The sequence below is a fragment of the Pontibacillus marinus BH030004 = DSM 16465 genome, from assembly GCF_000425225.1.
GTDB classification, from domain to species: Bacteria; Bacillota; Bacilli; order Bacillales; family BH030062; genus Pontibacillus; species Pontibacillus marinus.
In genome coordinates, this window is record NZ_AULJ01000035.1 from 14,220 (window position 1) to 66,816 (window position 52,597).

Genomic DNA, 52,597 nt, shown 5'->3' on the forward strand with positions numbered 1-52,597 from the left:
TAAGCGACAGATTCGCTCGGGTAGGCGATGGATTCGCTCGGGTAAGCGACAGATTCGCTCGGGTAAGCGACGGAATCGCTCGGGTAGGCGACGGAATCGCTCGGGTAGGAGACAGAATCCCACGGCTAGACGCCGAATTCCCTCGCCCCCCTGCACTACCGCCTCGCATTTTATCTCGAAACCAAGTATTCAACAAACGGGGGCTATAATGAAAAAAGCTCAGAGCATAAACTCTGAGCTTTTGGTGCTTTTATTAAATCACATATTTAAATATCGCAAAGAAGTGTACAACGGATCCGGCTATTACGAACAAGTGCCAGACGGCATGGTGGAAAGTGAAGCTTCTCCAAACATAAAAGATTGCCCCAATGGAATATAATACGCCGCCGACAACTAGTAAAACAATGCCTCCGAAAGCGAATGTTGCCACTAATGGACCCCAAGCAAGAACAATAATCCAACCCATCAATACATAAAATACCGTCGATAACACAACAAAGCGTTTTACAAAGAACATTTTAAAGATAACCCCTGAAATTGCAAGTCCCCAGACAATTCCAAATAACGTCCAACCTAATGTTCCACGAAGGTTAACTAATAATATAGGAGTGTAAGTCCCAGCAATGAACAAGTATATGGCTGCATGATCAAAAATTTCAAAGATGTCTTTCCATTTACCTGGCGGGAAGCTATGCACTAATGTAGAACACGTGTATAAAATGATCATAGTAGCACCGTAAATCGAGACAGCTACAATTTCCCAAGGGTTGCCTTCTAAACTAGCAAAAACAACAAGGAGAACAAGCGCTGCAATACTTAACAGAACACCAATACCGTGTGTGATTGCATTAGCAATTTCCTCTTTTTTCGTAAAAGTATGTGTTTCCAAGAGACAAAACCTCTTCCTAACCGTTTTCTCCATTATAGCTTTTTTGGGTCATATAAGCCAAAACATAACTATAAAAATTTTGTAAATGACTGTTGAGTAAATACATAAAAGCAATGAAACCTACAGATTTTAAGCTATCTCTATTATAATAAAAAGTGATTCCAAACAGAGCAAGAACATAACGGGGGAATGAAAATGGATCCATTAGATATCGTCGGAAATCTCAGTAACATAAAACCTGCTTATCAACCCGTATTTTCAGCGGTCAAACATGACATAATCGGATATGAAGTTCTTGGACGAATTGACCATGAGGGTGTTTGGAAGAGTCTTGGAGACTTTTTTCAGGATTCACAAGTGCCGGATGAATTTAAACTAGAAGTCGATACACACATCTTAACGATTGCGATAGAGGATATTATGAAACATGATGATAAAAAGCTTCTATTTATCAATCGTAATGCCAAAGAGCTAATGCTTGAAAATGGGGAGACATTTATTGAAGCCCTTCAACCCTTTGTAGAGAGAGGCTTTTCCCTGAGTCGAATTGTTCTTGAAATTACAGAACATGATTTTGATGAAGACTTTGAATCACTGAATCATTTATTACTTTATTATAAGACGTATGGAATTCAAATCGCAGTTGATCATGTAGGAGCGAAAAGTTCTAATCTTGATCGTTTGCGTCAATTAGAACCTCATATTTTGAAAGTTGACTCTAAGGTCTTGAGAGATAATGACTCAAGTGGTTATCAGGATATTATTTATTCCTTGTCTATGCTAGCAAGAAGAATTGGTGCAGCCTTATTATTTGAAAATATTGAGGATTCATTCCAGCTTTACTATGCATGGAAACATGGTGGACGCTTTTATCAAGGGTTTTACCTAGGGGAACCTTCTTATCACTTCTTAGATCCTTTCGAGAAGGAATCTCTTATCAAAAGCCAGGTAGATTCTTTTATAAGAAGAGAGAAAGAGGTAATCGAAAAACGACTTGAGTTTGTGCTTAAGTGGGATCAGTGTTTAAGGGATTCACTTGTCCATTGGGATGGACCTAAGCGTGCGGATTCCTATCTTGATAAGGTTACGTCTGACTTTAATTATGAAAGTTTTCGTATGTACATTTGTGATAGTAATGGGAAGCAGATATCATCTAACTTTCGACAAAGAGATGAAGAGTGGATCAAAGAACCAGAAATATTAGGAACTAACTGGGCATTTCGCCCATACTTTTTAGAAAATATGATGCAAATGAAAACGTGGAATAAAGGGCGTTTATCTGATCTTTATTCAGATATTGAAACAAGAGAAATGGTTCGCACGTTTAGTTTTCCGTTATCGGATCATCATTTTATTTTTATTGATATACGATATGACTTTATCTATGAAAATGAATCGTTATTGATGTGAAAAAGGCTGATCTCACTTGATTGTGAGGTCAGCCTTTTTTCTTCATTTTTTAAGGATATTCCCTAAAAAGATACATAGCTTGTCTGCTTGAGTGTGTTTTGTCTAAAAAGGATGTATACCTATTAACGATTCGTCATATCTTTTCAAAGAGTGCTTAAAACTGTGTTAATACTTGCAATCCTTGTCTCTTCTTGGTGTGATTTTACGAACGAATAGCCCTTTTTAGCATAATATATATTGATAGAATAAGAGGTAAGAAAGGAAAGTTGCCAACCATGAACTACCATTGCTTACATTGTTGTTTTATTACACAACAAGAAGATTTTTGTCCAGCTTGTGGCCAAAAAAATTTAATCCCGATTCACATCGAAGTTCATTCCAACAAAGGTGCAAAATAATAAAATCATGAAGAGAGATTTTTCCTTTTATGTAAGGAGTCTCTCTTTGGTTTAAAAGAAGGTGGAGGATCTATGAACAGTAGAATAATGTTGGTGGTGTTAAGTTTCGTTTTATTTACGTGTATTCCTAGTGTACAAGCAAGTGAACAAGTAGATCAGCCTGATTGGCAATCCATAATGGAACAAGCTCACAACGTTCAATCGAAATACTCAAACAAATCAGTTGAGTACACAACGATCCGTAAAGACTTCCGAACAGTATTTACAAAAGAAGCGATGATGTCCATTTTTATGGAGCATATTCTGATTCATGAGGAGTTATACCGTTTAGCATCAACAGACTTTTCACCTTACATTATTCCAAGCTTGAATTGGACAAGTTTTCATGTACAAGAATCAAGTAAGAATGAAGTTATCTTATTGGAAGACCATAGAGAACCTACAGAATTAATGGGGCCTCAACGAATTTTAAGAAAGGTTACCATTACTCAGACAGAAGAAGGTTGGAGAATCAGTCATTTAGATTGGGTACAAAAAGAAGAGTCCAATAAAGAGTAATGTTTTTTGATAAGCCGATACAAATAACATTTTTTTCAGATGAAAATATGTTACAATGTTTTTTGGGATGAAAAAAACAAAATTGACTCCTCATGTGTTCTTCAGAAGGAGTGTACGACAATGATAAGTATAGAACGAGAAGAACTAGATGAGTATTCAGTAGAAGACCTTATGATTCCATCCGAAAAAGTGGCCCACGTTCAAGGTGGGAACCCAATGGAACATGCTTTATTAGTATTAGTTAAATCCGGGTATTCTGCTGTACCTGTATTAGATGCTCAATATAAACTAAAAGGAATTATTAGTAAGACCATTATTATCGATAACATACTCGGAATTGAACAGTTTGAATTAGACAAATTATCCTCTATATGTGTTGAAGAAGTGATGGATACCGAAATTCCATACTTAAAACGCGGAAATTCTTTTGTTGATGGACTTCGATCTGTTATTGATCATCCTTTCGTGTGTGTCATTGATGAAGAAGGTCACTTTGATGGTATTTTAACTAGACGTGCCATTCTAAAGAGAACCAATCAACATTTAGACTTAAAAAAATCTTAATATGAACGATATAAATTGTTGGCTTATAAATTAAGCCAACAATTTTTCTGTGCAATCGTTTTGGGTTTGGGGGGATATGATGGAGCAATCTAGCCATCAGAAAACGAGTCAGTCTAATTCAAAGCGACCTTTTGTACTTGCTGCGATCATGCTGGCCATGTTTCTTGCTGCTATTGAAGCAACCATTGTTTCAACTGCTATGCCAAGTATTGCATCAGATCTTGGTGGATTTTCTTTATATAGCTGGGTGTTTTCTGCTTATTTGCTAACGAATGCGAGTACAGTACTTATCTTTGGTAAGCTATCAGATATTTTTGGTCGCAAACCAATCTTTTTAATGGGTATAAGTTTGTTTTTAACAGGATCGTTATTATGTGGCTTTTCAACTTCCATGGAAATGCTTATTGTATTTAGGTTTATTCAAGGTATTGGCGCTGGTGCGTTAATGCCTATAGCATCAACGATTGTTGGTGATATTTATACAAAAGAAGAGCGAGCTCAAATACAAGGGTATCTAGCAAGTGTGTGGGGGATTTCAGCTGTAACGGGTCCAGTACTAGGTGGCTTCTTTGTTGATGTTTTGAACTGGAAGTATGTATTCTGGATGAACCTTCCTTTAGGGTTTTTAGCGATTGTCGGAATTGTAGTGTTTTTCAAAGAGGACATTGAAAAAGAAAAACGATCAATTGATTACATAGGGTCTCTTCTTCTAATCTTTAGTGTATCTTCGTTAATGATGATTCTTGTTGAGGGTGGGGTAGCCATTCCATGGAATTCCAATACAATGTTTCTATTAATGATGTTCTCACTCATAGCTTTCCTCTTATTTATCTTTCAAGAACGAAGAGCTAAAGATCCGATGATGCCTTTTTCTATTTGGACCTATAGATCGATTACAGTCGCCAATATAACATCTTTAACAACAGGGATGATTTTAATTGGGGTATCAAGCTTCTTACCGGCATTTGTCCAGGGTGTAATGGAGCAATCAGCAACAGTAGCTGGATTTACACTGACTGCGATGTCTATTGGGTGGCCGATTTCTTCTACTATTGCAGGGCGACTTTTATTAAAGATTGGATTCCGAACGACTTCTATTTTGGGAGGATTAGCTCTTATAATTGGTGGAGTCTTCTTCTTCCTGCTAACTCCAGAGAAAGGACCTTTTTGGGCAGCTGCAGGTTCATTTTTCATTGGAGTGGGTATGGGTTTATCAACAACTTCTTTTATTGTTTCAATTCAAAACACGGTGGATTGGAAAAGAAGAGGTATTGCTACAGCCACAAATATGTTTATGCGGACGTTAGGAAGTGCACTTGGAGCAGCACTCTTGGGTGGTATTCTGAATGGGAAAATACAATCTGTTATTAAGGAAAGAGGTCTTGAAAATCAAGCTTCAGTGGATACAACAAATATCCTGTTAGACGCTGAAAAAAGAAGCTCGCTCTCAGAGGATGTGCTACAAACTCTGCAAGATGCATTAACGATTGGATTGCATCAAGTTTATATTGGGTTACTCTTACTTGCAATCCTATCTTTTGTCTTAATCATATTTTTACCTAAAGGTGATAAAGCATGAATTCTTGTCACGGCGAACTCACTTTGATAAAGTAATAAAGAGTCTTACATATGAAGGAGGAGCAATCCCATGGAAATGATGGACGCAAATGAAATTATTTCATTTATTTCAAACAGTAAAAAATCAACACCAGTGAAAGTATATATTAAAGGTGAAAACCTTAAGACGATTGACTTTGGTGAAGATGTTAAGGATTTCGTTCACAACGAATCAGGCGTATTATTTGGTGAGTGGAAGGATATCGAACCTCTACTTAAAGAAAACAAAGATTCAATCGCTGATTATGTTGTAGAAAATGACCGTCGTAACTCTGCTATTCCTACTCTTGACCTTAAAAACGTAAATGCTCGTATCGAGCCAGGTGCAACAATCCGTGATCAGGTTGAGATCGGTGATGGTGCAGTTATCATGATGGGTGCGACCATTAACATTGGTTCTGTTGTAGGTGAAGGCACAATGATCGACATGAACGTTGCACTTGGTGGACGTGCTACTGTTGGTAAGAATTGCCACATTGGTGCTGGGACAGTATTAGCTGGCGTAATCGAGCCACCATCTGCTAAGCCTGTTGTAGTAGAAGACGAAGTCGTAATCGGAGCTAATGTTGTTGTTCTTGAAGGTGTAACAGTTGGGAAAGGCTCTGTAGTTGCTGCAGGCGCTGTTGTTACACAAGATGTGCCTCCAAATTCTGTAGTTGCAGGTACACCTGCCAAAGTCATCAAAGAAATTGATGAGCAGACAAAAGGTAAAACAGAGATTAAACAAGAACTACGTAAGTTAGATCAATAAAGAATGGAAGCAGGAGTGCAATGCTCCTGCTTTTTTCATAAACAAATTGAGGTGAAATAGGTGAATCTAGAACAATTGCAAAGCATTCGAAGAGATTTACACCAAATTCCTGAGCTTGGCTTCCAAGAGAAAAAAACACAACAATATCTTCTTGAATACCTTCATCGTATTAAAAATGAAAAGATGGAGATTCAAACTTGGAAAACCGGGGTATTGGTAAAAATCACAGGTAGGAATGCTGAAGAAACAATCGCATATCGTGCAGATATTGATGCACTTCCGATTACTGAAGAAACAAACTACTCGTTTGAGTCTCAACATAAAGGGAACATGCATGCATGTGGTCATGATTTTCATATGACGATTGCACTTGGTGCGCTAACACGATTAGCAGAGAACCCTCCACATAACAATGTGGTATTTATTTTCCAACCTGCTGAGGAAAACCCTGGAGGGGCACTTCCTATGCTGCAGAGTGAGGAATTAAAAGCATGGTGGCCTGATCGGATTTTCGCCTTACATATTGCACCTGAATACCCTGTTGGGACGATCGCTTCACGAAGCGGTTTGTTATTTGCAAACACGAGCGAACTCTTTATGGATTTTAAAGGAAAAGGTGGACATGCAGCATACCCGCATACAGCAAAGGACATGGTGGTAGCTGCTAGTTCTTTTAACGTCCAGGCCCAACACATTGTTGCTCGTACAGTAGATCCTCTGGATTCAGCTGTCCTGACAGTAGGGAAGATGACAGCAGGTTTTGTTCAAAATGGTATTGCTGAAAATGCTCGTTTAGAAGGAACCATGCGAGCTTTTAAAGCCGAAACGATGTCAGGTATGAAGCAAAATGTTGAAGGGTTGGCTAAAGCCATCGAATTGGCCTATGAATGCACCGTATCCATTGATTATGGATCGAACTATTATCAAGTATTTAATCATGAACAGTTTATGGAACCATTTCAACAGATTGTCGAAAAACGAGGGTTTAAATATGTAGATTGTCCGCCTGCCATGACAGGTGAAGACTTCGGCTATATGCTTCGTGATATTCCAGGCTTTATGTTCTGGCTTGGTGTAGATTCTCCTTATGGACTTCACCATAGCCAATTGCAGCCAAAGGAAGAAGCGTTAGAAGTAGGGGTTCAAGTTGTAGAAGCGACTATTCGAGAGCTCTAACAGTCGTGCATACCCTTCTGGGAAGAGGATACACTAACGGTTGAAGGACTGTGTCCTGAGATTAGAAGGAGGTATGTATTGTGGCTCGAATTGGAGTTGAAGGAACATTAACAGATGTAAAAAATGCGCTACAATCAAAAGGTCATGATTGCGTAGATTTACGCAATGAAGATGACGCAAATGGATGCGACTGCTGCGTAATATCTGGTCAGGATAAAGATGTTATGGGTATGGCAGATGCTTCTATTCAAGGTTCAGTGATCAATGCCGATGGAATGACAGCAGATGAGGTTTGTCAGGCTGTTGAGGCACGTGGACAACAATAGAGTGTCCCTAAGCTGGCTCAATAGAGTTGAGTCAGCTTTCTTTTTATTCATTCAGATCATTGCAGTTATCTTATTCTATATTGTTTTTATGGTTTAGGGGAGAGGTTGTATGATTACGTTAAAAATAGGATTAGTTATTGTTCTAATCATTGCGACTGCATTTTTTGTAGCTAGTGAATTTGCTATTGTCAAAGTAAGAAAGAGCCGTATTGAATCATTATCACAGAATGGTAACAAGAAAGCTGATAAAGTTTTACACATTATAAAAAATCTAGATAATTATTTATCTGCCTGCCAATTGGGGATTACGATTACCTCACTAGGTTTGGGTTGGCTAGGGGAGCCGACGGTAGATAAGTTATTACGACCTGTTTTTGCTCAATTTGGTTTACCAGAAGCTTTAAGTCATACAGTCTCATTTGCGGTATCATTCTTTATTATTACATTTCTTCATGTTGTTTTAGGCGAGTTAGCTCCAAAGACAATTGCTATTCAAAAAGCCGAGTCCATTTCGCTTATGTTAGCTCGACCATTAATTTGGTTCCACCGCATCATGTATCCATTTATCTGGTTGCTAAATGGCTCAGCGAATATGTTTGTTCGTCTGTTTGGCTATCAAACCACTAAAGAGCAAGAAGAGGTTCACTCTGAAGAAGAACTACGCTATATATTAACTCAAAGCTATCAACAAGGAGAAATCACACCTTCTGAGTATAAATATGTAGATCGCATTTTTGAATTTGATAATCGATCAGCCAAAGAAATTATGATCCCACGTACAGAAGTAGTTGTTGTGGATGTTAATGAATCTATGACTGAGATTATGGAGAGAATGCGTGCGGAACGTTATTCGAGATATCCGGTTATTAACGAGGATAAAGACGATATTGTCGGAGTTATTCATATGAAAGAATTGTTTTATGATAACTGTGATGATACAAGTCATATTAGGGATTATATACGACCTGTTCCAAAAATTTTCGAAAACGTTGCTTTAAAAGACTTGCTTCTGAAAATGCAAAAGGAACATATTCATATGGCCATTTTAACGGATGAATATGGAGGGACATCTGGTATAGCTACTGTAGAAGATATCTTAGAAGAGATTGTCGGCGAAATTCGAGATGAATTCGATGAATCTGAAGAATTACCGATGGAGAAGCTTGAAGACGGAACAAGGCTGCTAGACGGTAAAATGTCTATTCAAGATGTAAATGATTTCTTTAACTTAAACCTTGATCACGATGAAGTAGATACGATATCAGGTTGGGTTTTAACACAATACATTGAAGCAGAAGAAGGAACAGAGATCGAAGTCGATCCTTATCTATTTAGAGTAGAAGAGATGGAAGATTCCTATATCAGAAAGATAAAAGTGTGGGAGAAAGAATAAAAAAGGTTTGAGGGGCATGCCCCTCAAACCTTTTTTAATATTTAACTTTCTTTCTTTTCAATGTAAACCTGATGTGGGAATGGGATTTCAATACCAGCCGCATCAAGTGCTTCCTTCATACGCTTACGCAGGTCCCGTTCAACAGCCCATTGTTGCATGTTTTCTGTGTGACCTAATACACGTAGGACAACGTCAGAAGAGCCTAATGTTTGTACGCCCAATACATTTGGACCATCCTTGAAGCGGTCGTCGTTTTGAGCAAATTCATCACAAACTTGTTGCAATACTTTCATAGCTTCATCAATGTTTTCACCATAAGCTATGCCAATATCAACTAGTGCACGCATGTTTCCTCTAGAGTGGTTACTTACTGTGTTAATGTGTCGGTTCGGTACAAAATTTAATGTTCCGTCAAAGCTTCGGATTTGAGTTGTTCTTAATCCGATTTCTTCAACAACTCCATTCATACCACCAGCAGTTACGTATTCATCTACTTCAATTTGCTTTTCAATTAACAGGAAAAATCCTGTTACGATATCACTTACTAGCCCTTGTGCACCAAAGCCGATCGCAAGTCCAATAATACCTGCTCCTGCAATAAGTGGTGCTAGGTCGATGTTTAATAACCCAAAGATGGTAGCGATAAGGATAAAGCCTAAAACGTATGAATAAACATTAATGCTTAATTTTTCTAATGTTTTAGAACGTCCTTCAGAAATTTTCTGCTTTTTACCTGCCTTTTGAATAGAAGAGGTAATAACTTTCTTTCCGATAGGAGATATAATTAAGAAAACAATCAGTACAAGGCCAATTTTAAGTCCGCCTGTTATAACAGCTTCTAAAAGACCTCCCATATTAAATTCTCCGTCTTTCATAAAATCCATGGAATTGCTCCTTTCAGTGTCTCGCATGTAAGTCTTTTTTCTCTATAAAATCTACTATACTTTATTTCGACATGTGATTTCAATTAATAGGAAAGAATAGATGGGTGCAAGCTTAAGCATAAGCAAATCATTTTCAATCTTTTCAATTTTATTGTTTAATGAAAATAGGTTTTGGGAAATATGAATAAGGGTGTTTTTTGGTGTGAGGGGAATTTGTCTCCAGATTAAATTAATTTTAATATAACATTGACTATTAATAATGGCTTCGTTATAATATCTATTGTGTTTAAAACCACACCAAATGTTGGTTATAGGAGCAAAAAATTGCTCTATTAAATACTTACTCAAATATGGAGGGATCACTTATGGCAGAACGTCTAGTAGGAAAACAAGCTCCACGTTTTGAAATGGATGCTGTAATGCCTAACAAAGAATTCGAAAAAGTAAGTCTTGAGAACATTATGAAAGAAGACAAATGGACAGTCCTTTTCTTCTATCCAATGGACTTCACTTTCGTATGCCCAACAGAAATCACTGCAATGTCTGACCGTTATGACGAATTTGAAGATCTTGATGCAGAGGTTATTGGCGTATCTACTGATACAGTTCACACTCACAAAGCATGGATCAACACTTCTCGTGATGATAACGGATTAGGTGATCTTGCTTATCCATTAGCAGCTGACACAAACCACAAAGTTTCTACTGAATATGGTGTACTTTTAGAGGATGAAGGTGTTGCACTTCGCGGACTATTCATCATCAGCCCTGAAGGTGAATTAAAGCACGCAACAATTAACCACAATGATGTAGGCCGTGACGTAGACGAAACACTTCGAGTACTACAAGCACTACAAACTGGTGGACTTTGCCCAGCAAACTGGAAGCCAGGTCAAGAAACTCTATAATATAAGACAAAATCAGGGTCTAACCATAGTGTTAGACCTTTTTCCTATCCACACAACAAAGAAGCTCCAAATCAAAGGAGGATAATCAAATGAAATTAAGAGCGCCAATGCCTGAATTATCAGGTGCAACTGAATGGTTAAATGGTGAAGTGACCAAGGAAGATCTTTTAGGTGACAAACCAACATTAATTCACTTCTGGTCTGTAAGCTGTGGCTTATGTAAAGAAGCAATGCCAAATGTAAATGAGTTCCGTGATCGTTATAGTGACGAGTTAAATGTTGTAGCTGTTCATATGCCTCGTTCAGAAAAGGACCTTGATCTTGATAAGATTAAGGAAACAGCTGAAGAGCATGGTATTTCTCAGCCGATTTTCGTTGACAACAAACACGCCCTTACAGATGCATTCGAAAACCAATACGTTCCAGCTTATTATGTGTTTGATGAAGAAGGTAACCTTCGTCATTTCCAAGCTGGCGGTGGCGGTATGAAAATGCTTGAAAAGCGCGTGAACCGTGTACTAGGTAATAAATAAGGTCATGATCGAAGCTCCAGTCTTTTAGGCTGGGGCTTTTATTTATGATAGAAGACTCTTTAAGAATTCTTCCCAATATTACGAATAGGTCTAAAGGCATGTTTTTATTTCATAAATATTGTTATATCCCTATCCATCAACCTAAATTGAAAAGAGCATTTAAAATTTTAAAAAAATTTATGCAAATGGGTGGAAATTTATTTCGGAACTCGATATATTTATAATTACGTAAAAAAATTACAAAGAAAAAGGAGGGGGCACTTTGGATACGTTTAAGAAGTTGAAGATGTACTATCTACCATTTAAGAAGTATTTCTTCATATCATTAGTGTTTCTGCTGTTAGTTACTGGGATAACGGTGGTTTATCCGATCGTATTACAGAAAACGATTGATGATGTTGTAACGCCAGAGCGCTATGAATTAATACCATATTTGGCATTAGCTTTTATTGGACTAATGTTAATCAAAGGAATTGCTACTTATTTACATCAATACTTAGGTGACTTGTTTGGAATTAAATCCGTATATACATTAAGGGACGGTTTATATCAGAAACTACAACGTTTACCATTTCGTTATTATGATAATGCAAGAACAGGAGACTTAATGTCACGTCTTACAGCAGATGTGGAAGCTTTCCGTTTCTTCTTATCGTTTGGTTTCTCAGAATTTATTCGTATCACTTCACTAATCCTGATTAGTTTGAGTGTTATGTTTTATTATTCTGTACCACTTGCACTGGTAACAATGGCAGCTATGCCTTTCTTAGCAGTTGTTGTGTTTCAATTTGATCGTCGAGTACACCCGGCGTTCCGAGGCATAAGAAAAGCTTTTGGACGCTTAAACACACGTGTACAAGAGAACATCAGCGGAATGAACACGGTTAAATCACTATCTCGAGAAGATTTCGAGATCGGACGTTTTGTTGATAAAAACGATGACTATCGTCAGAACTACTTAACAACAGCCTCAATTTGGGCTAAGTATTTTCCTTTAATGGAGTTCATCGGAAACATTTGTGTAGTTGCTTTGTTAGCATATGGTGGACACTTAGTTATCACTAATGATTTGAAGCCAGGGGAACTTGTGGCTTTCTTTAGTCTCGTTTGGTACATTCTTGGACCTCTTATGAACTTTGGTTTCGTGATTAATTTGTTCTCTCAATCAAAAGCATCTGGAGAACGGTTATTAGAAATTCTAGAAGCTAAGGAAGATATCCAAGAGATTGAGGAACCGATTCGAAAAGCACGTATGGATGGCCATGTAACGTTTAAGAATGTAACGCTATCCTATGAGGAAGATGATGATTCAGCACTAAAAGATATTAGTTTTGATGCCCCTCCAGGCAAAACAGTTGGTTTGATAGGTGCAACAGGTTCAGGAAAAACAAGTATTACGCAATTGGTTACTCGTTTCTATGAACCTCAAGAGGGTGAAGTACTTGTCGATAACAAGCCTGTAGATCAATATGGCTTAAAAGAGCTTAGAAGCAATATCGGGTTTGTATTACAAGAGTCGTTCTTGTTCTCAACAACCATTAAAGAGAACATTGCGTATGGAAATCCAGAAGCTTCTATGGATGATATTATCGATGCAGCCAAACGCGCACAAGCTCACGACTTCATTATGGAAATGCCAAACGGCTACGACACATTGCTTGGTGAGCGTGGTATGGGGCTTTCTGGTGGTCAGAAGCAGCGTGTAGCAATTGCTCGTGCGATTTTAATTGATCCAAGTATTCTTGTTTTAGATGACGCTACGTCAGCCGTTGATATGGAAACAGAACTACGTATTCAAAAAGCACTAAGAGAAGTCATGGTAGGTCGAACGACATTTATCATCGCCCACCGCATTTCATCACTTAAACATGCTGATGAAATCCTTGTTTTAGAGGATGGAAAGATTGTAGAACGTGGTGTACATGATGAATTGCTTAGTAATGGAGGGCCATACCAACGTATTTACGATATCCAATACCAAGATAAAGAAGCGATAATGGAAGCTTCTAAGAATGCATAAAGGGGGGAGAGAACTTGGCCAAACGTCGACAAGAAGAAAAAGTGAGCCCACATTTAAAACGGTTTAAATATACACAAGACCAAGCCATTGAAAAACCATTTAACTGGCAACAGATGGTTCGTATGTTGCAATACCTTAAACCTTACTCTAAGAAATTATTACCTTTAGCTATTTTAGCTATGCTTGTTTCAACGGCAGTACGTTTAGCTGTCCCGATTCTTATTGGTAAAGTAGCAATTGACGTTGCTATAGATGGCGAGAATCCAACCTTACTAACATGGCTTGTTGTAGCTATTGGTGTCCTTTACTTATTAAGCTATGTAGGGAACTCTCTGAGAATTAAATGGGTGAATATTTTGGGGCAGAATGTGATTTATGACTTGAGAAAGCATTTGTTTTCTCACGTCCAACGTTTGTCCCATAAATTCTTTGATTCGAAATCAGCTGGTTCCATTCTAGTTCGAATTATGAACGATATTAATTCCCTTCAAGAACTATTTACGAACGGAATTATCAACTTATTAATGGATGTTGTTACATTGTTCGGTATCGTTGTGATTTTGCTTGTGCTAAGTCCAAAGCTTGCCCTTGCCATCATGGTTATCTTACCAATCATGTTCTATATTTCTACAAAGCTACGTAGAAATATACGACGATCTTGGCAACAGGTTCGTATTCAGCAATCTCGCTTAAACTCACACTTGAATGAAAGTATTCAAGGCATTCGTATTACGCAATCTTTTTCCCAGGAAAAAGAGAATACAGAATACTTTGATGGTGTGAATACAGACAACTTTGAAAGCTGGAGAAATGCAACGAAGAAAAGTGCGATGTTCCGTCCTTTCGTTGAGATGAGTAATGCAGTGGGTACGGTGATCCTCATTTCATTTGGTGCTTACTTAATTATTCAAGGACCTTCAAATGGCGGTATTGAATTAGGCACATTTGTTACATTTGCCTTTTTCTTAGGGATGTTCTGGGAGCCAATTTCCCGTCTTGGTCAAATGTATAATCAGCTTCTTATGGCAATGGCAGCATCTGAACGTATATTCGAATTCTTAGATGAAGAGCCGAATGTTGAAGAACGTCAAGACGCAATTGAGCTTCAAGATATGAAAGGCCACATTGAATTTGATCATGTTCAGTTTGCTTATGATGAAGAACGAATTGCTCTTCATGATATCTCATTAGAAATGAAAGCTGGTCAAACCGTCGCATTAGTTGGTCATACAGGTAGTGGTAAGTCTACAATTGCAAACTTAATCAGTCGATTCTATGATCCAACGAAAGGTTCTGTGAAAATCGATGGTCATGATTTAAGAGACCTAACATTAAATAGTGTGCGTCAACAAATTAGTGTTGTGCTACAGGATACATTTATCTTCTCTGGTACCATAAAGGAAAACATTCGATTTGGTCGCCCTGATGCTAGTGATGAAGAGGTTATGGAAGCAGCAAAAGTTGTAGGTGCAGATGACTTTATTCAGCGACTAGCAAATGGATATGAAACAGAGGTAGAAGAACGAGGAAATATCCTATCAGCTGGTGAACGTCAGCTTCTATCCTTTGCGCGTGCGTTACTAGCCGATCCAAAGATATTAATTTTAGATGAGGCGACATCAAGTATTGATACGGAGACTGAAGTGAAAATTCAAGAGGCTCTCCAACGTTTATTAAAAGGACGTACAGCGATCATTATCGCTCACCGTCTATCAACGATTCGTGAATCTGACAATATCTTTGTCCTTGAACACGGTAAAATTCTTGAACAAGGAAACCATTCCGAGTTAATGGAGCAACGTGGAGAATACTTTGACTTAGTTAAAACTCAATTCCAAATGCTCGATGCAATGTAATGAGATCCTGTCCCTTTTGGGGGGCAGGATTTTTTTATTTGTCCCCTTGATCAGCTATCCCTTCTCCCTCTCTAAAATAGCGCTTCTAAGTCTGCTTCCAATTCCACCATTGTTTTCAAATTTGGTGACGTTTTTTTGACACATTTACATGAAATCGGTCTCAATAAAACATGATCTGATATGATATTCAAACGGCAAGACCATAGAACATGTTTTGTGATTGACTGAACAATCTAATGAACTTTGTACTTAAAAAATTACATCAAGAATTAGGTAGGTGACCTCATATGAGAATTTTTAAACCACTCGTGCTAGGGAGTTTTTTGCTAGTGTTTCTTAGTGGGTGTAGTGCATTGCCTGTCTTGGATCCTAAGGGTCCGGTTGGTGAGGCACAAAAGGACTTAATTTTCTGGTCCATAGCGCTCATGTTATTTATTGTTGCAGTTGTTTTTGCGCTGTTCACATTTATGGTAGTTCGTTACAGAGAGAGACCTGGTTACGAAACACATGAACCAGAAGAGATGGAAGGAAACATATGGCTAGAATTGCTTTGGACAGGAGTTCCGGTCATTATCGTTGTCCTTCTTGCTGTACCGACTGTAAATACAATTTATCAATTAGAAGAACCACCAAGCAGTACAAAAGAAAAAGAGCCTCTAGTCATTCATGCGACTTCTGCAGATTGGAAATGGTTCTTCAGTTATCCAGAGCAAGATATTGAAACGGTAAACTATCTTCACATTCCAGAAGATCGACCAATTCTGTTTAAACTAACATCAGCTGATTCCATGGCGGCTCTATGGATTCCTCGTTTAGGTGGACAGGAATACAATATGAATGGCATGCGTACTGAGCTATTTTTACAAGCTGATGAACCAGGCGTATATAACGGCCGTAACGCAAACTTCACAGGTGAAGGCTTTACTGAGCAAAGGTTTAAAGTTTATGCACAAAAACCTGAGGAGTTCCAAAAGTGGGTTGATAAAACCCAAGAAAAAGCACCTAAGCTAACTAAAGATAAATATGATCATATGCTTCTTCCTGGTCATGTAGAGCGACAAACGTTCTCTTCAACGCATTTACAGTATGTTGATCACGCCAAAAATGCGGAATACACAGTAAACGTGCGAGAACGCTTAGGATATGACCCTGAAGAGGAAAGCTCACATTAAGATTGGAGGCGGACAGAATTGAAACTAGATGAATTTTTTGTCACCGGTGATCCGTTGATCTATGGAGCTGATGTCTCAATCATCTTATCCATGATTGGAGTTGTCTTCGTTTTAACTAAATATAAAAAATGGGGATGGCTCTGGAAGGAATGGCTCACCACTGTTGACCATAAAAAATTAGGCATTATGTACATTCTTTCAGCTGTACTTATGTTATTCAGGGGTGGAGTCGATGCACTTTTAATGCGTGCACAGCTAACTATGCCTGAAACTGAATTTTTGGATTCCACACACTATAACGAAATTTTCACAACACATGGAACCATCATGATCATTTTCATGGCTATGCCATTTTTAATTGGACTTATGAACGTGGTTGTACCATTACAAATTGGAGCACGAGACGTTGCTTATCCATTCTTGAATGCGGTAAGTTTTTGGACATTCTTTATGGGTGCCATGCTCTTTAATATTTCCTTCGTTATCGGAGGCTCACCTGGAGCGGGGTGGACATCTTACGTACCCCTAGCAGGAAATGAGCTGAGTCCTGGACCAGGGCAAAACTATTACTTACTAGGTCTGCAGGTGGCCGGAATAGGTACGTTATTAACGGGGATAAATTTCCTTGTTACGATACTAAAAATGCGTGCACCTGGTATGACGTTAATGCGTATGCCTATGTTCACGTGGTCGAGTGCGATCACTTGTATCATTATCATTTTCGCATTCCCCGTGTTAACAGTAGCACTAGCACTAATGACGTTAGACCGCATTTTTGGAACACATTTCTTCACAATGGTAGATGGCGGAATGCCGATGCTTTGGGCGAATTTGTTCTGGTTATGGGGTCACCCTGAAGTGTATATTGTTATTCTACCAGCCTTTGGTATATTCTCAGAGGTTATCTCGACGTTTTCACGAAAAAATCTCTTTGGCTATAAAGCTATGGTTTATTCCATGGTTATCATTGCAGCACTGAGTTTCGTTGTATGGGTTCACCACTTCTTTACCATGGGTGCTGATGCAAGTGTTAACTCATTCTTCTCCGTTACAACAATGGCGATATCCATACCAACGGGTGTTAAAGTCTTTAACTGGCTCTTTACGATGTATAAAGGACGGATCAAGATTAACACAGCCATGCTTTGGTCGTTAGCCTTTATTCCGAACTTTGTTATCGGTGGTGTAACAGGGGTAATGCTTGCTATGGCAGCAGCAGACTATCAGTATCACAATACCTACTTCCTTGTAGCACACTTCCACTATGTGTTGATTTCAGGAACAGTATTCGCTTGTTTCTCAGGGCTATATTACTGGTATCCTAAATTATTTAATCACAAATTAAATGAAACATTAGGAAAGTGGAGTTTCTGGTTATTCATGATCGGATTCAACGTATGTTTCTTCCCTATGTATTTCTTAGGGTTCGCAGGTATGCCGCGTCGTGTTCACACCTACGCAGAAGGTTCTGGATGGTTCGAACTGAACGCTGTGGCTTCAGTCGGTGGCGTCATGATGGGGATCGGCTTTGTCATTCTAGTTTATAACATCTATTACTCTATTCGTTACGAGCCTAGATTGACTACAGGTGACCCATGGGATGCACGTAACCTAGAATGGGCAACACCTTCACCAGTTCCGTACTACAACTTTGCAAAAATTCCGGAGGTTCGTGGGTTAGATGAATTCTGGCGTATGAAGAAAGAGGGTAAGAAAGATCTTGATCTTAAGAAAGACAAGCTTGAACCGATTCATATGCCTGACTACTCAGGAGTTCCGGTGATTATGTCCACATTTTTATTTATTTCAGGTTTCGGCCTTGTATTTGAATGGATATGGATGGGGGTTGCTGGGGCTATAGGCGTTGTTATTACGATGATCATGCGTTCCTTTGACCCTGACGAAGGCTATCACGTTGAAGTAGAAGAAATAAAAGAAATTGAAGAACATGTTCGTAGAGAGGAGGCGTAAGACATGGGACACACAGAAACAATTGATCCAAACAAGCCATTAGAATATCAAACAGAAAAAAGTCGATTAAACATTCTTGGTTTCTGGATTTTTCTTGGAGCTGAAGTTGCACTTTTTGCGACATTATTTGCAACGTATTTTGTGCTGACCGGGAGACTTGCTGATGGACCAGGTCCCGGTGAATTATTTGAAATCAAAGGTGTCTTGATTGAAACGTTTATCCTTTTAACGAGTAGTTTTACTTGTGGAATTGCAATTCATGAAATGAGACGAGGAAGTAAAAAAGGATTAATGATCTGGTTCGGCCTTACGCTTCTTCTAGGGTTAGGCTTTCTATACTTTGAGATAGAAGAGTTTATCCATTATGTACATGAAGGTGCTACAATCCAAACAAGTGCATATTGGTCATCCTTCTTCACATTACTTGGTACACACGGAGCTCACGTTTCTTTAGGTATCGGGTGGATGATTATGATTTTGATACAAGTTGCACGTCATGGCTTAAATACGACAACAACAAGAAAAGCCTTTATCATTTCTTTATATTGGCACTTTCTTGATGTTGTTTGGATCTTTATCTTTACAGGCGTGTACTTGATGGGGATGGTGATGTAATATGGCAGGAAACAATCACAATAAATTTCCTTGGAATCACGTATTAGGATTTATCTTTTCAATTGTCTTAACGTTATTAGCTGTATGGGCTGCTTTATATTCAAGCCTATCCATAACAGCGATCGTATGGACAATCGTTACCTTGGCCCTTCTTCAAGCTGCTGTACAATTATTTATGTTCATGCACATTGGTGAAGGGGAAGGGAAAGCACAAAAAGGCACGATTTATTTCAGTGCTTTCATCGCAGTTGTAATCGTAGCCGGATCCATTTGGGTTATGAACGCAATGATGCACTCTATGATGTAAGTTAAAAAGAGCTTGGAGAATCATCCAAGCTCTTTTTTTTATGTGTGATTTATTGCTTTAAAACCCACTTATGTGGAAAACTTGATATCGAGATAAGTTGAGAGGAGTCCGTTGCTTCTGTGAGGAGTAAGGGGTTCGTTGAAACGCCAATACTCCTGCGGAAGACCAGCTGAGCCACCTCATACGCTACGCTCCTTGCGGGGTCTCATCTGCCCTTTCTACCGCGGGAGTTTGTCGTTTCCCTCACCCCTTTGCTGATATGGAAGTTAACGGACCCATGGCTGAGATCATTTTATCTCTTACTTAAGGAAACTGTATTTTAGCTCTACATATAAGGCTTTAGATCACTTTGGCAACGGAACCTCTCTACGCTTTATTCCATATTACTGCCATAATACTGAGTAAAAACAAACTTTTCTAAACCACAAACATAATCCTTCCAACTCCATAATAAAAATAACCGAGCCTAAATTAGCTCGGTTATTTTCTTAAGTAATTTTATGAAGTTCGACTGACAGCTTTGGACATATCATCTAATTTGCCACGCATTTTTGAATCATTAACTAATCCAACAATCAGAGCTGCATGAGCATAAAGAATGTTTATGACAAGTAGGGAGAGTGATAATGCGTATATGATAGGGTTCACTGTTAAGCCTCCGATTTCAATAATCAAAAAGCTCCACATTCCTACGATCAGTGGCAGTTGAATGACGGCCATTTTTCGGTATTCAATCCATAGAAAAAGTGGGGTGAATGTTGCAAATAGCGCATAAACCATCAATACATCCATATCAAACACTCCTTAATGTTTGTGACAAATTTGTGAACAGTTTCTTAATACCTACTATATCAGTATCAAATAACAATGAAAACCCTTACATAAAAATTTTGTTAATAATTGAAAAAGCAAAAGACTTGTTCAAAGATTCATAGGTTCGTATACTCAAGGTACAGAAAAGTTTGTGAAGTATGTCACAAAAGTGTCATGATCTTCAGCACACAAAATGACTCACAGCGTTTATACTGTACACATAGTGGATATAGGACAAAGTATGAATACAATGATATGAAATGAATTTACTAGATAAATATAAGGGGGTTGCGGGTATGATGGAATTTGATAGTGTCATCATGAGTCGAATGTTGACCTCATTAACGCTAGCATTTCACATAATTTTCGCTACAGTCGGTGTAGGAATTCCGGTTATGGTGTCCATAGCAGAATTCATTGGTATTAAAAAGAAAGATGCCCACTACACATTGCTAGCTCGACGCTGGACGAGAGGATTTGTCATTACCGTTGCGGTTGGTGTTGTAACCGGAACTGCAATTGGTCTGCAATTATCCTTATTATGGCCGAGCTTTATGCAGGTCGCAGGAAATGTGATCAGCTTACCATTATTCTTAGAAACATTCGCGTTTTTCTTTGAAGCTATTTTCTTAGGCGCTTATTTATATACTTGGGATCGATTTAAAAACCCTATTTATCACTGGTTACTATCGATTCCTGTTGTAATTGGGTCAAGCATGTCTGCCTTTTTCATCACAACTGTAAATGCATTTATGAATACACCTCAAGGGTTTGAGCTAGAGGGAAGAACGATCACATCGATTGATCCGCTTGCAGCTATGTTTAACCCTGCGACACCAACGAAGGTGTTTCATGTGATTTCATCAAGTTATTTAACTTCAGCTGCGATTCTAGCAGCGATCACAGCTTTTTATATTATAAAGAAAAAAGCAACACCTTATCACAAGAAAGCTTTAAAACTAACAATGATGGCTACGTTCATTTTTGCTGTTACAACGGCAGTAGCAGGGGACTTATCAGCTAAATTCCTTGCTAAAGAACAACCTGAAAAACTAGCTGCTGCTGAATGGCACTTTGAAACAGAAAAGGGAGCAGATCTTATCCTCTTTGGAACATTGAATGAAGAGAATGAAGTAGAAAATGCCATTCGCATACCAAATGCATTAAGCTTTCTTGCGCATGGATCATTCGATAGTGAGGTGACAGGTTTAGATAAAATTGAGGAAGATGTTACACCGCCATTATGGATTCACTATATGTTTGATCTCATGGTGATGCTTGGAATGTATGCGATGGGTGTCTCATTCCTGTATATTGTGCTTTCTAAGTTGAAAAGATGGAATGAAAATAATAAATGGTTATTGTGGCTAATCGTCCTTAATGGACCTTTTGCAATGCTTGCTATTGAATTTGGTTGGATCTTTGCGGAAGTTGGTCGCCAACCATGGATCCTAAGAGGTTATATGAAAGTAGCAGAAGGGGCAACAACATCTCCTCATGTGGACTGGATGTTCCTATTGTTCCTAGGGCTATATATTTTACTAGGCGTATTTTGTGTGACTGTTCTACGTAAGTTATTCCGTAACAATCCAGTAGAGTTAGAGCTTGAACAACGTTATCCGAACATCTCGAATAGAGGTGATGATGAATGAGTTATGAATTGATCGGAATAACCGTCCTATGGATTTTCCTATATGGATATTTAATTGTAGCATCGATAGATTTTGGAGCAGGATTCTTTGCTTACTATGCTAAAATAACCAAACAGGATCATATCATTAATAAGCTAATCTCTAGGTATCTATCACCTGTTTGGGAAGTAACCAACGTGTTTTTCGTATTTTTCTTCGTAGGTTTAGTTGGGTTCTTTCCGGATGCTGCGTATTACTATGGGCAAACGCTACTGATACCAGGAAGTATAGCCATCGTTTTACTGGCGATCCGTGGTTCCTTCTATGCGTTCGAAAACTATGGATCGAAAAAAAGTTCAACCTATATGTTTTTGTATGGGGCAACAGGGTTGTTAATTCCAGCTTCACTTTCAACAGCCCTCACCATTTCTGAAGGGGGCTTTATTGAAGAATCGAATGGTCAGGTCCGTCTGTTAACCCAAGAGCTTCTTACAAGCCCTTATTCTTGGAGTGTAGTATTCCTTGCGATCGTTTCAGTGTTATTTATCTCAGCTGCATTTTTAACGTTTTACGCAAATCGTGCTAATGATAAGCCAGCCTTAGAACTAATGAGAAAGTATACATTGTTCTGGAGTTCACCAACGATCATAGCTTCGTTAACAACGTTCATTGCTATGAGTCAGCATAACCAACGTCATTTCGAAAACATGCTTGATTTATGGTGGATGTTTGGCTTGTCTGTAGCGTTTTTCTTAGGAGCTCTACTCTTCATTTATCAGCAGAAACGTTATGGTTTAGCCTTTATAATGGTGATGTTCCAGTTCTTCTTTGCCTTCTTTGGGTATGGAGCAGGGCATCTACCTTACTTGCTAGATCCATTCATTACAATTGAGAGCAGTGTAGTGAACGATACAATGGGCTTGGCATTAGTGATCGCATTTATTGCAGGATTATTCTTGTTAATCCCATCTCTGATTTTACTCATGCGCATGTTCCTTTTTGATGCGGATTATGTAAAAGGTAAGAAATAAACGAGAGAAGGAAACTTTGGGGTCTTTTGCCCAGGTTTCCTTTTTCTTTTTGTATATGATAGACTTATGAAAGTAATTGTGAAAGATGGGGGATCGTGGTATGAAGAAAGAATATGCCGTTATTGGGCTAGGTCGTTTTGGCGGTTCGATTTGTAAAGAGTTGAGTCGCGAAGGTATGGAAGTACTAGCCATCGATGTTGATGAAGATAAAGTAAATGAATATAAAGATATTGCTTCTCACGCTGTTATTGCAGATTCTACTGATGAGAGTGTGTTAAAAGAACTTGGAATACGTAATATTGACCACGTAATCGTTGCCATCGGGGACAACATTCAAGCGAGTATTCTAAGCACGCTTATGCTTAAAGAACTTGGTATTAAGAAAATCACAGTTAAGGCACAAAACGATTACCATGAAAAAGTATTAAATAAAATCGGTGCTGACCAAGTTGTTCACCCAGAACGAGATATGGGGAAGAGAATCGCTCACAATATTATTTCAAACAACGTATTGGATTACTTAGAGCTTTCTGATGATCACTCTGTGGTTGAGGTGAAAGCAGGGGAGAAGATGATCGGCAAAACGTTAGTTGACTTGGATATCCGCGCACGTTATGGCTGTAACGTAGTAGCTATAAAGCGTGATAGAGAAATTAACGTATCGCCAATGGCTACAGAAACCATCGTAGAAGGTGACATTCTGATTATTATTGGTGAGGACAAAGACATATCTCGTTTTGAGAAGCATTTAGTTGTTGAAGATGATGATTAAATCACTTACGCTTAGCTCTTTATAGGGCTAGGCGTTTTTATTTGATAAGCTTTTTATTCAGTATTATGGCAGTTATCTTGAATAAGCTGGTGCGGGATGGTTCCGTTACTTTTATGCAGAGCGGCGGGCTGTGGAACGGGTTGCTTTCCTGCGGACGAAGCGCCGAGCCTCCTCATTCGCAAGCTCACTGCGGGGTCTCGTCACTCCGTTCTTCCGCTGGAGTCAACCCGTTCCACAGCCCACCTTAGCCGAATGGTGATTAACGGAACCGCAGCTGATAATGAGAGGAAATGCTTGCGGACATTTGTTCCGTTATTTTGAACTTTTAAGGCATTTCGAGAGTCGTTACGGACATATGGTACCTTATTTGTGACAAATTGGTCTTTTTCCAGCAACGGACCTCCACCTCACTAGTTATCTCGATTTCAGGTCTTCAAGATAAGGGGGCTTTAATAGAAGAATCTCATTCCAAGGTTTCTTATTCAGTCTATTAGGTTATACATATAAAAGACCACATATGGTAGATGAAAGGATTGATGCTTGTGTTTGAAAAGAGAACAGGTGAGATTCTAACGGACCTGCTTATCGAGTGGGGCGTTGATCATATGTATGGAATGCCTGGGGATTCGATAAATGAGCTTATGAGTGATTTACGTAAACGAGAAGAAGAGCTACCATTTTATCAAGTTCGTCATGAGGAAGTAGGGGCTCTATCGGCAGCCTCTTATGCGAAATTAACTGGAAAGGCAGGTGTGTGTCTATCAATTGGAGGTCCAGGTGCTGTGCATCTTCTTAATGGTCTTTATGATGCCAAAGGGGATAGCGTACCTGTATTAGCGATAGTTGGGCAAGTACCTAGTGAATCAGTAGGAACAGGTGCTTTCCAAGAGATTAACCTTGAGCGAATGTTTGATGATGTAGCTGTTTATAACAAAAGAGCGCAGAGTGCTGAACAATTGCCTGACTTATTAAATCAAGCTCTGCGTGCAGCCTATACACACAAAGGGGTGTCTGTTCTTATCATCCCTGATGACCTATCAGCGATTAAACAAAAATATGATAAAAAACTTACGCTACCTGGTTACTCTAAACCTGATGTTTTTCCAGCAGGTTCATCCTTACAAAAAGCAAGAAAAGCAATTGAAAATGCTAATAAACCAGTAATCTTAGCTGGTAAAGGAGCAGCTCATGCGCAAGATGAACTGATTCAATTTGCTGAGACCATAAAATCACCAATTATATTATCCTTATTGGCTAAAGGGATTATACCCGATAATCATCCCTATTGTTTAGGGCAACATGGTCAAATAGGTACAAAGCCTGCGTATAACGCTGTTAAAGAAGCAGATTTACTGTTATTGATCGGAACATCATTCCCGTATCGTGACTTTTTGCCAAAGGATACCCAAGCTATTCAAATTGATCGAGAGCCAAGTCGAATTGGTAATCACTATCCTGTATCCATAGGTCTTGCTGGAGATTCCAAAGATACGCTTGAGTGGTTAATAAATAACCTATCAGAGAACCGAAATGAAGAGCACTTACAAAAGTATCAAGAACAAATGAAAGAATGGCGCGTTAATATGCAGCTCCAAAAAAAGGATGAGACGAACCCAATTGTAGGCCCTCAAGTCATGTATGCGTTAGAAAAGGTGATCGATAAAGATGCGGTTATCTCAAGTGATGTAGGGAATGTGACAGTATGGATGACGAGGTTCCTACCACTCATCCATCAAAAGATGATTATCTCAGGCTGGCTAGCTACTATGGGATGTGGTTTACCTGGGGCTCTAGCTGGACAAGTTGCTTACCCAGACAAACAAGTTGTTGCAATTTGTGGAGATGGTGGTTTTGCCATGGTCATGCAAGACTTTGTAACAGCTGTAAAGTATAAGCTACCGATAAAGGTAATCATTTTAAACAATAGTAAGATAGGCATGATCCAGTATGAACAAGAAGCGATGGGACATCTTCATTACAAAACAGAATTGGGTGAAATGAATTTTGCTCAATTTGCTGAAAGTTGTGGAGGAGAAGGATATCGTGTGAATAGAAAAGAAGACCTAGAAGACTCATTTAAAAAGGCCTTTTTATCAGATAAACCAGCGATTATAGATGTAGCAATTGAGGACCAAGCACCTCTTCCTGGCAAGATCGGATATGAACAAGCGGTGAATTATAGTGAATACCTTATTAAGGAATTCTTTGAAAAAGGAAAAATTGATCCACCGCCGATGAAAACTGGAATAAAGCGTCTATTCTAAAAAAAGTGCATAATAAAAATCCCATGTCGTAACGACATGGGATTTTTGTATAGGAAGGAGAAACGTATCTTACACTTCCATAATGATTGGCAGAATCATTGGTTTGCGCTTTGTTTTTTCATAAAGGAAAGGAGCAATGGTGTCAGTGATTTCATTTTTAATCTCAGACCATTGAGTTGTGCGGCGTTCCATGACTTTGTCTAGATGTTTTGCCACAATTTTTTGTGCTTCGTTGATCAGGTCTTCTGATTCGCGCATATAAACGAACCCACGGGAAATGATGTCTGGACCGGCAGCAATTTTGAACTCTTTCATGTTAATGCTAACAACGACCATTACAAGGCCTTCTTCGGAAAGAATGCGACGATCTCGTAAAACAATGTTTCCAATGTCACCGACTCCACTTCCGTCTACATAAACAGAGCCAGAAGGTATTTTACCAGCGATCATTGCATTATCTTTACCGAGGGCTAGAACGTCACCGTTGTCCATGATAAAGCAGTTACTTGGATCCATTTCAATATCTTGAGCTAATTGAGTATGCATTTTTAACATACGGTATTCACCGTGTATTGGCATAAAGTACTTCGGTTGGATTAAGCGAAGCATCAGCTTCTGCTCTTGCTGGCCACCGTGACCAGATGTGTGGATATCATTTAGAGATCCGTGAATCACTTCTGCGCCAGCGCGATATAGCATGTTGATCACTCGACTTACGCTCACTGTATTACCCGGAATTGGGGAAGATGAGAATACAACCGTATCACCAGGCATAATCTGGATTTGACGGTGAGTACCATTTGCAATACGGGAAAGGGCAGCCATAGGCTCTCCTTGAGACCCAGTACATAGAATGGTTACTTCATGACTCGGTAAACGGTTAATTTGAGAATGATCAATAAACGTATCTTTTGGAGCGTTGATATAACCAAGCTCCAAACCAATATTAATAGATGCTTCCATACTACGTCCAAAAACGGCTACTTTTCGACCATGTTGCACTGAGGCTTCTACGACTTGTTGAAGCCTATGGATGTTTGATGCAAATGTAGCAAAGATAACGCGTCCTTTAACTTTGCCGAAAATGTCATTTATACTTTCGCCTACGCGTCGTTCTGACATCGTAAACTCAGGTATTTCACTGTTTGTACTATCTGAAAGGAGGCAAAGTACGCCTTCCTTACCGATTTCAGCCATCTTTTGAAGGTTTGCTGGTTCTCCAACAGGCGTGAAATCAAATTTGAAATCTCCAGTATGAACTACATTTCCTGGAGGGGTTTTTACAACGATACCGAAGGAGTCAGGAATACTGTGTGTTGTACGGAAGAAAGACACAGATGTTTTACGGAATTTCACGACTTCATCCTCTTCAATGGAATGAAGTTTTGCATTTCGTAAAAGGCCGTGCTCTTCCAGTTTATTTCGAATAAGTCCGATTGCTAATTTCCCACCATAAATTGGAATGTTCATCTCTCTTAAAAGATAAGGAATTCCGCCGATATGGTCTTCGTGTCCATGAGTAATAAATAAGCCTTTGATTTTATCTTGGTTTTGCACTAAATAGGTGTAATCTGGAATTACGTAATCAATTCCCAGTAATTCATCTTCTGGGAACTTAATACCGGCATCGATTAGGATGATTTCATCCTGGAATTGTACACCGTACGTATTCTTTCCAATTTCCCCTAGACCGCCGAGTGCAAATACAGCAGTCTGATCATTTTTTACGAATTTCATCTGTTAAATACTCTCCACTTGGAAATCTTCAGATTGTTTTTCGTATTCTAGATGATCTCCATCTAAGGCTTGAATATACTCAATGTTTAACTTGCGATCGGCTAATTTTTTACGAATTTCACGTTCTGTTTCGGCTTCGATATATAAACTTGTTGTCCGTTCACGAACAGGTACTTCTTCTGACCTCTCCTGATAAAGTACTTTAAATATCATGGGTAGATCTCTCCTAACTTGCTAATAATTTCCGTATTCTTGTCCTGCATCCAATAATAGCACGTTTTTGTTTAGTATGGTAATAATACTTCTTACTTATCCAAGAGAAGGTATGTTCAAACGATGTTAACCAAATTTATGCATACGATTTTCGACTCAAGATATCTTTCCAACGATTTTTAAGCTTTTTCTTCAAACGTTTTAACATTATGTCAAACATCTCCTTCCCTTATACGAAGAAAAGCTATAAAAAACGAACTGCCGACCATTTCCCTCTTATCTCTAGTATAGTATCTTTTGGGCAAGAAATGAATAGATAGGTAATAGAGAATTCATATTTTTTTCATGTTGTTTAGATAAATAAGCTATTTTTAAACATTTTGCCCACTATTATATAAGTGCATTCAGAATAGAAATTGTAATAATTTCTAAAAGTTATTGCGTAAATAAATATCTTCACTTTACAGTATAGAAAGAGGTAGAAGGGAGATAGCATTGTGAAGAAACTATATAGTGGTCTAATTGCTTTATCGTGTATATGGGGAACATCCTTTTTATTTATTAAAATTTTGGTTGATACTTTATCTGTATGGGAGGTTGTCTTTTGGAGGTGCCTATTTGGTGCAGTTGTTTTATGGGGGATTTACATTTGGAAAGAAAAAATCCAGTTATCTTCCTTACCATGGGGGAAACTTGCCTTAATCGGTTTGACGAACAATGCCATTCCTTGGGGGATGATAGCGTTAAGTGAAACCGTCATCTCATCTAGCCTGGCATCTGTACTCAATGCAACTACCCCCATTTTTACAGCTATTATAGGTTTACTATTTTTCTCACGTCGTTTGAAAGGTCTGCAGTGGGTAGGCATCCTACTTGGATTTATAGGTATATTTATTTTGTCAGATGTAAGTGGAAACCAATTTACTTCAAATACATTTATCGGAGTAGGGACTATGTTAGTTGCAACCCTTTGCTATGGTTTCTCTTCTCAATTTACTAAGAAAAAATTAACTCACGTTTCTTCTGTTGCACTAGCGGCTGTGACATTAACTTTTGCATCATTTTATAGCCTTTTCTTTGCTATGGTTCGTGGTACAATGAATTGGTCAGCCATTCTAAAGCCAGAAGTATTTGGTTCTTTTATTGGCCTTGGAGCCTTTGGTTCAGGCATTGCGATCTTTTTGTTGTATTTTTTAATTCAAGAAGGTACAGCCGAATTTGCAATGACCGTAACCTATTTAGTGCCCATTACAGCTATAATATGGGGAGCCCTATTCCTACAAGAATCCATAACAATGAATATGTTGGTTGGACTCCTATTTGTATTTTCAGGCGTCTATTTATCAGGGGAGAAGAAAAAGAGAAAGCGAGGCATACAACATGACAAAACCTATCGTGTTTCTTGATATTGATGGAACTATACTAGATCATGAAAAAGAAATTCCTCAAGATTCGAGAGAAGCAATTCAAAAGTTAAAAGACAATGGTGTACACGTTGCGATTGCAACAGGACGTGCGCCTTTTATGTTTGAAGATTTACGTAAAGAGTTAGACATACACTCCTATATTAGTTTCAATGGACAATATGTCGTGTTTGAAGATGAGGTGGTTTATGAAAATCCTTTATCTAAAGACGATTTAGACCATTTATTTAATAAGGCTCAGGGGATAGGACATCCTATGGTTTTCTTGAACCATAAAGGTATGAGAGCAACAGAAAAAGATTATGGTCACATACGTGAAAGTCTAGGTAGCTTAAAGTTTGATCACCCTGAGATCGATTCCAACTTTTATAAACAGAACTCTATATACCAGGCACTTCTATTTTGTGAGAGTCATGAGGAAGAGCAATATCACAAATCCTATGATACGATGCATTTCTTACGTTGGCATGAATATTCGATGGATGTCTTGCCTATGGGAGGGTCGAAAGCAATCGGAATCCAAAAGTTTATTGAACGTGTTGGAATCCCTCACGAACGCACGTATGCATTTGGTGACGGCCTAAACGATCGTGAAATGCTTCAGTATGTAGCAAATGGTGTTGCGATGGGGAATGCTTCCGATGAAGTGAAAAAGCTTGCAAAACATGTTACGAAAGATGTAAGTGAAGATGGTCTTTCTCATGGGTTTAGACTAGTAGGTTTATTAGAAAAGTAATATATGATAAAGGAGCCTAGTTTTAGGCTTCTTTTTTTTGCACTTTAAGAAGTTTAACTATTGTAAAGGTTTAAAGTATAAGAAAAGACATCGGTTTCGCCATTTTTGGCGATAACCGTGTTTTTCTAAAACAAAAAGCGTATGAACTTGAACAAGTCCATACGCTTTAGACACATTTCTTTTATTGATCAGCTGGTTTTGCGTTTTCTGGTTCTTGAAATGGGTTATCTACATTAATATGATCATAAAACATAATGCCGTTTAAATGATCGATTTCATGTTGTAATACAATTGCTGCAAATCCTTTAACACGGAGTTTCACTTCGTTGCCTTCAAGGTCTGTCGCTTTTACAGTGATACGCGCATAACGAGGAACATAACCAGGTACATCACGGTCAACAGATAAGCACCCTTCACCTGACGTTAAGTATGTTTTCTCCACGGAGTGGCTTACGATTCTTGGATTGACTAGACCATAGCTGTAAAACTTGTCATTAAAGTCGGTAAAATGAACAGCAAGCATACGTTTAGAAATGTTAATCTGAGGAGCTGCTATTCCAACTCCTGGTCTAAGGTTATATTTTTCAGCCATTTCATCATCTTGGGAGTTTTCTAAGTATTGGAGCATTTGCTCTAATGTGTCGTGATCTTCTTCGCTAAGGGGGAGGGGTACTTCATCGGCCACTTCACGTAAAACAGGGTGACCTTCACGAACGACATCATCCATAGTAATCATATTTACACAATCCTTTCTTATATCATTACAACTATACCTTATATATATGATAGGTATTTGGTAAAATTTCTTATTAAATCATAATCAATAGTTTAACACAAACGGATTCGTTTAGGGAATATATCACAAATGTGAAGAAATGATTCTAAATGGTAATCTTTCGTGATATAAATAGAATATAAACAAAAAATAGTAAGGTTATGACAAGTACAGAAATTATTGACATCTAAAAAGACATATCAAACAATACAAAAAGACACGTGTCATGGGCTTTGATATGTTATACTATGGAACATAATTAATGATTAATAATGGTTGAATAACCATAAGGAGGAAATAGACATTGCGCTTAGGGAAAATTTTAGTAGTCATTCTTGCATCAACGTTACTCCTTGCGGCATGTAACAATGGGCCAACCGCTGCTGAAAAAATGTACGATCACTTAGAAAAAGCCGTAACACTTGAAGATGCTTTCAAAGATCAACAGGATCCATTAGTACAGTTGGAACAAGAAGAGAAAAAGCTTTACGACCAAATTATTGATTTAGGTATGAAAGACTTCGAAAAGATCAAAAAGTTATCGAAGCAAGCACTAGACTTAATTGAACAGCGTAAGCAAAAACTAGAGGTTGAGAAAGATAGTATTGAATCTGCTAAAGAAGAATTTGATAAGATTAAGCCACTAACTGAGGACTTAGAAAGTGAAGAGGCTAAAAAGAAAGCAGAAAAAATGATAGAAGTTTTTGATAAACGTTATCAAGCTTATCAGGAATTATATAATGCTTATCAGGATGCAATGAAGTTAGACAAAGAGTTGTATCAGATGCTACAGGATAAAGAATTAACTGAAGAAAAACTGAAAGCACAAATTGATAAGATTAACAAAAGTTATGAAAAAGTGATTAAAGCGAATTCTACATTTAATAAATACACCAAAGAATACAATGATCTAAAAAGAGCATTTTATGATGCTGCTGAATTAGATGTTGAATACGATGAGCAGAATCAAAAAGATGAAACAGAAAATCAAAAAGAAGATCAAAACGGCTAAAAGCTGTCCAGTTAGGACAGCTTTTTTATTTTGCACGTTAAGAATGTATAAAATTTTAGCTAAGAAGCAAATCGACGTAGTGAAAATTTTGGAAGAATGAAGTATAAGTCAAGGCTAAGCCTCTGTCTGCGCCTTAAAAGGCTTGCCAATCGGCAAGTTTTCTTTATCTAAAAATAATTATTACAGTTTCAATAATGTATTGATACAGTTTTCGTTTGTTTTATGAAGGGTGGATAGTACTTGTAGGAAAAAGAAAATAATATTGCTAGTGTACAAAGTGTTTGACGAATTGCTTTTAAATAAGCTAAACTACTAAATGATCGTAAGTTGTACCATTATTTTTTGCCGATCGTATGAAACAGATCCATAAATCAGACCTATCAGAACGATTATAACCCCTTTTTTAAGGGTAAACAGAAGAAGAGCAAATTCCGGTACACATTTTTAAAGCTTTTGGGAAAGCTAATAAAGGTTATTTTAAATTTAGGATGGAAGAAAGGAAGAGGTGAAGAATTTTGAAACGAACATTAGAAAATGTTGAAGAACAGTTTGAAACGTTTCAAATCTTGAATGAAGACGGCGAAGTCGTGAATGAAGATGCTATGCCAGATCTTTCCGACGAAGACCTACAAGAACTTATGCGTCGTATGGTATATACGCGTATTTTAGACCAGCGTTCAATCGCTTTGAACCGTCAAGGTCGTTTAGGCTTCTATGCACCAACAGCAGGTCAGGAAGCTTCTCAATTAGGAAGTCATTATGCAATGGAAAAAGAGGACTTCTTACTACCAGGTTATCGTGATGTACCACAGCTTATTTGGCATGGTCTTCCACTATACCAAGCATTCTTATTCTCCCGTGGACACTTCCATGGTAACCAAATGGGTGAAACACAAGCAGTACCACCACAAATCATTATCGGTGCGCAAATCACTCAAACTGCTGGTGTAGCACTTGGACTTAAAAAGCGCGGTAAGAAAAACGTTGCTGTAACATACACAGGCGACGGCGGTGCTTCTCAAGGTGACTTCTACGAAGGTATTAACTTTGCTGGTGCATTCAACGCTCCTGCAATTTTCTTCGTTCAGAATAACCGTTATGCAATCTCTGTACCGGTTGAAAAGCAGTCTGCTGCTCAAACAATCGCTCAAAAAGCTGTTGCAGCTGGTATCGAAGGCGTACAAGTTGACGGAATGGACGTACTTGCAGTCTATAAAGCAACACAAGACGCTCGTGAGCGCGCAATTAATGGCGAAGGCCCAACACTTATCGAGACGCTAACGTATCGTTATGGTCCACACACAATGGCTGGTGATGATCCAACTCGTTACCGTACAGAAGAAGACGAAAACGAATGGGAAAAGAAAGACCCACTTAGCCGTTTCCGTAAATTCTTAGAAGGTAAAGGCCTTTGGTCTGAAGAGAAAGAAAACGAAATTATTGAAAATGCTAAAGAAGAAATTAAGGCTGCAGTCAAGAAAGCTGATGAGCAACCTAAACAAAAAGTTACAGACTTAATCTCCATCATGCATGAGGAACTTCCACAGAACCTACAGGAGCAAATGGAAGAATACAAAGAAAAGGAGTCGAAGTAGACCATGGCACAAATGACAATGATCCAAGCCATCACTAATGCGATGCAAACAGAGCTTAAAAATGATGAAAATGTTCTAATCTTCGGCGAAGACGTAGGTCAAAACGGTGGTGTTTTCCGTGCGACTGAAGGACTTCAAAAAGAATTTGGAGAAGATCGTGTATTTGACACGCCACTTGCTGAGTCAGGTATCGGCGGTATGTCAATTGGTCTAGCTCTACAGGGCTTCCGTCCAGTACCAGAGATTCAGTTCTTTGGTTTCGTATTCGAAACAATGGACGCGATTAGTGGTCAAATGGCTCGTATCCGTTACCGCACAGGTAATACTTACAACATGCCGATCACTGTACGTTCACCATTTGGTGGTGGCGTTCATACACCAGAACTTCACGCAGACTCCTTAGAAGGACTTATGGCACAACAGCCAGGACTTCGCGTTGTTATTCCATCAACTCCATATGATGCGAAAGGTCTTCTAATTCAGTCAATCCGTGAAAATGACCCGGTTATTTTCTTAGAGCACATGAAACTTTACCGTTCATTCCGTGCTGAAGTACCTGAAGAAGAGTACACAATCGACTTAGGTAAAGCGGATGTGAAACGTGAAGGTAGCGACGTAACACTTGTTGCTTACGGTGCAATGGTTCACTCTGCTCTTAAAGCAGCTGAACAACTAGAAAAAGACGGTGTACAAGCAGAAGTTATTGACTTACGTACAATCAGCCCGGTTGACTACGAAACAATCATCAACTCAGTTGAAAAAACAAACCGTGTTGTTGTTATTCAAGAAGCTCAAAAGCAAGCTGGAATCGCTGCATCTGTTGCATCTGAAATTCAAGAGCGTGCAATCCTGCACCTTGAAGCTCCAGTACTTCGTGTAGCAGCACCTGACACAGTATACCCATTCTCTTCTGCAGAGGAAGTTTGGTTACCAAATCATAATGACATCTTAGACAAAGTCAACAAAGTAATGAACTTTTAATGCAACCAACGATAGGAGGTAATTGTTGTGGCTTACAATTTTAAGCTGCCGGATATCGGTGAAGGTATCCACGAAGGTGAAATCGCGAAATGGTTTGTAAAAGAAGGCGATGAAGTAAAAGAAGACGACGTTCTTTGTGAAGTACAAAACGATAAAGCTGTTGTAGAAATCCCATCTGCTGTTGAAGGTACGGTACAAAAGCTTCATGTAGGTGAAGGAGAAGTTGCAACAGTAGGTACGACAATTATTACATTAGACGCTCCTGGTTACGAAGGTAACGATGAAGAAGAGGATGCGGGCGAAGAAGAAGCATCTCAAGAGGAGTCTAAGCAAGAAGAATCTAAAGAAGATTCTCAAGAGCAAGCAGACCAAAAGCAAGAGCCTGCTGCTAAACAACAAGATGATGCTGAAGCTGATAACAAGCTTGTTATCGCTATGCCTTCTGTGCGTAAGTACGCTCGTGAAAATGGGGTAAACATTAATCAGGTATCTGGTACAGGCAAGAATGGCCGTGTATTAAAAGATGATATCGATGCTTACCTAAATGGTGATACTCAAGCTGCTGAGCAAACAGAACAGCAAGCTGAAGAAACACCAGCAAAAGAGGAAGCTACACAACAACAAGCGGCTCCACAAGGTCAATACCCTGAGACTCGTGAGAAGATGAGCGGTATGCGTAAAGCGATTGCTAAAGCAATGTCTAACTCTAAGCAAACAGCTCCTCACGTTACTCTAATGGATGAAGTTGACGTTACTGAACTTGTTGCTCACCGCAAGAAGTTCAAGCAAGCAGCTGCAGATCAAGACATCAAGCTAACGTACCTTCCATACGTAGTACGTGCATTAGTTTCTACACTGAAGAAATATCCAATCTTGAACACATCTCTAGATGATGAAACACAAGAGATTGTTCATAAGCATTACTACAACATCGGTATTGCTGCTGACACTGACAAAGGTTTAGTTGTACCAGTTGTTAAAGATGCTGACCGTAAGTCTATTTTCGATATCTCTTCTGAAATTAATGAATTGGCAGTAAAAGCTCGTGATGGTAAACTAACTTCTGAGGAGATGAAAGGTGCTTCTTGCACAATCACAAACATTGGTTCTGCAGGTGGACAGTGGTTCACACCAGTTATCAACCACCCAGAAGTTGCGATCCTTGGCATCGGCCGTATCGCAGAAAAGCCAGTTGTACGTGATGGCGAAGTTGTCGTTGCTCCGGTTCTTGCAATTTCCCTAAGCTTTGACCATCGTATAATTGATGGTGCAACAGCTCAACATGCTATGAACCAAGTTAAACGTTTACTGAACGATCCACAATTAATTATGATGGAGGCGTAACGTATGGTAGTAGGAGATTTTCCAATTGAACTAGACACTCTTGTTGTTGGTGCGGGACCTGGTGGCTATGTAGCTGCTATCCGTGCTGCTCAAGAAGGTCAAAACGTAACAATTGTCGACAAAGGAAACCTTGGAGGCGTATGCCTTAACGTAGGATGTATCCCATCTAAAGCGTTAATTCAAGCGGGTCACCGTTATGAGCATGCTCAAGGTGCAGACGACATGGGTATTCAAACTGAGAACGTATCCATTGACTTTTCCAAGACACAAGAATGGAAAGGCCAAGTTGTTAACAAGCTTACTGGCGGTGTTGAAAGCCTTCTTAAAGGTAACAAAGTAGACATCGTAAAAGGTGAAGTCTATTTCGTAGACAAAAACACTGTAAAAGTTATGGATGATAAGAACTCTCAAACTTACACATTCAACAACTGCATTATTGGAACAGGTTCTCGTCCAATCGAACTTCCGAACTTCAAGTACTCTGATCGCGTAATCAATTCTACTGGTGCGCTAAACCTTAGCGAAATTCCAGAGAAGATGGTTGTAATCGGTGGCGGTTATATCGGTACTGAGCTTGGTACTGCATATGCGAACTTCGGTACTGAAGTTACAATCCTTGAAGGTCAAGAAGACATTCTTTTAGGCTTTGAAAAACAAATGCGTCAGCTTGTTAAGAAGAAGCTTAAGAAGAAAGGCGTTAATGTTGTAACAAACGCTATGGCTCAAGGTGTTGAGGAAAAAGAAGATGGCGTAACTGTAACGTACGAAGCAAAAGGTGAATCACAAACCATTGATGCTGACTACGTACTAGTAACTGTAGGTCGTAAGCCAAACACAGATGAACTTGGTCTTGAGCAAGTTGGTATCGAAATGTCCGACAAAGGTCTTATCCAAATCGATAAGCAGTGTCGTACAAACATCGATAACATCTATGCAATTGGTGATATCGTAGACGGTCCTCCACTAGCTCACAAAGCGTCTTACGAAGGTAAGATTGCTGCAGAAGCTATTAGTGGACACGCATCTGAAATCGACTATCTTGGTATTCCAGCGGTTGTATTCTCTGAACCAGAGCTTGCAACAGTTGGTCACACTGAGGAAAGTGCGAAAGAAGCAGGTTTCGAAGTGAAAGCAGCTAAGTTCCCATTTGCTGCAAATGGACGTGCGCTATCTCTTAACGAAACTGAGGGCTTCTTGAAGCTTGTTACTCGTAAAGAAGATGGTGTCGTACTTGGTGGTCAAATCGCTGGTGCAAATGCTAGTGACATGATCGCTGAGGTAGGCCTTGCAATCGAATCTGGTATGACTGCTGAGGATCTTGCTCTAACAATCCATGCTCACCCATCTCTTGGTGAGATCACAATGGAAGCTGCAGAAGTAGCTCTTGGCAAACCAATTCACACTGTTTAATAATTGCTTCAATCCCCTAATTGACATCTGTCAATTAGGGGATTTTTTGATGCTAAGTATAAAATCAAGAAAAAGCCAAGGAAAGACCTGGTATAGAGGTGTTTCCTTGGCTTTTCTAATGGTATTGATTTAATAAGAAATATTCTCTTGTAAAATCTTTAAGATATCTTGCTTACTTCTTTTCCCTTTAATTGATGCAATCGTCTTACCGTTTTGTTGTATAATCAGAGCAGGATATTGAGAAAAGGAAGGGACTTTTTGTGAATCGCTTCCTTTTTGAGTTAAGGAAAGTTCGCTTAACTGCTCAGGGTACTTGAGTTTCAATTCAAGGATGGCATCAATATATTCCTTTTCTGATTCTACGTTATTTTTTTCTGATAATAAGAGGATTTCATAATTAGAAGGGTTCATTTGATAAATATTCACGGAACTTGCTTGTTGGGCTGAGCATGAGCCTGTTAATAACACTAAAGCAAATGCTAAGGGAAGCCATTTCATCTTCATACAGAGCTTCACCTACCTAAATCTTATGTTTGTCTTATTGTATCAAACAAAACCTTGAAATCAGGCTTTGTTATTGAAATGTTACAAAAATGAAAAATACTCGTTTCATGTTGTTCATATAATGAAATAAAGCACGTCCGTAAAGGTAGGAGAGCGTATATGAAATATGTAATGTTATATAATGGTTTAGGTGTATTGTGGAGTTTATATTTACTTGTGATCCATGTCTCAAAGAAGGATCATTGGTCTTTTCAAGCTATATTGTTCTGTCTCTCGTTTATGTTATTCGTGAGGGTGTTAAGAAAGTACTCTTTTTCTACAGGTCAGGCATGTACTCATTTGATTATTAGTTTTATTGTAATTTATGGAGGTCATTGGGTATTTACGTGGCTCGTGATGTAAAAAGAAAAACCTTGATCACATTAAGTGATCAAGGTTTTTAAATTAGTCATTTTCTTTTGGCTTCCGTTTTTGACGTGTTAATGGATACTTCCTCGCCTCTTCTTGGAATGATTTAAGTAAAGAGAACACCATTAAGATCATAATCATCGCAAAAGGGAAAGCGGCAATAATTGAAGCAGTTTGCAGCGCTCCTAGTCCACCTTGCCAAATAAGAATTGCTGCTGCAGAGGATTGCACAATTCCCCAAATGAATTTCACCTGGTTAGGTGGGTGTAAGCTTCCGTTTGTTGTTTGCATCCCTAATACAAACGTAGCGGAGTCTGCAGACGTAATAAAGAATGTGGAGATGAGCAATATTGCGATAAATGACATAATGCCGCCTAACGGCATATTCTCTAACACGCTAAATAAAGCTACTTCTGAACCATGCTCACTCACTAATTGATTAATATTTGTTCCTTGAAAATACTCTAAATGCACAGCTGTTCCTCCGAATACAGAGAACCATAAACCACCAAAGATCGTAGGAACTAATAGCACACCAAGAATGAATTCCCGTACTGTACGGCCTTTTGATACACGAGCAATAAACGTTCCAACAAATGGAGCCCAAGCTATCCACCATGCCCAGTAGAATACGGTCCAATCTTGGGTCCAAGAGCTTTGTTCAAATGGACTTAATTTAAAACTCATTAGAGGAAGGTTTTGAACATAACTTCCAAGCGTTGTTGTGAATAAGTCCATAATGAAGTTTGTCGGTCCAGCAAACAAAAGGAAGACCATTAAACCCATGGCGAGAACGATGTTTGTGTTACTTAAATATTTGATCCCTTTATTTAATCCGGTTTGTGCTGAGATCATATATAGGAATGTAACGATCAAGATGATGATAAGCTGAAGGGTAAACGTATCAGCCAGTCCATCAAACATATAAGATACTCCACCTGAAATTTGTTTTGCACCAAATCCTAAGGAAGTGGCTACTCCAAAAATGGTAGCGAAAACAGCGATAAAATCAACAAAAGTCCCAATACCACCACTTGTTCTCTTTTCACCTAACAATGGGGTTAAGATGGAACTTATTAAACCTGGTGATTCTTTTCTAAACTGAAAATAGGCTAATGCCAGAGCAATTACAGCGTAAATTCCCCAAGGGTGTAATCCCCAGTGGAAAAAGCTATATCGTAAAGCTTCACGGGCTGCGTTAGCTGTCTCAGGGTCAGAGGTTGGTGGATTGTAATAGTGAGAAATAGGCTCAGCTGCTCCCCAGAAAATCAATCCAATACCCATTCCTGCACTGAATAACATCGCAAACCAGGTTAAGTAAGAGTACTCTGGTTTATCTCCTTCTTTACCAAGAACAATATTTCCATATTTCGAAAAGATTAAGAACAAGGCAAAGATGAGAAAGCCTGTTGCGGATAGTAGGTAAAACCAACCAAACTTACTGACTAAAAACTGTTGAATTCCTCCTGTGACGGTGTTTAAATTGTAATCTGGTAAAGTTTCTTTAGGGATGACACCCCAAATAATGAAAATGATAGCCACAACAAGAGAAAGGAAAAATACCTTCGTTACACTTTTCATGATGACTCCATTCCTTTCTGAATTTCATGTAGTTCGAATCATGCGCATTGTAACGAGGTTTTACAGCATTACGATTTACATTCAATGAGATGATATCGATCCTTAGATATGTCACGAAGTTCTTCTAACACATCATGGAGACAGAGCAACTCATAGATCACAATCGTTTGTGGCGGGAAGTGATGGCGGTATTTGGTTGTGTGCTCGATATGATCTTCCTTCCAGTGCCAAAATTCCTCGTCCAATTGTTCAATGCGATGAAAATGTTCATTTGATATTTCATGCGATGGTGTTCTTAATATTTCCGCGATCGAAGAAATGATACTCTTTATTAAGGTTTTTTCTTCTTGAGTAAACGCATTTTGTTCCAATTGAACGTATTGCAGGTTTCCTAAGTGATAGGTAATTTGTTGTAACATGTTTAATTTCTTTTGAGCATACTGGAAGGCTTTCATCTCTTTCGTAGAGTGACGATGATATTGCCACTCTTCACGTTGGAATTGTGATAGCTGATACGTTTTCTCTAACTGAAATGTAAGTTGCCGATAAGCTTTTTGCATCGATTTTACTTTAGGATTGTCAGCATCTACTAACTTTGGAAAGGTGCACTCTAATATATCCGCAGCTTCATGATATAAGTTGTGAACATTTTGGAAAATTCTTTCCGAGTAATTAGGTGGAAGTAAGACATAATTCACTAAAGTTGAAACCACGATCCCGATAGAAGTGGTGCCTAAACGAATAAAAAATGATGCAATATAATGGCTATCAAAATTCGGGATCATCGCAACAGCTGTTAACGTTGCAACTAGAATTCCATCGTAAAGTTTTAATTTATTACAAATAGCAATGGTTAGCGTTGCTGCTAAAGCATAGGTGATCGCAGTTTTACCAAGGGTTGCAAACGATGATACTGCAATGAATGCGCCTATAGCAGAAGCGGGAAATCTTACAACCGCTTTTTTAATTGAATCAGCTGCTGTGTTCTCGACTGTAACAATAGCTGTTATAACAGCAAAGATCACGGGTAAATCAAACAATAAACAGATAAAAGAAGTAATAAGTACAGAAACCCCTGTCTTTAGGGTTCGACCTCCAAAAAGTTGGAGGTTTTTTAACGCAGATAACATAACCCTCACCTTTATTATTTTTTTAGGAAGTAAATAGTCCTAATTTTTATTGTATAGAAAAAATTTGTTAAAAACCAATAGGATAAGAGACTTTTCTCTTATATAATAAATGTAACATCAAGTACATACCAGATCAGGAGGAACTTTACATGAAAAAATGGGGAAGCTTTGTATTAATATCTTTAATCTTGTTGTTAACCGCTTGTAGTCAATCTGAAACAACAAGTAAGACAGAACAAGATAACAATGACCAAACTTCAACAGAAGAAAATGAACAGAACACTAGTCAAGATAACAATACAGAAGGTTCTGAGCAAGAGGATTCAAAGACAGAGCAAAAAGAAAATGAAAAAAGTGACGAACAAGATCAGAAAGATGAGGAAGAATCAGATAAAGAAGAAGTGAAAGAGCCAAAATATCAAGTGACAGGGAATTGGAGTATTAAACCAATTGGTGATGCGAATGAAAAGGTTGTACTTCTAACCATTGATGATGTTCCCGATAAACACGGTCTTGAAATGGCGAAAACCCTAAAAGAATTAAATGCACCAGCCATCTTTTTTGTAAATGGTCATTTCATTAACACTGAAGAAGAGAAAGAAACGTTGAAAAAAATTCATGAGATGGGCTTTACAATTGGAAACCATACGATGAATCACAAAGCTTTAAAATCAAATGGGAATCCAATAGCGAAAGATATCCAGAGGGAGCAAATCTTAGGTTTAAGTGATTTAATTGAGGAAGTTATAGGGGAGCGACCAAAGTTTTTCCGTGCTCCACATGGTTTGAATACGTACTATTCTATGGAGTTGGCTAAACAAGAAAAAATGGAAGTTATGAACTGGTCCTATGGTTATGATTGGAATCAAAAGTACATGAGTGAAGATGCTATCGCAGATATTATGGTTAACACTCCTTACTTAGGAAATGGTTCTAACCTTCTTATGCATGATCGTGAGTGGACTGCAAAAGCCTTGGATGATATTGTGAAAGGTTTACGTGAAAAAGGTTATGAACTAGTTGATCCAGAAGAGATTAAGACACCATAAACGTTAAAAGGAGCTTGAAAACTCAAGCTCCTTTTTTGTACGTTTATTTTCTTTTATAAAAATACATAACTCTCTCGTTAAATAAATGTAACTCTCCATGTAATTGCTTCGCTAAGAATTTGCCCATCTCATTTCCTTTACCAACATCACCCTGACTCGAACGATCGGGGAGAGTGATTTGAATATATGTAGCTTCTTTACTGTCCTTAAGTGATTTTTGGCTAACACCCATTAATAAATAGCGATATTTTGGATCGTTACCGCGTAGAATTAAGTAATGACCGTTTTCATCTTGTTTTTCTTCAATATCATATGGGAATGCTCGTTGATCATAAGACCATCCTAACTGTTCCCCTGTCTTCGATGTAATATCCGTATAATAAGTGAGTAATTCTAGAACCTGCTCGATGGATATGTCTTGTTGCTTACTGTTCTCTACCAAATAAACAAAAGCATGTTTGCCCACTATATCCAACTCCTATCAAGTATCGTACGTTCATCGTAGCATGAACTTGTCCGCTCGCCAATGAAATTTTCCGTATTGTACCAATCATTGTATGTTGAAAAAGGTGAAGTATGTTAAGAAATAAAGGTTTTACTTCATGAGTGAGTGGAAATATAAGTGTAACAAAAATTTTAATTGTGTCACACTAATTTATGGTTGATTAATTTAGTATGACACATTATAATTAAATTATATTGAAAGCGTTATCAAAAAAACACTTAAAGGGAGTTGAATCAGCGATGGGTACAATTATTTGTCAAGACTGTCAGCGCGTGATCGAACATTTTGAAGATGAGAAGGTCTCAACTCTTTATGGAAACTGCTGCTCCAGCTGTAAAAGCAAAAACAAACATAAAGCATAAAAGAAAAAGCTAACCAGTCTCGACTGGTTAGCTTTTTTAATTACCGAAATGCACGATGTTCTTTAATAACTTTTATATATTCTAATGTTTCATCCTCTGGGCCTTGTACAGGTAAGCCGGCATCTAAATTTTTGTAGATATACTGAATGTTTTCATCGGTAATGATTTCTCCAGGTAAAAAGATTGGAATGCCGGGAGGATAAACCATAACAAACTCGGCACTAATTCTACCGGCAGCATCTTTCATTGGAATCAGTTCAGTCTCCGAATAGAAAGCATCTCTAGGAGACAATGCAAGTAAAGGTATTTCAGGAACTTCTACAAGAAGAGGTTGGGTCTCTTTATCTTGTTTTTGGTGAGCTTCAGAAAGTTCTCTAAGAGCATTTACTAATAAAGATGTCTGTTCCTCTGAGTCTCCCGGTGTAATGATGCATAAGATGTTATATAAGTCTGACAGTTCTACTTCAATATTGTAGTGTTCACGAAGCCAGAGCTCGACATCATATCCTGTAATACCTAGGTGTTTGACAGAGACGATAATTTTCGTTGGATCATAATCGTAAGTTGCCTTTGTCCCTAGGATTTCATCTCCTACACAATATAGGTGAGGAATGATATTAATCGCATCACGTGTGCGACGTGCTAATTGAATGGTTTCTTCTAAAATATGTTCACCTTTAGTAGCAAGATGCATCCGAGCTACGTCTAAGGAAGCTAATAAAATATAGGAAGTGGATGTTGTTGTAAGCATCGAGAGAACGGTTTGCACACGCTCATGAGAAATGAGCTTGCCTCTCATATTTAAAACGGAACTTTGTGTTAAAGACCCCCCAAGCTTATGAACACTCGTGGCAGCAATATCTGCTCCTGCTTGCATAGCTGAAAGAGGAAGATCTTCATGAAAATGAATATGCACACCATGTGCTTCGTCAACTAGCACAGGTACATCATAACGGTGTGAAATATCTACTATACGCTTTAAATCAGCTGATATCCCGAAATATGTGGGGTTTATAACCAATACTCCTTTTGCATCGGGATGAGCTTCTAAGGCCTTCTCAACAGCGTCTGGCGTAATACCATGTGATATCCCTAATGTGTCATCCAATTCGGGGTGAATGAAAATAGGAGTGGCTCCTGAGAAAATAATTGCAGCTGTAACGGATTTATGCACGTTACGCGGAACAATGATTTTGTCTCCAGGTGAACATACCGCCATAATCATCGTCATGATTGCACCACTTGTCCCTTGAACGGAAAAGAAGGTATAGTCAGCTCCAAATGCTTCAGCAGCTAATTGTTGTGCTTCTTTGATCATCCCGTGTGGATGGTGCAGGTCATCAAGAGGACTTATATTAATTAAATCAATTGATAAAGCATTATCTCCAATAAAATTACGAAAAGATTCATCCATACCTTTTCCTTTTTTATGGCCAGGAATATGAAACTGGACAGGCTGTTTGGATGCGTGATTTAAAAGCCCTGTATATAAGGGCGTGTTTTGTTGTGTCAAAAAAACACCTCGTTTTTCTATATCTCACTTCATAAAGCATAGAAATTATAGCAGAAGCGTTTGATTCTGGCTAGCTTTTCTTAACAATATGTCGGAGATTTTTGATAGGATAGATATAGATGAACGCTCGATGGAAAGGAGAGGAATGCATGTCGTATCAAACACGTGTAACAGATCTATTAGGAATTCAGTATCCAATTATACAAGGGGGCTTAGCCTACTTAGCTTACGCAGAACTTGCAGCTGCTGTCTCAAATTCAGGTGGTTTAGGACAAATTACGGCAATGAGCTTAGATAGTCCGGAGAAACTCCGTGAAGAAATACATAAAGTAAAACAAAATACAGATCAACCTTTTGGTGTGAACTACGCTATAGGCCAACATGGTAGACCATTTGAAGATATGGTTCAGGTAGCGATTGACGAGGAAGTTCCGGTAATTTCGGTAACAGGTGGGAATCCGAAGCCAGTGTTAGAAATGGTGAAGGACCATAATATCAAAACTTTGATCCTCGTTGCAGCTAAAAGACAGGCAGTAAAAGCAGAAGAACTTGGTGCTGATGCAGTTATGGTAGTTGGTCAAGAAGGTGGAGGCCATCTTGGACGTGGAGATATTGGTACCTTTGTTTTAACACCACAAGTTGTAGATGCTGTTAATATTCCTGTGATTGCTTCAGGAGGAATTGGAGATGGTCGTGGGTTTATGGCTGCCTTAGCCCTTGGTGCAGAAGGGATTGAGATGGGGACAAGGTTTATTGCTACTAAAGAATGTAAACATGCTCATGAAGCGTATCAGCAAGCTTTACTAGAGGGAGATGAGCAATCTACTGTTGTCATTAAACGTACTCTAGGCACACCTGCTCGAGCTATTAAAAATCCTTGGACAGATAAGATTCTTGAACTAGAAAAAGACGCACCAGGATATGACGTGTTAAAATCGTATATCAGTGGAGAAGCAAACAAACGCTATATTTATGAAGGGCAGGATGATCAAGGTTTTGGCTGGGCTGGTCAAATTTTAGGCCGAATTAACGACATCCCGTCTGTAGCTGAACTATTTAATCGAATGATTCAAGAAGCGGATGATATTCGAAGCAAGTGGTCAACATGAGAGGAGATTAATTGAAATGAGTTCAAATTACAACTATCCCTTAGATACGGAATACTGGTCAACAGAAGAAATCATCGATGTGGTTAACTTTTATCACCTTGTGGAACAAGCCTATGAAAAAGGGGTAAAACAAGATGACCTCATGTTGGCTTATAAACGGTTTAAACAGATCGTTCCTTCTAAAAGTGAAGAGAAGAAATTAGGTTCTCAATTTGAAGAAGAATCTGGTTATTCCATTTACCGTGTCGTCAAAGAAGCTCGCAATGCTTCTTCTGGACAAAAGATCAAAATGTAAGTGAACAGCAAAACCTGTGATAGGTTTTGCTGTTTTTTTTATATTTTTTCCTAAATCATTATTTCATTTCTAATTTTTACATGTTAAATTTTTAATCAGTCAAAAAAATAGGTAAAATTTTGAAACTTTATAAAACACTTTTCGTATGAACTAGAAAAGCAAGATATGTATCGGAGGTTTGCCATTGTCATGAAAAGAATCACGAAACATTTTAAGTCCATTGCATTGTCTGGAATTTTACTGTTCTCAGTAGGTTGTACAGACTCGAACGAAGAAAGTAAAAGCGTAAACCCTCAAGAAGAAAGTGAAAGTGTCCAAAATATTCGATCCATTTTACAAGAAGAGTTAAACGGTCCTAATGAAGAGCTCGACAGTATATGGGATGGTCTTCACTCGGCGGAGTTTGGTAGCGAAAAGTATAAAGAGTACTTCGAGAAGAGAGGGGAGTACATTAAGGAACATTTTAAACCGTATGTGAGTAAACGCTTTTATGAGGCCTATGCAATTAAATCGAATATGGCCAATCGTTTCTTGAGGGATGCATATAGGAATGGTTATGAGTTAAACGTTGAAGATATAATGATTAAAGAAAGTGAAACCACTGAAAACTCTTATAATTTTACTGTTGATGTATCCTACGTGAAAGATGGAAATAATGATCCTCAAACAATTCAAGTTAAAGGGTTAATGAACACAAATGAAGAGGGAAAAGTAGTTAGAATTCACCTTCATAATAGCTCAGAGCTTGACTATGCCATAGGAGAGCCTGCCAAAGGACATATTCATTTTGTTTTAAACAAGAAGTTTAATAGTCACGAGCAACTGGACAGGATCTTGAATAATGATAGTCGGAGCATTGGTGATTATGTTGAAGAAAGATTATTGGTGCATTACAGTGAAAAAGTGGATGAAATGGACGTAAAAATTGCCTCATTAAATTTCCAAGAAATTGCGCACGAAAATGGCTATAAGCTGAAGGCTGAAGAGATTACACTGGAGGAAAGCGAAACCGCAGAAAATACTTATAAATTTAGCGTGGAAGTAGCTTATACAAAGGATGGAAGTGATGATTCTAAAACAATAAAGGTAAGAGGGTTAATCAATACTGATGAGAAAGGGAAAATTGTTGAATTCAACACACAAAACGGTGAAGAACTGGTAAATGCCTTAAGAAAATAAACTATTAAAGCCCCTAGTTGTCAACTAGGGGCTTATCCATTAGATATACAAATAACAATAAAACCCGCTCAGAGCATGATGCCCTGAGCGGTTTAGTCTAGTTTATTTATTCTTCTTTTTGTCAGCTCTTTCGCGTTCGCTCTTGTTAAGGATTTGCTTACGTAGGCGAACGTTTTCTGGAGTAACTTCACAGAACTCGTCATCATCAAGGTACTGAATCGCTTCTTCAAGCGTCATCTTACGTGTACCTTTGATTGTGTTTGTCTGATCTTTCGTAGCAGAGCGGACGTTTGTTAGGTGTTTTTCTTTTGTGATGTTAACAGTTAAGTCATTTTCACGGTTGTGCTCACCAACAATCATACCTGCATAAACCTCTGTAGTTGGTTCTACGAAGATTGTACCACGGTCTTCAAGTTGCATGATACCATATGTGGAAGCTTTACCGTTTTCAAGTGCAACAAGTACACCACGTCGACGGCCACCTACAGTACCTTCAACTACAGGTTCATAACCATCGAATGTGTGGTTGATGATGCCGTAACCACGTGTTTGGGACATGAATTCTGTCGCATACCCAATTAGACCACGGGATGGTACTTTAAATTCTAAACGAACTTGGCCGTTACCATCGTTCATCATGTCGACCATTTCACCTTTACGATAACCAATAGATTCCATAACGGTACCCTGATAATCTTCTGGAACGTCGATTTGAACGCGCTCTACTGGTTCACACTTAACGCCATCGATTTCTTTGATGATAACCTGTGGCTTGGAAAGTTGAAGCTCATAGCCTTCACGGCGCATGTTTTCAATCAGGATAGAAAGGTGAAGCTCACCGCGTCCACTTACGACCCATTTATCTGGAGACTCAGTCTCTTCAACACGTAAACTTACATCTGTTTCAAGCTGTGTTAATAAGCGCTCTTCAATTTTACGTGCTGTGATGAACTTACCTTCTTTACCAGCAAAAGGACTGTTATTAACAAGGAATGTCATCTGTAGTGTTGGTTCATCGATACGTGGAATAGGAAGTGCCTCTTGGTGATCAACAGGCGTTACCGTTTCACCTACGTTAATGCCTTCCATTCCTGCTATAGCTACAATGTCTCCAGCTTTAGCTTCTTGAATTTCAATACGTTTCAACCCAATAAATCCAAATAACTTCGAAATTCTGAAGTTTTGAACGGATCCATCTTTCTTCATAAGGGAAACTTGTTGTCCAACGCTAATGGAGCCTCTGAACACACGCCCAATTCCGATACGGCCAACATACTCGTTGTAATCAAGTAAGGTGATTTGGAATTGAAGTGGATCCTCAGCGTTATCAACTGGTGCTGGAATATGATCAAGAATCGTTGTGAAAATTGGATCCATTGTTTCATTTTGTTCTTCAGGTTCATGACCAGAAGTACCTTGAAGGGCGGAAGCATAGACAACTGGGAATTCGCACTGGTCATCGTCTGCTCCTAGTTCAATGAATAGGTCCAATACTTCGTCTACAACTTCTTCAGGACGGGCATTTGGACGGTCAATTTTGTTTAGTACAACAACCGGTGTTAATTTTTGCTCTAAAGCCTTTTTAAGCACAAAGCGTGTTTGTGGCATACAACCTTCATAGGCATCTACTACAAGTAAAACACCATCAACCATTTTCATAATACGCTCAACTTCACCACCGAAGTCGGCGTGACCAGGTGTGTCAAGAATGTTGATGTGTGTGTCGTTGTACGAGATTGCTGTGTTTTTCGCTAAAATCGTAATACCTCGCTCTTTTTCGAGGTCGTTGGAGTCCATTGCGCGATCATCAACATGCTCGTTATCACGGAATGTACCAGAATGGTGAAGCATCTGGTCTACTAGAGTTGTTTTGCCGTGGTCAACGTGTGCGATGATGGCAATGTTTCGAAGATCCTGTCTAACGTTCATTAATATATACTCTCCTCTGTTTTCGAATCGCGTTCGCTTCTGAACTTGACTATTATAACATAAATAGGAATTCTAAAACGCTACTTACCATCAATCACCATAACAAATTTACATAACTTTGTCGAAAATACGGTAGAAAGAGAGGGAAATGAACATAGAAAACTCCTACCAAATAGTCATGGTAGGAGGGGTTTGATTAATCAATTTCCTTTGTTAAACGATATAGATATTCTAACGTTTTAAAGGTTTCTTCACATTTGTTGATGAATGCATCACGATCTTCTAAAATGACATCGTTTCGATCAATATGAATTCCACAAAGGATTTCAGCTTTTTTTACATTTTGTAATCTGTCTACAAGCTGCTGAAAATCTTCCTTTGAAAGATCTTTATGTGGAATGCCTTCAGGCTTTGTGTGATCCTTTGACCATACGAATTCTGCAGGAATATGGTCGATCAATTCTTCCTTATGCTTATCTAATACTCTTGCGTAATCTTCTTTTATTGGACTTTCATAAATCATAGCAAACCAAAGGAATACGTGACTTTCCCACATACCTATTTGGAAGTGAGGAAGCTTCTTATACCCTCTCTTGTTGCTTGCCAATGATGCCCATGTATCATTAGGAGGGTTTGTTTTTCGTCGTGCATGTTTAGCAACGTGAACATGCATTTCATCTCCTGTTAATGAAGTTATGTAAGGAGCAAGCTCTTCTGCGATTGCTTCTAACTTAGGGGAAACATTTGATCTTAGAGCTTCCATTCGGTTCTCTAAACCTTCTATTGAAAACACATCAAAATCTTCTTGTGTAAAACCGTTAAAAGTAGCCACTATATGATCTCCTTTCGCATTTGTCGAATGTTCGATATTTTTTCTTTTCAAAGTTTATCACATCTACAAGTGAAAACCCAATTAACACAATCCAGAGGTTTGAAATAGGTCAAAATGGGATAAATAAAAGAGTAAGAAATTAAATGATTAGAACATGTTCTGAGTCACTATATAAACTACTAGATACTCTCAAAAGGAGTTGACAAAGATGAAACGTGTTATTGATGCTTTACGTGAAAAAGAAGTGATGGAAAGATTACCAGTTGTGCGTATGGAAATAGATTATGAGTTAATGATGTTACACGAAGCTATGAAAAACGAAGATGAAGACCAAAAGGTACAGTCAAAAGAACGGTTAGAGAAACTACGCAATGAATTGTTACAGTTAAACGTCTCTTAAAACGGAGAGTAACATAGTTGATCGAAAGGCCTTTGTACAATAATTTTTGAAATCCTGCCCGAATGAGTGGTGGGATTTCTTTATTTTGTACAAATGAACTCATGGAAAGTGTACAACTGGAAATGGTAAGAGATGAAGATCATTTAGGTTTTTGATACGATAAAGGATGAACCACAAGAGAAGGAGCCTATATACATGACTGATGCAAATATACAAAACATATATGACCAAGCAAAAAAATGGGTTCTAGAAGCAGGGGAGCGATTGCGAACGAAAATGCATCAACCTCTTGTAATAGAAACAAAGTCAGATGCAAATGACCTTGTAACTGAGATGGACCAGGAAACAGAACGATTTTTTGCTGAACATATTCGAAATACTTTCCCTGAGCACCGAGTTTTAGGGGAAGAAGGTTTTGGGGATGAGGTGAGTGATTTAGATGGGACTGTATGGATTGTCGATCCCATTGATGGCACTATGAATTTTGTCCACCAGAAACAGAACTTCGCGATCTCTGTAGGGATTTATCAGGATGGCGTAGGTGTTATTGGGTTGATATATGATGTTATGGCTGATTGTCTTTATCATGCTATTAAGGATCAAGGTGCCTATAAGAATGATGAGAAGTTAAAGGAACTAAAAGAAGTACAACTCGATAGTTCCATCCTTTGTTTAAACAGCTTCTGGACTATTGAAAATAGACGTGTTCATGAAGATGGTACGCAAGCATTAGTGAGAAAAGTTCGTGGTACAAGATCGTATGGATCAGCTGCACTTGAATTTGCGTATGTAGCAGAAGGAAGTATTGATGCTTATATTACCATGCGCCTTGCTCCTTGGGATATTGCAGCAGGGGTTATCCTCGTGAATGAAGTAGGGGGCGTAACAACCCAGGCTGATGGAAGTGCTTTAGACATGGTAGGTAAAAATTCTGTGATTACCGGTAACCCATCTATTCATAACGAAATTATCGATGATTACATTAAATTGAAATAAAAAAATTCTACCACTGGTAAAGGTGGTAGAATTTTTTTTAGTTAGACATCCTGCGTTTACGTTTTAAAGTGAAACCAAAGCCCATTACCGAAAAGCCTAATAACAAAATAACAAAAGACCATATGTAAGCTTTATAACTGATGGCTACGGCAACGAGCATAAAACAAAAGACAGCAAGGAGTGCTAATAATAGCATAGGTACGTCGATCTTTTTCATCATGTCACCTCATTGGAATAGTTATGTTTAGTGTATCGCAATTTTTCTATTTTGAAAATGTACGTAAGAATAGGGTGGCAGGATATACGTAGATTTAGTATCATAAAAAGAGAAAATTAAGCATTCTAGAAGGTTTAGGAGGAACACCTATGAGCGTAGCAGATTCGCCTATAACAAGTTTTCTGTTTCGAAATGTTAACTTAAATGATGAAAGTGATGTTGGACAAGCCATTCGAGCAGCAATAATTCTCTATTTTATTATTCTAGCTCTAGCTATTGTTACATATAAATTAGGGTTCGCAAAAAAATTACCTGTATTAAAATCAGCAGTAATCTACGTTGTCCTTGCATTAGGTTGTATGATGTTAACGGTATTAGCTGTATTTGGTTTACCAATTGCAGAAGGATTAGTCGTATCATCTCTGATTTTAGGGATCTATCGCTTTAGACTTCATAATGAGCGTAAGGACAGAGAAGCATAAGGGGGAGGTTGTTAGATGCGTTCTATGCAGGATGCGGTTTACAATTGGCTTTCTATACAGATTGTGGCGGATGAACGTCCGGATGATCAATCGGCGGTTGATACAGCAGCGTTTTTTTGGGATATGCTCCAGAAGGATCATCACTTAGAAGATGTTGATGTTAAGAAACTTGAAGATATGTACTTTGTGACCTGTCATACATCGACCGAAAAAAGAGAATTTAGGTTTCCGTTAGAGTTAATCGACTGCATGAATGATACCATCAAGAACGAACCTCATAAATTTCAAAATTATGAATAAAGGCTGTCCATTTTTGGACAGCCTTTTATTTGCTCTATTTTAGCTTAATAAATGATCTTCTTTTTCTGGTTGACGATACATTTTAAAATTGCCAGTGGCATGGCGAGCTCTAGTTTTTTCAGCAATTCGCTCATTGCAGCTTGTACACATGAATGTATGAATTCTACGATTTCTCATACGTTTAGCTTGCAAAGAGTTACTGTCAATATTTTGAGCTGTATCACAAATAACACATTTTACGCGCATGTATATTCACCTCATTTATCTCTCTCTTTGCCTACTCATTATAACATGAGCTGCTTCAGTATTCGAATGTTTATTCGATATTAAATTCATAAAATTCTAACATAAAGGATTGTTCATGAAATTTTATTCAAGATTGTGGCAGGATTGTTGAAGACTTGATTCCGAGATATTGGTTGGGAGAAGTCCGTTACTGTTGAGGAATTTGTTGCGGTCAGTGAAACGGCAAGCCTGTTGTGGAAGAAAAGCCGAGCCTCCTCGTGCCTGCGGGGTCTCGTCTTCCCTTTGTTACCACGACAGTTTGCCGTTTCCTTCCCTCCACGCGATTATGGAGATTAACGGACCAGTATTTGGACTTTCCCACCTCATATGGATTGGAATTCTTATTCATAGAAGTTGCTCACACCCTTGTCATGATAGGATTATACTACTGGAATCAGAACAACCTCTCCCAGAACTACGGCGGTTCCGTTAGTC

The 52,597-nt window shown here is 38.5% G+C and carries 53 protein-coding genes; 38 read left to right on the forward strand and 15 right to left on the reverse strand.

Annotation, left to right across the window (positions count from 1 at the left end):
- Positions 1-209: hypothetical protein (locus H514_RS25465; protein WP_211226779.1), on the forward strand; the 209-nt coding region annotated here is incomplete at its 5' end.
- Positions 210-253: 44 nt separating this feature from the next.
- Here H514_RS25465 and trhA read toward each other — a convergent pair.
- Positions 254-922, reverse strand: a complete 669-nt coding sequence (gene trhA, locus H514_RS0107790) for a PAQR family membrane homeostasis protein TrhA (protein ID WP_036843677.1) — start codon at positions 920-922, stop codon at positions 254-256.
- Between the two features lie 162 nt (positions 923-1,084).
- Here trhA and H514_RS0107795 point away from each other — a divergent pair, with 162 nt between their 5' ends.
- From H514_RS0107795 to H514_RS0107830, 8 genes are all read left to right on the forward strand, one after another.
- The gene (locus tag H514_RS0107795) at positions 1,085-2,299 is read left to right on the forward strand and encodes an EAL domain-containing protein (protein ID WP_027446450.1); all 1,215 of its coding nucleotides are present in this window, start codon (positions 1,085-1,087) and stop codon (positions 2,297-2,299) included.
- 470 nt (positions 2,300-2,769) lie between these two features.
- Positions 2,770-3,255, forward strand: a complete 486-nt coding sequence (locus tag H514_RS0107800; RefSeq protein ID WP_027446451.1) for a DUF3993 domain-containing protein — start codon at positions 2,770-2,772, stop codon at positions 3,253-3,255.
- A 120-nt stretch (positions 3,256-3,375) separates the two neighbouring features.
- Entirely contained in the window at positions 3,376-3,819 is a 444-nt protein-coding gene (gene cbpB, locus H514_RS0107805) for a cyclic-di-AMP-binding protein CbpB (RefSeq protein ID WP_027446452.1), read from the forward strand.
- Positions 3,820-3,898: 79 nt separating this feature from the next.
- A complete protein-coding gene (locus H514_RS0107810) occupies positions 3,899-5,398 on the forward strand; it encodes an MDR family MFS transporter (RefSeq protein WP_036843679.1) in 1,500 nt (499 codons plus the stop codon).
- A gap of 69 nt (positions 5,399-5,467) precedes the next feature.
- Complete coding sequence (dapD, locus tag H514_RS0107815) at positions 5,468-6,187, forward strand: 2,3,4,5-tetrahydropyridine-2,6-dicarboxylate N-acetyltransferase (protein ID WP_027446454.1); 720 nt, start codon at positions 5,468-5,470, stop codon at positions 6,185-6,187.
- Between the two features lie 60 nt (positions 6,188-6,247).
- Positions 6,248-7,363, forward strand: coding sequence for an N-acetyldiaminopimelate deacetylase (locus H514_RS0107820; RefSeq protein WP_027446455.1), 1,116 nt, complete (start codon positions 6,248-6,250; stop codon positions 7,361-7,363).
- A gap of 80 nt (positions 7,364-7,443) precedes the next feature.
- The gene (locus H514_RS0107825) at positions 7,444-7,689 is read left to right on the forward strand and encodes a YkuS family protein (protein ID WP_027446456.1); all 246 of its coding nucleotides are present in this window, start codon (positions 7,444-7,446) and stop codon (positions 7,687-7,689) included.
- Positions 7,690-7,798: 109 nt separating this feature from the next.
- Positions 7,799-9,082, forward strand: a complete 1,284-nt coding sequence (locus H514_RS0107830; protein WP_027446457.1) for a hemolysin family protein — start codon at positions 7,799-7,801, stop codon at positions 9,080-9,082.
- 41 nt (positions 9,083-9,123) lie between these two features.
- Here H514_RS0107830 and H514_RS0107835 read toward each other — a convergent pair whose 3' ends face one another.
- The gene (locus H514_RS0107835; protein WP_027446458.1) at positions 9,124-9,966 is read right to left on the reverse strand and encodes a mechanosensitive ion channel family protein; all 843 of its coding nucleotides are present in this window, start codon (positions 9,964-9,966) and stop codon (positions 9,124-9,126) included.
- A 365-nt stretch (positions 9,967-10,331) separates the two neighbouring features.
- Between H514_RS0107835 and H514_RS0107840 the strand changes: the two genes are divergently transcribed.
- The 8 genes from H514_RS0107840 (at position 10,332) to qoxD (ending at position 19,348) form a co-directional block, all read left to right on the forward strand.
- Entirely contained in the window at positions 10,332-10,874 is a 543-nt protein-coding gene (locus H514_RS0107840) for a peroxiredoxin (protein ID WP_027446459.1), read from the forward strand.
- A gap of 89 nt (positions 10,875-10,963) precedes the next feature.
- The gene (locus H514_RS0107845; RefSeq protein WP_027446460.1) at positions 10,964-11,407 is read left to right on the forward strand and encodes a TlpA family protein disulfide reductase; all 444 of its coding nucleotides are present in this window, start codon (positions 10,964-10,966) and stop codon (positions 11,405-11,407) included.
- A gap of 262 nt (positions 11,408-11,669) precedes the next feature.
- Positions 11,670-13,427 carry an ABC transporter ATP-binding protein gene (locus H514_RS0107850; protein WP_027446461.1) on the forward strand — a complete coding sequence of 586 codons (1,758 nt, stop codon included), beginning with the start codon at positions 11,670-11,672 and terminating at the stop codon, positions 13,425-13,427.
- A gap of 113 nt (positions 13,428-13,540) precedes the next feature.
- Positions 13,541-15,283, forward strand: coding sequence for an ABC transporter ATP-binding protein (locus tag H514_RS0107855; RefSeq protein WP_407946868.1), 1,743 nt, complete (start codon positions 13,541-13,543; stop codon positions 15,281-15,283).
- 287 nt (positions 15,284-15,570) lie between these two features.
- Positions 15,571-16,455, forward strand: a complete 885-nt coding sequence (qoxA, locus tag H514_RS22765) for a cytochrome aa3 quinol oxidase subunit II (RefSeq protein WP_051255081.1) — start codon at positions 15,571-15,573, stop codon at positions 16,453-16,455.
- A gap of 18 nt (positions 16,456-16,473) precedes the next feature.
- Positions 16,474-18,426: a cytochrome aa3 quinol oxidase subunit I gene (gene qoxB, locus H514_RS0107865; protein WP_027446463.1), complete on the forward strand. Its 1,953-nt coding sequence runs from the start codon at positions 16,474-16,476 to the stop codon at positions 18,424-18,426.
- 3 nt (positions 18,427-18,429) lie between these two features.
- A complete protein-coding gene (gene qoxC / locus H514_RS0107870) occupies positions 18,430-19,041 on the forward strand; it encodes a cytochrome aa3 quinol oxidase subunit III (protein WP_027446464.1) in 612 nt (203 codons plus the stop codon).
- 1 nt (position 19,042) lies between these two features.
- A complete protein-coding gene (gene qoxD / locus H514_RS0107875; RefSeq protein WP_027446465.1) occupies positions 19,043-19,348 on the forward strand; it encodes a cytochrome aa3 quinol oxidase subunit IV in 306 nt (101 codons plus the stop codon).
- A gap of 498 nt (positions 19,349-19,846) precedes the next feature.
- Here qoxD and H514_RS22770 read toward each other — a convergent pair whose 3' ends face one another.
- Positions 19,847-20,140: a spore morphogenesis/germination protein YwcE gene (locus H514_RS22770; RefSeq protein ID WP_051255082.1), complete on the reverse strand. Its 294-nt coding sequence runs from the start codon at positions 20,138-20,140 to the stop codon at positions 19,847-19,849.
- Between the two features lie 317 nt (positions 20,141-20,457).
- On the opposite strand from H514_RS22770, the gene H514_RS0107885 reads away from it, so the two are divergent.
- The 4 genes from H514_RS0107885 to H514_RS0107905 all read left to right on the forward strand — a co-directional run bounded on the left by H514_RS0107885 (position 20,458) and on the right by H514_RS0107905 (position 25,859).
- Entirely contained in the window at positions 20,458-21,813 is a 1,356-nt protein-coding gene (locus tag H514_RS0107885) for a cytochrome ubiquinol oxidase subunit I (protein WP_027446466.1), read from the forward strand.
- Positions 21,810-22,823, forward strand: a complete 1,014-nt coding sequence (locus H514_RS0107890; RefSeq protein WP_027446467.1) for a cytochrome d ubiquinol oxidase subunit II — start codon at positions 21,810-21,812, stop codon at positions 22,821-22,823. The genes H514_RS0107885 and H514_RS0107890 overlap by 4 nt, the downstream gene beginning before the upstream one ends.
- Positions 22,824-22,923: 100 nt before the next feature.
- Positions 22,924-23,595, forward strand: a complete 672-nt coding sequence (locus tag H514_RS0107895; RefSeq protein ID WP_027446468.1) for a potassium channel family protein — start codon at positions 22,924-22,926, stop codon at positions 23,593-23,595.
- A gap of 542 nt (positions 23,596-24,137) precedes the next feature.
- Positions 24,138-25,859 (forward strand): pyruvate oxidase, encoded by a 1,722-nt coding sequence (locus tag H514_RS0107905; protein WP_027446470.1) that lies wholly within the window; start codon positions 24,138-24,140, stop codon positions 25,857-25,859.
- 69 nt (positions 25,860-25,928) lie between these two features.
- On the opposite strand, the gene rnjA is transcribed toward H514_RS0107905, so the two are convergent.
- Both rnjA and H514_RS0107915 read right to left on the reverse strand, forming a co-directional pair.
- Complete coding sequence (gene rnjA / locus H514_RS0107910) at positions 25,929-27,596, reverse strand: ribonuclease J1 (protein ID WP_027446471.1); 1,668 nt, start codon at positions 27,594-27,596, stop codon at positions 25,929-25,931.
- Between the two features lie 3 nt (positions 27,597-27,599).
- The gene (locus H514_RS0107915) at positions 27,600-27,809 is read right to left on the reverse strand and encodes a DNA-dependent RNA polymerase subunit epsilon (RefSeq protein WP_027446472.1); all 210 of its coding nucleotides are present in this window, start codon (positions 27,807-27,809) and stop codon (positions 27,600-27,602) included.
- A 497-nt stretch (positions 27,810-28,306) separates the two neighbouring features.
- Here H514_RS0107915 and H514_RS22775 point away from each other — a divergent pair, with 497 nt between their 5' ends.
- A complete protein-coding gene (locus H514_RS22775; protein WP_051255083.1) occupies positions 28,307-29,215 on the forward strand; it encodes a DMT family transporter in 909 nt (302 codons plus the stop codon).
- Positions 29,190-29,969 (forward strand): Cof-type HAD-IIB family hydrolase, encoded by a 780-nt coding sequence (locus H514_RS0107925; protein WP_027446473.1) that lies wholly within the window; start codon positions 29,190-29,192, stop codon positions 29,967-29,969. The genes H514_RS22775 and H514_RS0107925 overlap by 26 nt, the downstream gene beginning before the upstream one ends.
- 181 nt (positions 29,970-30,150) lie before the next feature.
- Here the strand turns inward: H514_RS0107925 and def are convergent, their stop codons facing one another.
- Positions 30,151-30,705 (reverse strand): peptide deformylase, encoded by a 555-nt coding sequence (gene def / locus H514_RS0107930; RefSeq protein WP_027446474.1) that lies wholly within the window; start codon positions 30,703-30,705, stop codon positions 30,151-30,153.
- 343 nt (positions 30,706-31,048) lie between these two features.
- On the opposite strand from def, the gene H514_RS0107935 reads away from it, so the two are divergent.
- The 5 genes from H514_RS0107935 (at position 31,049) to lpdA (ending at position 37,086) form a co-directional block, all read left to right on the forward strand.
- Positions 31,049-31,756 carry a YkyA family protein gene (locus H514_RS0107935; protein ID WP_027446475.1) on the forward strand — a complete coding sequence of 236 codons (708 nt, stop codon included), beginning with the start codon at positions 31,049-31,051 and terminating at the stop codon, positions 31,754-31,756.
- Between the two features lie 515 nt (positions 31,757-32,271).
- Complete coding sequence (gene pdhA / locus H514_RS0107940) at positions 32,272-33,351, forward strand: pyruvate dehydrogenase (acetyl-transferring) E1 component subunit alpha (RefSeq protein WP_027446476.1); 1,080 nt, start codon at positions 32,272-32,274, stop codon at positions 33,349-33,351.
- Between the two features lie 3 nt (positions 33,352-33,354).
- Positions 33,355-34,332: an alpha-ketoacid dehydrogenase subunit beta gene (locus H514_RS0107945; protein ID WP_027446477.1), complete on the forward strand. Its 978-nt coding sequence runs from the start codon at positions 33,355-33,357 to the stop codon at positions 34,330-34,332.
- A gap of 27 nt (positions 34,333-34,359) precedes the next feature.
- Positions 34,360-35,676 carry a dihydrolipoamide acetyltransferase family protein gene (locus H514_RS0107950; protein WP_027446478.1) on the forward strand — a complete coding sequence of 439 codons (1,317 nt, stop codon included), beginning with the start codon at positions 34,360-34,362 and terminating at the stop codon, positions 35,674-35,676.
- Between the two features lie 3 nt (positions 35,677-35,679).
- On the forward strand, positions 35,680-37,086 hold the full coding sequence (gene lpdA / locus H514_RS0107955) for a dihydrolipoyl dehydrogenase (RefSeq protein ID WP_027446479.1): 1,407 nt from the start codon (positions 35,680-35,682) through the stop codon (positions 37,084-37,086).
- A gap of 129 nt (positions 37,087-37,215) precedes the next feature.
- Here lpdA and H514_RS0107965 read toward each other — a convergent pair whose 3' ends face one another.
- Positions 37,216-37,590: a hypothetical protein gene (locus tag H514_RS0107965; protein ID WP_027446480.1), complete on the reverse strand. Its 375-nt coding sequence runs from the start codon at positions 37,588-37,590 to the stop codon at positions 37,216-37,218.
- 159 nt (positions 37,591-37,749) lie between these two features.
- Between H514_RS0107965 and H514_RS0107970 the strand changes: the two genes are divergently transcribed.
- A complete protein-coding gene (locus H514_RS0107970) occupies positions 37,750-37,992 on the forward strand; it encodes a hypothetical protein (protein ID WP_027446481.1) in 243 nt (80 codons plus the stop codon).
- A gap of 42 nt (positions 37,993-38,034) precedes the next feature.
- Here the strand turns inward: H514_RS0107970 and H514_RS0107975 are convergent, their stop codons facing one another.
- Complete coding sequence (locus H514_RS0107975; protein ID WP_027446482.1) at positions 38,035-39,579, reverse strand: glycine betaine uptake BCCT transporter; 1,545 nt, start codon at positions 39,577-39,579, stop codon at positions 38,035-38,037.
- Positions 39,580-39,647: 68 nt separating this feature from the next.
- Positions 39,648-40,709, reverse strand: a complete 1,062-nt coding sequence (locus tag H514_RS0107980; protein ID WP_027446483.1) for an FUSC family protein — start codon at positions 40,707-40,709, stop codon at positions 39,648-39,650.
- Positions 40,710-40,858: 149 nt separating this feature from the next.
- Between H514_RS0107980 and H514_RS0107985 the strand changes: the two genes are divergently transcribed.
- Complete coding sequence (locus tag H514_RS0107985; protein WP_027446484.1) at positions 40,859-41,758, forward strand: polysaccharide deacetylase family protein; 900 nt, start codon at positions 40,859-40,861, stop codon at positions 41,756-41,758.
- 43 nt (positions 41,759-41,801) lie between these two features.
- Here the strand turns inward: H514_RS0107985 and H514_RS0107990 are convergent, their stop codons facing one another.
- Positions 41,802-42,224: a DUF1885 family protein gene (locus H514_RS0107990; protein WP_051255084.1), complete on the reverse strand. Its 423-nt coding sequence runs from the start codon at positions 42,222-42,224 to the stop codon at positions 41,802-41,804.
- Positions 42,225-42,502: 278 nt separating this feature from the next.
- Between H514_RS0107990 and H514_RS24295 the strand changes: the two genes are divergently transcribed.
- Entirely contained in the window at positions 42,503-42,625 is a 123-nt protein-coding gene (locus tag H514_RS24295) for a GapA-binding peptide SR1P (protein ID WP_081672969.1), read from the forward strand.
- Between the two features lie 40 nt (positions 42,626-42,665).
- On the opposite strand, the gene H514_RS0107995 is transcribed toward H514_RS24295, so the two are convergent.
- Positions 42,666-44,138 (reverse strand): aminotransferase class I/II-fold pyridoxal phosphate-dependent enzyme, encoded by a 1,473-nt coding sequence (locus H514_RS0107995; RefSeq protein WP_027446486.1) that lies wholly within the window; start codon positions 44,136-44,138, stop codon positions 42,666-42,668.
- A 149-nt stretch (positions 44,139-44,287) separates the two neighbouring features.
- Between H514_RS0107995 and H514_RS0108000 the strand changes: the two genes are divergently transcribed.
- From H514_RS0108000 to H514_RS0108010, 3 genes are all read left to right on the forward strand, one after another.
- Positions 44,288-45,247 (forward strand): NAD(P)H-dependent flavin oxidoreductase, encoded by a 960-nt coding sequence (locus H514_RS0108000; protein ID WP_027446487.1) that lies wholly within the window; start codon positions 44,288-44,290, stop codon positions 45,245-45,247.
- 16 nt (positions 45,248-45,263) lie between these two features.
- Complete coding sequence (locus tag H514_RS0108005) at positions 45,264-45,542, forward strand: UPF0223 family protein (RefSeq protein WP_036842739.1); 279 nt, start codon at positions 45,264-45,266, stop codon at positions 45,540-45,542.
- A gap of 189 nt (positions 45,543-45,731) precedes the next feature.
- Positions 45,732-46,721: a hypothetical protein gene (locus H514_RS0108010; protein ID WP_027446489.1), complete on the forward strand. Its 990-nt coding sequence runs from the start codon at positions 45,732-45,734 to the stop codon at positions 46,719-46,721.
- A 102-nt stretch (positions 46,722-46,823) separates the two neighbouring features.
- On the opposite strand, the gene typA is transcribed toward H514_RS0108010, so the two are convergent.
- Entirely contained in the window at positions 46,824-48,650 is a 1,827-nt protein-coding gene (typA, locus tag H514_RS0108015; RefSeq protein WP_027446490.1) for a translational GTPase TypA, read from the reverse strand.
- A gap of 196 nt (positions 48,651-48,846) precedes the next feature.
- A complete protein-coding gene (locus H514_RS0108020; RefSeq protein WP_027446491.1) occupies positions 48,847-49,482 on the reverse strand; it encodes a YktB family protein in 636 nt (211 codons plus the stop codon).
- Positions 49,483-49,690: 208 nt separating this feature from the next.
- Here H514_RS0108020 and H514_RS0108025 point away from each other — a divergent pair, with 208 nt between their 5' ends.
- Both H514_RS0108025 and H514_RS0108030 read left to right on the forward strand, forming a co-directional pair.
- Complete coding sequence (locus H514_RS0108025; RefSeq protein WP_027446492.1) at positions 49,691-49,882, forward strand: hypothetical protein; 192 nt, start codon at positions 49,691-49,693, stop codon at positions 49,880-49,882.
- A 195-nt stretch (positions 49,883-50,077) separates the two neighbouring features.
- Complete coding sequence (locus tag H514_RS0108030) at positions 50,078-50,878, forward strand: inositol monophosphatase family protein (RefSeq protein ID WP_027446493.1); 801 nt, start codon at positions 50,078-50,080, stop codon at positions 50,876-50,878.
- Positions 50,879-50,915: 37 nt separating this feature from the next.
- On the opposite strand, the gene H514_RS0108035 is transcribed toward H514_RS0108030, so the two are convergent.
- Positions 50,916-51,095 (reverse strand): DUF5325 family protein, encoded by a 180-nt coding sequence (locus H514_RS0108035; RefSeq protein WP_027446494.1) that lies wholly within the window; start codon positions 51,093-51,095, stop codon positions 50,916-50,918.
- A gap of 149 nt (positions 51,096-51,244) precedes the next feature.
- Between H514_RS0108035 and H514_RS0108040 the strand changes: the two genes are divergently transcribed.
- Together H514_RS0108040 and H514_RS0108045 are read left to right on the forward strand one after the other, a co-directional pair.
- A complete protein-coding gene (locus tag H514_RS0108040; RefSeq protein ID WP_051255085.1) occupies positions 51,245-51,577 on the forward strand; it encodes a YlaH-like family protein in 333 nt (110 codons plus the stop codon).
- Positions 51,578-51,592: 15 nt separating this feature from the next.
- Positions 51,593-51,877, forward strand: coding sequence for a hypothetical protein (locus H514_RS0108045; protein WP_027446496.1), 285 nt, complete (start codon positions 51,593-51,595; stop codon positions 51,875-51,877).
- A 39-nt stretch (positions 51,878-51,916) separates the two neighbouring features.
- On the opposite strand, the gene H514_RS0108050 is transcribed toward H514_RS0108045, so the two are convergent.
- Positions 51,917-52,123 (reverse strand): YlaI family protein, encoded by a 207-nt coding sequence (locus tag H514_RS0108050; RefSeq protein WP_027446497.1) that lies wholly within the window; start codon positions 52,121-52,123, stop codon positions 51,917-51,919.
- Positions 52,124-52,597: the final 474 nt, after the last annotated feature.

Excerpts from the sequence above, each read along its gene's own strand:
- trhA (WP_036843677.1), bottom strand. The coding sequence starts at position 922 with ATGGAGAAAACGGTTAGGAAGAGGTTTTGTCTCTTGGAAACACATACT.
- H514_RS0107795 (WP_027446450.1), top strand. The coding sequence starts at position 1,085 with ATGGATCCATTAGATATCGTCGGAAATCTCAGTAACATAAAACCTGCT.
- H514_RS0107800 (WP_027446451.1), top strand. The coding sequence starts at position 2,770 with ATGAACAGTAGAATAATGTTGGTGGTGTTAAGTTTCGTTTTATTTACG.
- cbpB (WP_027446452.1), top strand. The coding sequence starts at position 3,376 with ATGATAAGTATAGAACGAGAAGAACTAGATGAGTATTCAGTAGAAGAC.
- H514_RS0107810 (WP_036843679.1), top strand. The coding sequence starts at position 3,899 with ATGGAGCAATCTAGCCATCAGAAAACGAGTCAGTCTAATTCAAAGCGA.
- dapD (WP_027446454.1), top strand. The coding sequence starts at position 5,468 with ATGGAAATGATGGACGCAAATGAAATTATTTCATTTATTTCAAACAGT.
- H514_RS0107830 (WP_027446457.1), top strand. The coding sequence starts at position 7,799 with ATGATTACGTTAAAAATAGGATTAGTTATTGTTCTAATCATTGCGACT.
- H514_RS0107835 (WP_027446458.1), bottom strand. The coding sequence starts at position 9,966 with ATGGATTTTATGAAAGACGGAGAATTTAATATGGGAGGTCTTTTAGAA.
- H514_RS0107840 (WP_027446459.1), top strand. The coding sequence starts at position 10,332 with ATGGCAGAACGTCTAGTAGGAAAACAAGCTCCACGTTTTGAAATGGAT.
- H514_RS0107845 (WP_027446460.1), top strand. The coding sequence starts at position 10,964 with ATGAAATTAAGAGCGCCAATGCCTGAATTATCAGGTGCAACTGAATGG.
- H514_RS0107855 (WP_407946868.1), top strand. The coding sequence starts at position 13,541 with ATGGTTCGTATGTTGCAATACCTTAAACCTTACTCTAAGAAATTATTA.
- qoxA (WP_051255081.1), top strand. The coding sequence starts at position 15,571 with ATGAGAATTTTTAAACCACTCGTGCTAGGGAGTTTTTTGCTAGTGTTT.
- qoxC (WP_027446464.1), top strand. The coding sequence starts at position 18,430 with ATGGGACACACAGAAACAATTGATCCAAACAAGCCATTAGAATATCAA.
- qoxD (WP_027446465.1), top strand. The coding sequence starts at position 19,043 with ATGGCAGGAAACAATCACAATAAATTTCCTTGGAATCACGTATTAGGA.
- H514_RS22770 (WP_051255082.1), bottom strand. The coding sequence starts at position 20,140 with ATGGATGTATTGATGGTTTATGCGCTATTTGCAACATTCACCCCACTT.
- H514_RS0107885 (WP_027446466.1), top strand. The coding sequence starts at position 20,458 with ATGATGGAATTTGATAGTGTCATCATGAGTCGAATGTTGACCTCATTA.
- H514_RS0107890 (WP_027446467.1), top strand. The coding sequence starts at position 21,810 with ATGAGTTATGAATTGATCGGAATAACCGTCCTATGGATTTTCCTATAT.
- H514_RS0107895 (WP_027446468.1), top strand. The coding sequence starts at position 22,924 with ATGAAGAAAGAATATGCCGTTATTGGGCTAGGTCGTTTTGGCGGTTCG.
- rnjA (WP_027446471.1), bottom strand. The coding sequence starts at position 27,596 with ATGAAATTCGTAAAAAATGATCAGACTGCTGTATTTGCACTCGGCGGT.
- H514_RS0107915 (WP_027446472.1), bottom strand. The coding sequence starts at position 27,809 with ATGATATTTAAAGTACTTTATCAGGAGAGGTCAGAAGAAGTACCTGTT.
- H514_RS0107925 (WP_027446473.1), top strand. The coding sequence starts at position 29,190 with ATGACAAAACCTATCGTGTTTCTTGATATTGATGGAACTATACTAGAT.
- def (WP_027446474.1), bottom strand. The coding sequence starts at position 30,705 with ATGATTACTATGGATGATGTCGTTCGTGAAGGTCACCCTGTTTTACGT.
- H514_RS0107945 (WP_027446477.1), top strand. The coding sequence starts at position 33,355 with ATGGCACAAATGACAATGATCCAAGCCATCACTAATGCGATGCAAACA.
- lpdA (WP_027446479.1), top strand. The coding sequence starts at position 35,680 with ATGGTAGTAGGAGATTTTCCAATTGAACTAGACACTCTTGTTGTTGGT.
- H514_RS0107965 (WP_027446480.1), bottom strand. The coding sequence starts at position 37,590 with ATGAAGATGAAATGGCTTCCCTTAGCATTTGCTTTAGTGTTATTAACA.
- H514_RS0107970 (WP_027446481.1), top strand. The coding sequence starts at position 37,750 with ATGAAATATGTAATGTTATATAATGGTTTAGGTGTATTGTGGAGTTTA.
- H514_RS0107975 (WP_027446482.1), bottom strand. The coding sequence starts at position 39,579 with ATGAAAAGTGTAACGAAGGTATTTTTCCTTTCTCTTGTTGTGGCTATC.
- H514_RS0107980 (WP_027446483.1), bottom strand. The coding sequence starts at position 40,709 with ATGTTATCTGCGTTAAAAAACCTCCAACTTTTTGGAGGTCGAACCCTA.
- H514_RS0107985 (WP_027446484.1), top strand. The coding sequence starts at position 40,859 with ATGAAAAAATGGGGAAGCTTTGTATTAATATCTTTAATCTTGTTGTTA.
- H514_RS24295 (WP_081672969.1), top strand. The coding sequence starts at position 42,503 with ATGGGTACAATTATTTGTCAAGACTGTCAGCGCGTGATCGAACATTTT.
- H514_RS0108000 (WP_027446487.1), top strand. The coding sequence starts at position 44,288 with ATGTCGTATCAAACACGTGTAACAGATCTATTAGGAATTCAGTATCCA.
- H514_RS0108005 (WP_036842739.1), top strand. The coding sequence starts at position 45,264 with ATGAGTTCAAATTACAACTATCCCTTAGATACGGAATACTGGTCAACA.
- H514_RS0108010 (WP_027446489.1), top strand. The coding sequence starts at position 45,732 with ATGAAAAGAATCACGAAACATTTTAAGTCCATTGCATTGTCTGGAATT.
- typA (WP_027446490.1), bottom strand. The coding sequence starts at position 48,650 with ATGAACGTTAGACAGGATCTTCGAAACATTGCCATCATCGCACACGTT.
- H514_RS0108025 (WP_027446492.1), top strand. The coding sequence starts at position 49,691 with ATGAAACGTGTTATTGATGCTTTACGTGAAAAAGAAGTGATGGAAAGA.
- H514_RS0108030 (WP_027446493.1), top strand. The coding sequence starts at position 50,078 with ATGACTGATGCAAATATACAAAACATATATGACCAAGCAAAAAAATGG.
- H514_RS0108035 (WP_027446494.1), bottom strand. The coding sequence starts at position 51,095 with ATGAAAAAGATCGACGTACCTATGCTATTATTAGCACTCCTTGCTGTC.
- H514_RS0108040 (WP_051255085.1), top strand. The coding sequence starts at position 51,245 with ATGAGCGTAGCAGATTCGCCTATAACAAGTTTTCTGTTTCGAAATGTT.
- H514_RS0108045 (WP_027446496.1), top strand. The coding sequence starts at position 51,593 with ATGCGTTCTATGCAGGATGCGGTTTACAATTGGCTTTCTATACAGATT.
- H514_RS0108050 (WP_027446497.1), bottom strand. The coding sequence starts at position 52,123 with ATGCGCGTAAAATGTGTTATTTGTGATACAGCTCAAAATATTGACAGT.